The sequence below is a fragment of the Ralstonia sp. SA306 genome, from assembly GCF_054792405.1.
The window spans coordinates 803,807-861,477 of the sequence record NZ_CP096452.1 but is presented as its reverse complement, the minus strand read 5'-3'; the positions used below and the strand labels follow the sequence as shown (position 1 = coordinate 861,477).

Genomic DNA, 57,671 nt, shown 5'->3' with positions numbered 1-57,671 from the left:
GGCGCAAGGCATGGAACTGCTGGCCGAAGCCCCGGATTGGAAGACGACCTACGACAATTGGAAGCCGGTGCAGTTTGCGTTTCTCGGTTCGCAGAGCAAGCTCGCCATCGCGGGCACGCTCATGGCCAGCAGTGATCTGTCATCGCGCCGCTTTCCGTTCCTGACGGCGGCGGCCATGGAAGTCGATCGCCCGATCAACTTCATCGCGCGCAGCCCGATTGCGTTGGCGCGCCTTTGGACACGCGCCGGCCAGCAGATGATCTCGCTCGGCACGGCCACCGACGCCACAGAGGGCTTGCGTCTCCTCGCCGAAGGTCAGCACGGCGTGGAGACCGGGACGGGCGGCACGAGCACGCAGTCGCACGACGCGAGTTTTTCGGATTTCATCGATTTCCAGACCGTTGCCGGCCTGGAGCAGATGCTGCGCTCGGAGGGCCATAACATCCGCCTGCGCCGCACCCTGCTGGCGCTGGGCACGCTGCTGCAACCCGTGATGGCGAACGGCTCGTCGCGGCTTGAGAAAGGGCTCACGCTGCCGCTGCCGGCAGACCCGCTCTATCGCAGCCTGGTGGCAAGTTTCTGGCTGGAGTTGGTGTCGCGCTTCCTGCAGCGGGCGGACTTCGAGCTGTCGCTGTTCCTCGGCGATATCAACGGTACCGAGCGACTGGTCATCGGCTTCAACGGCGCCTCGTCACGCACGCTGCACAGCGTCATGTCGCCGCTGGCGTATGCCGAACAGAACATCAACATCGACGATCCGGAATGGGTCGACCAGCACGTCAGCGGAGATTACGGCTTGGCCAAGTTCGTGAGTTACCTGGATCAACCGCAGCTCTCGCTGCGCGTGGCGGTCGATACCTTCCGCGAAGTCTTCATCGGAGAATGAACATGGGTCTGGATGCAATCAAGCGCGGCTTCCGGCCTGCAACCTTCCTGGCGAACGCCGCCATGCTGGTGTGCCTGGGCAGCGCCCTGCCCGCCCATGCCGCGGCTGGCGACGCCCCCGTGCCGGGTCAAGTCGTGGCCGGTGGCATGGTGCCGGACGAAGCCACCAAGGCGACCGTGCTGGCCAAGCTGCGCGAGCTTTACGGCAGTGCCAACGTGGTGGATCAGATCGAAGTGGGCAATGTGGTCTCGCCGCCCAACTGGTCGGCCAACGTGCAGAAGATCCTGTCGCCGGCCATCAAGCAGGTCAACCGCGGGCAGCTCAACATCGACGGCACGCAGGTTTCCCTGCACGGCGACGTTGGTAACGAGGCGCAGCGCCAACAGCTCACGAGCGACATGGCAACGGCGCTCGGCCAGAGCTACACGATCAAGAACGGGTTGCGCGTGGCAGCGGTGTCCGAGCAAGGGCTGCTGGACCAGACGCTGGCCAACCGCATCATCGAATTTGAAACCGGCAGCGCCACGCTCACACCCAAGGGCCGCGCGATTCTGGATGAAATGGCCGCCGTGCTGCCACGCCTGAACGGCCGCAAGATCGAGATCGTCGGCCACACCGACAACTCCGGCAGCCGCGCGCTGAACCTCAACCTGAGCCAGGCGCGCGCAGAAACGGTCAAGAACTACCTCATCGCCAAGGGTGCCGAGCAAGGCACGCTCACCGCGATGGGCGTGGGGCCGGATCAGCCGGTGGCGGCCAACAACACCGATGAAGGCCGCTCGCGCAATCGGCGGATCGAGTTTCGGGCGAGTAAGTGACGCGGGAGGATGCACGCCGGCGGGCGCGGTTGCGTGAGCCGTTGCCTGCTGCCCCATTACAGCCGGGTGATGAGCGGCGTGCCTCCCCCCAGATCCGCCTCGAGTACCACGACCCCATCAAGAAACTGTCGCAGCCAATCGCGCAATTTTCTCCGATAAAAGAGCGCATCTGGTGGCTCTGGTGCCATTTGGTATGGGCCTGCCAGCAGCTTGAGCACTGGCTTGCCAGTCGACGACAGGGTGCGCCCGTCGCGATCGTCAGCGGCATCATTCGCTCAGTACAGGTGGATAACGCGGCATTCAAGGCCTATGAGGCCATGGGACGGAGCGTCGACACCAATGCGCACAGCGCATATGACTACACCGACGATATCTCGCGAGACACCTACTATCGCGTGACCCCCGTCGTCATTACGTTGACGGACGATCGGGTCATCCACTTCTGCGAATACCAGGTCACGGACCGTCGGGTTTCGTCCAATGCGCCCTATTTCGCAGGACTGAACGGCATGCGCGTGCGTGCTGCAGGCTGGTGGGACAACGACGTTTTTTCGGCGTGGGGCATGCGCTTGACCGGCCGTCGTGAGCCACAGACCGTCTATGTTGCAAAGCGCCCACGAGACTTGCCCGAGCCGCTGGAGATCATCCTGTCGCACAGGAGTGCGGGCTTTAGCGAGGCGATCGGCCTTCTCGGCTATTTCAGCGCGCTGATGATCGTGATCATGCTTTTTTTTGTAGTTAGTGAGTTTGGCCTCGAAGGCGCTGGCCCCGTCGCGGGGATGATGGTCGGGATGTTTACCCTGGCGCCGATGTTGCTGGTGGTCGTTTCACAGACGCTGATGCGCCTGATGGCGGGGCCCCTGCGCCCGATCCCGGAAATAATGGCGGCTGGTGAATACGGCAACCGCCATCTCCGCTTACGGAGCTTCGACTTCGGCCGCTGCGAACGCGCGGTATTTGAAGCGTTGGAGCGGCAGGACGAGAATTAGTCGTACACGGCTAGGTGCATGCAAGCGCCCAGAGTCATCCAAGCAGGTAGGCATTAACGGTTGACAGCAACACACATGACATCGTCCGCCCAATTGACCCTGCCCGATTCCGCCCCGACCGAAGCGGATCGAGAAGCCTGCCTGCGCCGGCTGAGCCAGTATTCACCGGACGCGCCCGATGCTCCAGTGCCGTTCAGCCACCGCCTGGCCGAAGCCGAGGGGTGGTCGCGCTTATATACGCTGACCGTCATCGAGGAGTACAAGCGCTTCGCGTATCTGGCGGTGTTTGCCGGGCATGCGGTCACGCCTTCCGAGGCGATCGATGCGGCATGGCATCTCCATCTGCAATACTCGAAAGAGTATTGGACGGTGTTCTGCGGGGAGGTACTGGGCGCGCAGCTCCACCATGCGCCGGGTATTGGCACCCCGGACGAAGACGACACCTACGCGCAGCATTACGCGCAAACACTCGACAGCTACCGGCGCACGTTCGGCGTCGAGCCCCCTCCTGACGTCTGGCCGGTGCCTGAACCTGCGCAGCCGGACATTGCCCCGAAGGCCGCCAGCACCGCGCAATATCCGCCCAACCTCGTCGCGCCGCCACCCGCATCGACCGCGCGCTCGATCGTGCCATCCGTGTGGCTCTTGATCGGCGTCGTCCTCATCGGCATCACCACGAACATCGTTTCAGATTTCGATGTGCTGAACTACCCGGGGTTGCGGTTTCTCGCCTTCTATCTGGGCGTGTGCGTGATTGCGTGTTCGCTGATCCGGGGCCTGCATCGATCAACCTACAGCCGCCGCCCATGGGGAACGGCCAGCGACAATGTACCGCGCCAACTGTCGCCTGCCGAAGCCGCGCTGATCAACGGCGATGCCACGCGAATGGCGCAGGTTGCGACGCTGACACTGCTCGACGCGGGCGCGATCCGCATCGCTTCTCCAGCAAAGAGAAAGCGTGACCGCAACACATATGTGGTCGCGAACGAAACGCCAACGCCCCAGTGCCACGTCAACGCTTGGACCTGGCTCGCCCGGCAGCCACAGCGCCGCTCGCCATGGCCAGCCTTTCGGGACCGATTCCTCGACGAAGCCATCGACATGACAGATCGGCTGCGCCACGAAGGTTGGATGTGGGCCGCCGGCGCGATGCGCGGAACGACCGTCGCTGCATGGGCGATCGGGCTATCGGTGCTGTGGCTCGGGGTGGTGAAGGTATTTGTTGGCCTGTCCCGAGACCGTCCGGTGATGTGGCTGCTGGTCGAGATGGTGCTGTTCGGAATCGTCTACTGGTGCGTGACCGTGCAGCTGATCGGCGTCGGCCGCGCGGGCCCCACCGCAGGAGCCAGCGCCGCGCTCGATGTGCATCGTCAGCGTAGCCAGCAGGCGCCGAAGGCCGGTTTGTCGACAAGCGATCTACTGTGGCTGGCGGCGTTTGGCGGCACGAGCGTGCTGGCCAACACCGCGTGGGCCGGATACCGACCGATGATGGGAACACCCGCAGGCGCCAGTTCCGGCGGCTCTGGGAGCGACACGTCGAGCAACTGCAGTTCAAGCAGTAGTTCGAGCAGTTGCAGCTCGAGTAGCTGCGGATCCAGCGGCTGCGGCGGTTGTTCGAGCAGCTAGCCGGTTCAGCTCGCGCTTTCCGACGGCGGATCGCCCAGGCCCAGCAGCTCCTCAATCTGCGACAGCGTCGCATCATCCTTGACCACCGTGCGCAGCCAGGCGTGCAGCGGCATGTCGCCCCACTTGGCGGCGCGCGCGGCGAGGTAGGCCACCGGGCTGTGCGGCTCGGTCTGGCGGAAGAATTCAGCCACGTCACGTAGTTGACTCAACGCCTGGGCACGCGAGCGGATTGGGCCGGCAACAACCGTCTCAACAGCGGCGCCTGCCACAGACTGCGCCGTCTGCTGCTGAACACCTTTCGCTTCCACCGCGGTTGGCTTGGGCTCCGGCTTGCCACCAAAGCGCTCGACCAACGCGCGAACCGCCTGCAATGCTTCACGTGCGGGGCGGAAGCTCGGTGCATGGTCTCCAGCACGAGCATCCAGCACGGATTCCAACCGCAACAGCGCAGCGCCACAGCCCACCACATCATCATGCAGCGTCTTGTAGAACGCCGGCGACGTGGCACGCCGCGCCGATTCAAACTGGTCCTGCGTGATTTTTCCGCGCGACAGATCATCAGCCTGCTCCGGATCGCGGCGGATGGCTTCGACCAGGCTGGTCGCAACTTCCCAATCGACAAGGCTGTAGCCGCCCTTGCCCGCCTCCACCAATGGAACCTCGCGAATCAACTGGCTTGATCGCGTCGCAAGCCACGCCATGCTGCCCGTGCGGGCTTCGGGGTCATCGGCTTCGGGCAGCGGATAGAGGTGTTCCCAGAACTGTTCGCACAGGCTGGCGATCAGCTCGTAGCCCTCACGCAGGCCCGCGAAACCGCGCTCTTTCGACAACGCCTCGGCCAGCCATGCAGCCAGGCGCAGATCTTTCGTGCGGTTCTGCAGCAGTGATGTGCTCTCGGCGATCACGGCGCGCCAGTCGGCCTCCTTGATCTCCGTGACCCACTCGCCTTGATCGAGTGAGGGGTCATCAAAGCGGCGCGCATCCTGGATGCTGTCGAATTCGGCGGAGAAAAGCATGTCTTCGCCGCACGGTTGGGCGCCGGGCAGCGGAGCGAGCAATTGGTCAAACGGAAGAGAGGCCATGATCGGAAACGAAAACCGGAGTGCGATACGAAAGTCAGGGCTGGGCGACGCGGCAATCCGCCAGCGCCAGCGTCACGCCAACGAACTGGCGGTTCAGGCAATCCAGCGTGATGTCCTTGCTGGGCTTGTATGCCGCCAGCTTGTGATCGGGAAACAGCGCCTTGAGCGCGTCACGTTGGTCATCCTGAAACGGCGCGCCCACCTTCAGGTCTTCGGTCACGGCCAGCGTGTTCAGGCTGTCGTCGGACAGCGGATAGACCTGCCCCTTGAAGACGAGCCGGTGGCCGTCGTATTTCTTTGACGCGGTCGGCGCGTCCTTGAAATACTCGGTCAGCACCTGGCGGTACGAAACCTGCAACGGGGTGTCGTCCTGGGCGAATACGGGCGTGACGAGCAGCGCGGCCACAGCAGGAGCGGCGGCGAGGCGGGACAGAGCGTTCATATCAGCGTGCGTGAAATGTGACGTCCGCACGCGCAAGGGCGGACGGTGGAGATGCTACGCAGGCTTGGGGCGGTTGGGGGGATTGTTTCTAAATCTTCATGTGGGTGCACCCCACTCAATACCTCACATTTGCACGACTCTCTTGCAATCGTGGCCTTGTCCCGGTGCGGGGAAATTAATCTCGGTGCATCAGGCCGGCTTGCGAGACGATCTCTGCAGGCCATGTTGGTTCTGAGGCAAGACGTTGGCCGACGTACTCAAAAACACCTGCAGGCAGAAACAGCCAAAACAGCGGGATCCCAACCGCCGTCAGTAGCACCAATTCAACCACGTGCATATTGGCGCGGAGTCGGGCACCTTCTTCTGTCCGGTCAAACAGCGGGTAGAACTCCAGCAAGCACCGTCGGAAACTGACATCGCGAGGAAACGGCCTGATTTCTTGCAGATTCTTTGGCCCCTCATTCATGAAGCAGCGGATATCCGCCTTTCCTGTTCGGCCTCCGCACAAGGGCCCGAGCAATTACCTGCTAGCGCGCACACGCCAGATTCTCGATCTCTTGTTCACTGAGCGCAGGGCCTCCTGCAGCGGCAATGATCTCTGGCGAAAAAGCTGGCACCTTGCCAACGCCCGAACGGCGCGGTTTTTCTCCCGGCTGAATCGGCGCACCTCCCTCTTCCATATAGCGACGGATGTGTTCGTAAAGTCGCCAGAGCACTGCGTCTTCCCACCAGCCTGCGTAGCCGATATTCACGATCTCTTTGCAGAGATTCGGCTTATCTGGCTCACCCCACAGGAGGGTTAAGAAGTATGTTTCTCTGCCTGCCGACCCCGTAAACTGGTTCATCTTGTAGCTGCGCGCCTTGACCTCATCCCAGGAATAGGTGCGGGGCTTTGCGACGTCCTGTACTTTCCAAAACCGAAAGAAGGCGAAGGGTTGAAGCTGGATGAAGCTGACCTGTCGCGTTTTCCTGTTAAAAAGCACAGGCAAGTCCCGTGGCAAGAAGAACACGATCTTGAAACAGGCCACAGCCACAAGAAACGCGATGACAGAACAAAAAATCATTAGCGCAGATGTGCCTATGAGCATCGGCTCATCCGGATCCCACATCGCCGCCCCCGCATACGCAAACATGACCATAAAAACCATCATGCTGACCAAGAACAAGGTTCCTAAAATAGTCTTCCCCTCTGATCCTAGCGGGGCCCCGATTTCTATGGCATCCGGATAGATATTCAATAGCGATTCACACGTGCTTCCGACCAAATGCACAGGCTGATGCTTGTTATCGGGCGCAACGCGCCACGGTTTTCGCTGCGCTTGTAATGTGAGCCTCTTCGTCTTCGGGAACTCGAAATATGGCTCGGGCTGATTCCACTCCGGTAGCAGCACGCGAAAATCAGGATTACCCTGAGACATCTTGGGAAACCTCACAATATTTTGTTCAGCGTACGCGAAACTTAACGTCTGCACGCGCGGGGTGGAAGGGGGAGGTACGCAGGCTTGTGGTGGCTGAGGGATTGCCTCTAAATCTTTATCTAGCCTAGCTCTCCGCAGATCGCTCTTAGATATCTCTGCGAAAACCCATGGCTCTTACCTACTAAGGCAGCTTGGCCGGCCAAGTCAGCGGCTGCTCCGGTCCGATGCCGTTCTCCCGCCTGATCTGGCCAACGTCGCTGTTCCACTCCACAGGGAAGACCGGCCAGTAGCACAGGCATTCCGCCAGCCAATTGAGTACGTGGTCGGGGTCGCGGCCTTTGTGTAGCCATTCGCTTGGCATGGCGGGAGCTTCCACGGCTTCGATGCCCTTGCGCATGAACGTCTGCATGTAGCGCCAGAGACGCTCGCCACTGTTGCGCGGTCCAACCCAGATCAGATCCTCTCCACGTCGTTGCGGGTCTGCTGCGTCCAGCGGCGGCCAGTACAGAAGCAGGCAGCCGCCGTATTCTCTCTTCCGCCGCTTCTCGCGCGCTTCGTCCGACAAGTCATAAGCGGGCATCCTCACTGCAGAGTCCGCCGCCATGCTGTCGCTCAACTCCCGCAGACCATTCGGCCCGGGAAGGAAGCAGCATATCGAGGATTGCACCAGGAATTGGCACTGGGTCGCCATCCTCTCTCAAGTGCCGCAACGCGCTGGTCAGAAGCTGAGCGCCGTTGGCATCAATCCACTTCACATACGCAATATCAAAAGGAAGCTTTGCATCCGTCTTGAATATCTTCCGGCGCCGTAAGTGGTTGACGCAGCGGCTGCATTTGACGTTGTCGGACCAAGGTTCTAAGCACCCGCCGTTACGTGGGCACGCAGCGCCGTTTGCCGGACAACTTCGGTGGGCCATTTCGGTTTAGGCGCCAACCGCTGCGCAATGTATTCGCAAATGCCTATCGGCACGAACAGCCAAAACAGCGCCAACGCAAGGACACTTGCAATGGCCACCGAGACGATCATTTCGGTGCGACCCATGCGTGCGCGAATGCGTCGCCCATCCTCCGTTGGATCAAGGAACGGAAAGAACCCGAACAGGCAGCGCCTGAAATTGACGTCGCGCGGAAATGGCTTGACCTCTTGAAGTCGCTCGATCCCTTCATTCATGTAGCAACGGATATAGGCCCACATCTGGTGGACCGTTTGCGGATGAAACACATCAGATTTCAAGATAATCCGATCCTCGACTTTGGTCGTGCCGGCTTCGCACTGCGCGAGAATCAATCCGTAGCGTACCGAATATGTCTTACCGTTGTATCCGGCGATCTTCCCAAGTTCCGCCTCGACGCGAGACCAGTCAAACTCCTTGACCACAGTCTTCCACTTCGAGAACGGATTGGGCTTTGCCAAATATTCCAGCGCAAATACTTTTTGATTCCTACGATCAAACAAAACCGGAAGATCCAATGGTGTTCTTATACTTTTTTTTAAAACATAAAATACAAGAACAACGAGCCCCATCAACATTAAAAATACGATCAACGCCATGAAGATGTAATCTTTCACGTCGTCATCCATATATATTCCAACGAGAAACGGTAACATTGCAACGAATCCAACCGCCACACCTCCCCCTAACAATAAACCGGGGCCACGCTGAATTGATGTTGCCCGCGACAACTCAAAGACGTTTTCATCCACGTAGTTGAGATCCAGGTCCAAGTCCGGCTTTTCATTCGCATCGCCCGCTTTCAGCGGCGTCGCGCGCGCCGGCAAATCCTCGTACCAGTACGGGCTCTGGGGCTGCAGTTTGGATCTATTTTCTTTCATCTCAATCTGTCACCTTCATCAGTTTCTCGGCCCACCCCTCCGGATCGCTCTTGTCCGGCCAGTATTTAACTTCAATCTGGGCTTGCTTATAAATCTTCGTGTTGACTTCGATGCTTTCTTCGATCACATAAGACCCTTGGTCTCGCTGCGTCGTCCCCTGGCGGTTCCGATAGCGCGACGACGTATCGATGATTCGGTCAGGCATCGGCCGGAGTTCAGGCAGAACGTCCGGGTCCTGACCGCCCGCCATGATTAGCTCGGAAGCACCACGTGTATTGATTGCTTTGACTTTCCACTCATAGACGGATCGCCTGGCATCATAGCTGGCAAGCGTCAGCTTGACCTTGAGGGTATCGAAACCCGTGGCGACTTCCGACCAATCGTCGTTGAAACCCATCTCCACGCCAAGTCCGAGCACTAGGGCATTCAGATCGGCGATTTCTTCAGCCATCTGCGCGTCGGTCCACTTGCCCTCCTTGCGTTTTTTCCCGTAACCCCAATAGCACCGATCCAGCCAGATTTCTACAGGTGTACTTTCCAGGTTGCCCGCACACCAGATTGCGGCGATCCCTATGGCCGTCAGCAGTAGCACCCAACCAAGCGGGCCAAGCAAGAATGCGCCGGTCAGTGCAGTAGAGAAACCAGACCCAAAGGCAATCACGGCACCGCCAATAAAAGCGACGGCACCAGCTGTATATGCCCACCCAGCCCCTTTGTCACCTTGCTGAAATGTTCTACGGGCAGAAAACGCTGCCTGGATACCATCAACGAGTAGTGATACAGCACCTAAAACTGCACCGGCCTTGACAAAAAATTTCCCTACCGCGACAGGACCAAGTGCTCTCAGGCCAATCCCAAGCACCTCAGCCGAAGCTCCCATGAAACCCAGCGTAGCCGACACCACCGGCAGCTTCGCCTCCATGCCGCCCTGCGGTCCGATGGTCGAGTCCATCGTTTTGTTTGCGTCACGAAGAGCCCAGGCTTGAAAGATCCAAGAGCCCGCTGCCAGCAAGGGTTCGCCACCAGCACCGGCGAGGCGAAGGCTCTTCGTCAGCAGTGACCGCCCCAAGCTCTTGGCAACCCCCGGCAGCAACGACGCAGTTCGCTCAAGCGGACGTAGTATTTGAACCGCCTCTCGACTCAACGTGATAGCACCAATCTTCAGTGCACTTGCCGCTTGCCCGGTCAGGTCAATTGCCTCACGCTTGGCTTTACTGACGGCGCTCTGAATGTCTTTCTTCAGCTCGTCCGCTTGCTCTATGGTCCATATCGTCACCTCGATCACTGTATTCCGGACCTTGGCATTCGGGATTGAAATCATCCCGCCGAGCAGCGCACTGCGGACCTTGCGGCCAGCGACGTCGGCAAACTTCTTGCCGGCATCCACTCTTTTGCGCGAAAACTGATTCAGCAGATCCACATACTGACCAATCGTCATTTTGACCTGTATGCATACCGGACTGACGTTGGCGTAAAGCCTGAGCGCAGCCTGGACCGCCCGCTTGATCTTGGCGTCTACGGCATCCACTGCCTTGGTCTGCAATTGGGAAACGGCGCCTTCGATAGCAGCCACCAGATGCGACGCGGCGACCTGAACCTTGGTATCCATCAGATGCTTGAACTTCTCCGGCGCATCGATCTCCTTGGATGCCAGAATGGCCTTAAGGGTGTCGTGTAGCTTGTCCCCCTTATTCAAGTCGGAGTCCTGCACCTTCTCTGACAAAGACTTCTTATCGGAAATCCTCGGAAGCAGGGCGGTGAGCAAATCCTTGCGCCCCCCCATGATGGCGGCGTAGGGGATCGTGAAACCAGTGGGATTGGCCGCATCCTTGTGATTGCTCAGCCAATCCTCCCACAGCTTGATGCCCGCCTGACCTTGCGGTCCACCCGCCAGGCACGGCGCGCACATCGTCATCAGCTTGACGTTTTCGTGAAGCTTCTCGGTGTCGTAGTCACCAAGCCACGCCTTCCAGTCGTCGGTGCGCGCCCAAGCTGCCCAATCATGATCGCAGTTCGAAATCTGAGAGGCGAAATCGTTCATCCGCTTGGTATATCGCTGCTCGAACTCGCTGCGCTCCGCCTCGTTGTACGACTTCTTCAGTTTTCCCCAAGTCGTCTTCTGCTGGTCCGCAATACGCTCGGCACGTGTCGTTGTGATTGTTTGTGTGGATCCGGGGGCGGTTATGCCGTCCCCAAAGTAGTAGGTCTCGCTGACCTTATCCGGGATCTTGCGCTCCCCTTCATCCTTTGTAATGGCCGCCCGGGTAGCGGCCTCAATCTGCTTTTTAAGCCCGACGATGGCTTGGGATACAAGGAGCGGACGGGCAACCGCCGCGTGGTAGGCCTGTCGCCACTCGATCCGGTCATGCGTATGGCCATTCAATTCCTTGACGATACCCACAGCGTCGTACAACGCAAACGCAGAAACCTTGCCAGGCTTGCCCATCGCTTTGCGCTTGTCCGCGATGCTCTTCACATAGCTGGTCAGTGCAGCGGATTGCCCGGCGCGAGCAAAGTTGCCGTGCAGGCTCTGCCACACGTTGTTCTTCTTGGCTGCCTGCATACCGCTTTGATTCCAGTTGCCGCCGCTATAGCCTCTGCGCGATAGGTATTCCTGCTCCTGCCCGACGTATTCGAAAACCATGTCGTGCAGGCGCGTGTTGTCCGGTCCGATTTCGAAACTGTGCTTAGTGGCGTCCGGGTGGGATGCCAACGCAGCGACATCGCACGGCTGCATGCGCTTGCCTGGATTTCGCTGGTATTCCGCGCGCACGGCTGGGCTCCAGACGTCTTCGGCAAAGGCGATCCAAACCTTGTCGTGACCGTGCGGGATAGTGATGAAACTGGCCGGGATGTTGTCGCCAGCGCGCTTGCAGGCTTCCGTCAACGGCCGGTCTGTTTTCCAGTCCGGATCATCCGGGTCAGCCAGCAATCGCAGATAGCCATCATCGGTCACCACATAGGTTTGCCACATACCAGGCGTACCGAGATACACGTGCACGAAGCCTTTGCGCAACGTTCGCAGGGTGTACTTATTCACCTGCAACTGTTGCTTCGCGAATGTCTCTAATGTTGATACGACACTGAGTGGCTTGGTGCCGGCCGCTGCCAGATAGCTCGGTAGGACGGCGTAGCGGACCGGCAGAATCGGATATCCGTCGCGGTCGCAAAAACCGCACTTCCCGGTCTTATTGCTGGGCGCACATTTCTGGGCGGTCTGGACGTTCTTCTTCAGCGCTTGCGCGCCAGATGCAGGTGTTGTTGCCATATCGGGCTCTTATTGCAGTGCCGGCGCGGAGGCAAGCGCTCTCTCCGCACCATAGAAAGCAATTTCATCCAGCACCACGTCCGGCTGGGCGGAAATGGCATCGGCCAAGGACATTTCAGCACCACTGGTTATGTCGCGCAGCATCTGCTGAATGTTTGGATGCTCGTACCAAGTAGGACTGAGAGTGAGGCAATTCAGGGCGAATAAAATCACGTCCTGCTGACCACGAAGCCCCTGGTCGTTTGCGAGCTTGACGAGTGCATCAAGACGCGTCTCTGGATGCGCGGGAATAGCCCGTTCAGACTTCCTAAGCGCCATCAGGACTCTACGTGCATCGGCAATGCGCTCTTGCTCTGCCCATAAGGCATGCATGCTCTGAACAGATACGTGTGCTGCCATACCGGTTTCATGCGCAGCGACGCAGCGCAAGGTCGCTGCAGCATCCACAAACCACCAGCGAGTGGTACCGGCAAGCATCCAATCAATCATGTCTGCATGATTGCCGGCGATCAACGCAAGACGATGCGGTTCAAACCATGGAAGAACCTTTCGACCACTAAGCGGGTTGGCGATAACGCATCGATCCGCAATGCGCGACGCCATCTGGCTCGCATCGCTCGTCGTTGCGACCCATCCGCATACGTAAGCTCCATTGATGCTCGCGCAACGGGCAATGGCACAACGGATCGTTTCATTCAACAGTGCCTCGTCCGGATAGCCGCGATCCCCAGGGGCAAATATGGTGACTAGCAGGGGACAGATGTCCAGATCGTGTTTCAGGTCCGGGCGCTCAATACGTTTCCATAGTGGCTTCGGCTTACGTGCCACTAAGTGCTCCGGATGCAGAAGATCAAAGGGAGCAACCGGATGGTTTGGATCCAGGACGACATGAATGAAGTGATCTGGATATTGTTCACGCACCTGGAACAACTCGGTGCGCAGGTGTTCTCGCAGTTCCGCCTCATGGCCTGCTGGAGTCGACTCAGTTGTAGTCATGATTTCCACTCACATTCAGCGAGCTTGCCTGGAGCAGTGACATTACTCACCGTCCCGCCTCCCGGCCCCACAAACCGATGCCCCGCCCCCTTAAACGTCACCATCCCAGGCGCATGCAGCTCGATCGTGCCGTTCGTCACCTTGATCTGCGCACCGGCCGCATTGACGAGCACATGCTGCTTAGCCTCCGCGGTCACGTTGCCCTGTGTGGACGCCACCGTCACAGCCTTTTCGGCCACCAGATGGCTCTCGCCCTTGAGGCTGGAAAGCCCGACCTTGCCGCTTGCGGCATGCATGGCGATGCCTGGTGTCGCATCGCCGGCCTGCCCGAGCGATTTGCCATGCGCATACAAGCTCAATCCCTCGGCGACTGCAACTGAGAGATTGCCGCCTGCAGCAACGTTGGTGTCCTGCTTGGCGATCAGCGTGGCTTGCGTGCCTGCAACTAGCACCGCATCCGCCGGCGTTGTGCCGACGATGCCCTTGGGTGCGGAGACTTGCAGATGCGGCTCGCTGTAGGCAACCGCTTCGGCGCCTTCACCCGCGCTTTCGGCATGGCGCAGCACCTCGGTGGTGTGGCGCAGTTGCTTGAGCGCGGGGAGTTCCTTTGCAGCAGGCTCATCGGCCAGACCAGCCTTCTGCTTCTGCGCTGCGTCGGCAAGCGATTCTGCGAGGTAGCTCACGGCTTCGATCTGGCTGGCGGCGGCTTCGCTGTCTTGCAGCGCAGCGCCAGCGTCGGCACTGTGCGCGGTGAGCAGCAGGCCGGCGCCGGCGCGCACGCTGCCGCTGTCGTCGGTGGCGAGCGCTGCCCCGTGGCCCAGGTCTGCCTGCCGCGCGCTGTCGATCTGCTCCTTGTGATGACCGAGCACGAGGCCGGTGGCCGCCTGCGTGGTGCTGAGCTGCGTGCGGGCCTGCCCTTCCGAATCATCGAAGACGAGCTGGTTGTAACCCGACGAGCCTGATTGGCTGCCCGCCAGCGCCTGCGTCTTGATGCCGGACAGCACAGCATTGTGGGCGTAGGTGCCCTGGCTCTTGTTGCCACCGGCAAACCAGGCCGGGGCATTGCCGGTCGCACCTGCGGCGCCTGCCTGGTTCTGGTTGTACTGCGCATCGGTCTGGCCGCTGCCGTTGTAGGCGGCGCCCACCACGACCGGCCGATCGATGTCGCCTTGCAGGAATTCGACCAGCACTTCCTGCCCGACCCGCGGCAGTGCCACGCCGCCCCAGTTCGGTCCGGCCACGGGCGCTGTCACGCGCACCCAAGCGCCAAGGCCGGCGCTGGCACGCGCATTGTCGTCACCGGCCGGATGCGACTGGCGGCTGGCCGAGCGTGCGCCACGCTGCCAGTGGAATTGCACCTTGATTCGATGGTCGCGATCGGTATGCACGGGCCCTTCCGCTCCCACCACGAGCGCCGTCTGGCTGCCGTTGACGGTCGGGCGCGGGTGCAGCGCGCGGCCCTGCTCGTCGCTCTGCTGCGGGCGCACGGGCACGTTGTCGCGCACGACGGTGAAGTGGTTGCGGTAAAACGGCGCGTCGTCGCCCGAGGCATGGTTGCTTCCGGCGGCCAGCACATCACCGCCGCGCAGCGCGCCCAGCGTTTCCGTCAGCACCTGGCCGAAGCGGTCGTTGAAGTTGTTGCGCGCCTGGTGCGTCACAGCCAACACCGCAAAGCGCTGCTCGCCATCGTCATGATCGAAATGATCGAGCAACTGGAAGCGCGTGCCGGTCGCCAACGTGCGCGCCGTGCCTTCGCCATCGAACTGTTTGTCGCGCAGCTCCAGCGCTTCCATCATCAGGCGCGCGACGCGTTGCGCCTGGTTGTTGTCTTCAAACCAGTACTGGCCGGGGTAGTCGGTGTCTTGCAGCGTCAGCTGCGGGCCGTCGTTGCTCTGCTGCTGCGCCCCGAGTTGCGCGGTGCGCTTGGCGTTGGCGCGGTAGTCCCAACTGGCGATCGATACGGCGTTGGTCTGCCAGCGGCGCGCGCCTTGCCAGCGGTCGATCACGTCTTCGGTGGCGGTGGCATCTGCGCGGCCAAACCGGATGCTTGCCTGCGCGTTGTCGACGAACACGTCATTGGAATCGGCAATGACCATGCGGTGCACGCCTAGCGCATCGCCGTCCTTGGCTTCGTGCTCGAAGAAGTAGAACAGCCCTTCCTCGGCCAACAGGCGCGTGACGAAATCGAAGTCGCTTTCGTCGTATTGCGTGATGACGCTGCGGCGCGTGTAGACCGAGCTGTCGCGCAAGGCCCAGCGCCATGCGGGCACCAGGCGGCCTTGGCCCTGGTAGTCGCCAAACAGGCTGTCGATTACCTCGATGACCGACATGTCCTGGAACAGGAAGCTGTCTTGCCGATGACGCAGAAACGCGAGCCAGGGTTCAATCACCAGCCGATAGCGCACCAGGCCGCCGTTGGCCCCGACCTGCTCGAAGCGCGTCACGTGACCATGAAACGGCCGCAGCGCGCTTCGGCTCTGCTGCGTCAGCAAGTCGAGCCGCACCGGCTGGCCAAGCAACTTGACGGAATCGATGTCAGCGTTGTCGGACAGCGCCGTGAGTTCCAGCCGAAAACCGCCTGCGTCGATGTGCTCGGCAACGTCCACCTGTTCAGGCAGCAGCGCGTTCGGCCCCAACGGCGTTTCCAGCCGCAGCAGCCGATTGGCCTGCGAGAACGATGCACGTAGCAAGTTTGCCAACTCGGTCGGAGAGACCATGATGTGCTCCAGCGAAGCGACTTAGTTGATGCGGTACTTGAACTCGCCGTTCTTGCCGACGCCCACTTTGATCTTCTCGACGCTGTCGCCCTCGGCCATGCGCGTCAGCACCGACTCGGCAATCTGCGGAAGCAGCGTACCGTTGAGGATGTGGTCGACCGCGCGGGCGCCGGCATCCACTTCAGTGCAGCGTGCGAGCACGGATTCAACCAACGCGTTGTCCCACTGGAACGTCGCCTTGTGGTTGATGGCCACGCGATCGCGAATACGGCCCAGCTTGAGCGTGATGATCTCGGCCAGCACGTCGTCGGAAATCGGGTAATACGGCACCACCTTCATGCGCCCCAGGAATGCGGGCTTGAACGCCTTGTAGAGCGTCGGACGCAGCTGCTCTGCCAGCGCATCGGTGTCGGGCAGTTCCTCGGCAGGTTTGTTCAAGCACGCCTGCATGATGGCCTGCGACCCGACGTTCGACGTGAGGATGATGATGGTGTTGCGGAAGTCGATCGGGCGACCTTCGGCGTCGTCCATCTCGCCCTTGTCGAACACTTGGAAGAACATCTCCAGCACGTCAGGGTGGGCCTTCTCCACTTCGTCCAACAGCACGACGCTGTACGGATTGCGACGCACGGCTTCGGTCAGCACGCCGCCCTCGCCGTAACCCACATAACCCGGCGGCGAGCCCTTAAGCCCCGACACGCTGTGCGCCTCCTGGTACTCGCTCATGTTGATGGTGATGAGTTTGCGCTCGCCGCCGTAGAGAATGTCGGCCAACGCCAGCGCGGTTTCCGTTTTACCGACGCCCGACGGGCCGGCAAACAGGAACACGCCGCGCGGTTTGTTCGGGTCTTCCAGGTTGGCGGTGGCGGTGCGCACGCGCTGGGCAATGGCATCCAGCGCGTGGTCTTGCCCGATCACGCGGGCGGCCAGCAGCGGCTTGAGGTTCAGCACCGTGCGCAACTCGTCCTTGACCATGCGGCCCAGCGGAATGCCCGTCCAGGCCGAGACGATTTCCGACACGACATGCCCATCCACCTGCAGCGGCACCATGGGCGATTCACCTTGCAGCGCGCGCAGCTCGGCAAGCAGCTTGGCCAGTTCGTCCTGCTCGTCCGCTTTGTCGGCAGCGCGCTTGCGCTTGGGGATCGACACAACGTCGCTGTTGGCGGCCACGGGCAGTGCGTCTTCCTCACCGGCTCGCGCGGCATCGCTTTCGCGCGCTTCGCGCAACGCCTGAATGCGTGCAACCAGCGCGCGCTCCTGCGCCAGACGTTCGGTGTTTTGCGCGACGCGTTGCTCCAGTTCCGTGCGCTGCTCGTTCAGCGCCTTCAGGCGTGCATCGTGCTCGGCACCGGCGCTTTGTTCTCGCTCCAGCGCATTGATCTCACCCTGCAGGCGTTCCAGCGTCTTCTGGTCGTCTTCGATGGCACCGGGCGTGGCGCTCTGGCCCAACGCCACCTTGGCGCAGGCCGTGTCCAGCACGCTGACGGCCTTGTCCGGCAGTTGGCGGCCGCTGATATAGCGATGCGACAGCCGCACTGCCTCGGTAATCGCTTCATCCAGCACGCGCACTCCAAAGTGGCGCTCCATCAGCCCAGCCATGCCACGCAGCATGGCGGCTGCCAGCGGCTCGCTGGGCTCTTCCACCTTCACGACCTGGAAGCGGCGCGCCAGCGCGGCATCTTTTTCGAAATACTTCTTGTATTCGCTCCACGTGGTGGCCGCGATCGTGCGCAGCTCGCCGCGTGCCAGCGCAGGCTTGAGCAGGTTGGCCGCATCGTTTTGCCCGGCCTGCCCGCCCGCACCGATGATGGTGTGCGCTTCGTCAATGAACAGGATGATCGGCTTCGGGCTCTTCTTCACCTCGTCGATCACGTTCTTCAGTCGGTTCTCGAATTCGCCCTTGACGCTGGCGCCGGCCTGCAAGAGACCCATGTCGAGCGTGCGCAGCGTCACGCCTTGCAGCGGCGGCGGCACGTCGTTGGCAGCCACGCGCAGGGCCAGGCCCTCCACCACTGCGGTCTTACCCACGCCCGCCTCCCCGGTGAGGATCGGGTTGTTCTGGCGGCGACGCATCAGGATGTCGATCACCTGGCGGATCTCGGCATCGCGGCCGATCACAGGGTCGATGCGGCCATCGCGCGCGGATTGGGTCAGGTCGACGGTGAACTGATCCAGCGCGGGTGTGGCCGTCAGCGCAGCGGCCGGCTTGCCGCCTTCGCCTTGCACTGCGTCTTCGCCGTCGTCAGCAATATCCACGGCCTGCACTTGTTCGTCTGAACCGGCGGTCAGTCGATCGAAGTCGTGCTTGAGGCGGTCCGCCTGAATCTGCCCGAACAGGCGCGAGCCACGTTGCGCGAGCGCAGACAGGCTCGGCTCGGTCAGCAGCGCCAGCAGCAGATGGCCGGAGCGGATGCGCGTGATTTGCGAATCGAGCGAGGCGATCAGCCAGCCGTGCTCGAACAGCTTCGGCAGATATGGCGAGAACGCCGGCGTGCGCGTGTTGCCTGTCTGGAAGCGGCCGATCTCGGCCTCCAGGTCACGTTGCAGCGCGGCCAAGTCGATGCCGCTTGCGCGGGCGGCCACGGCAAAGTCACTGCGGCGGTTTTCCAGCAACGCCAGGAACAGGTGCTCGAGATCGACCTCGTAGTTGCCGCGCGCCATGCACAGCGACGCCGCGCGCTCGGCGGCTTGCCGGCTCGTCGCGTTCAGCTTGGCGATCAGGGTTTTGAGTGGGATGGCCATGGCGGCAGCGCTCCGGAAGAATCGATGAATGTGTCGGTATCAATGCAGCGGCGCGAGCGTGTATTGCGCATCGCTGCGGTCCTGCTGCGCGGGGCGGGAGCACAGGAAGGTGTCCCAGCCCAGGCGGCCGTCGTTGCTGTTGTCCAGCGTGCTGCCGATCACGTCTTGGTGGCGCAGGATCAGCTTGACCTCAAACTCCAGCGTGGTGCCGCACAGGATGGTCAGCATCTTGCGCAGTGCCAGCGCGCCAGACGCACCGGGCAGGAAATTGCGGTACTGCGCGCGCTTGAGCGGCCCCACCCACAGGCGCACCCGCAAGTCGCGCTGCCACACCCGCGCGCCGGCCAACGCCGTGGCGCCCAGCAGGTTGTTGGTGCTGCCCAGCCGCGTGTACTGCGACGCCGGCACGCGATACCACCCGCCGACAAACTGCTCCACCCGTATCGGCGCCTGGAAGTAATCCGACAGCACGCGCTGCAGATACGCCGCAGACACCGGCCGATGCCGGATCGCCGTGGCATAACCGGCCAGCGCCTCGTCGAGGATCGGCCCCGGCGTCGTGGAAAGATCGCGACGCAGCGTCTTGTCAGCAGCACCCGCCAGCGACAGCAGTAGCGGCAGGTAATGCTTGTTGCTGTCGACTTCGTACTGGAACGGCAAGCGGTATTTCTTCCACGCCAGATAGAACAGCGCGGTCGCCCGGTTCGAAAAGATGTCGAAGAACGCGCGGGCTGCGCGGTCGCGCCACAGGCTTTCGCGCTCCGCCACGATTTCGGTGTAGCGCAGCGGCAAGGCGCCCTGGCCGCCCAGCATGCCGAAGAACGTGGGCGTGATCGCCAGCGAATCGAGCGCGCCCTCTTCCAGCGCAGCGATGAACGCGGCATCGGTTTCGAGCATCTCGGCGGTAATGCCATCCGCCTCGATGTGCTGCAGTTCGCTGGGCGGAAACGAGAGCGACAGCGTGTTGCGAAAGCTCAGACGCGTGGCCAGCGCCTGCTCGGGCGCCATGCCGCCTTCGCGCGCAAACAGCTGCTCCAGCAGCCGCACGGCCTGGAAGAACTGGTACCGGTGCGGCTGCTTGAGCAGCCGCCGGATCACACCAGGATCGATTCGCCGCTGCGGGGTGCGCATTTGACCAATTCCTTGCCACTGCGGCGCGAGACCGCAATCAACTGCACAAAGCTGTTCATGTGGACGTACAGGCCGAAGAAGTGATCCAGCACGCGGATGAAGCGGTGCATGCCGGTGCCCACAAAGGCGTCTTCGTCCAGCGTGAGGCGCACTTCCAGGCCGCGCACGAAGGTGGCGAACGGCTTGCCCGCCAGCCACTGCGTCGCCGGTTGGTAGTCCAGGGCAACAATGCCCTCGATCTGCCGTGCCGAGATCGCGTTGCGCGGCAGATCGTGCAGGCGCAGCATCTCTTTCAGCGTCGGCAAACCGTTCTGCACGAGCGACAGATGGTTGAGCGCCAGCAACGAGATCAAACGCCACTGCGCCGCCCGCCCACCGCCAAACCGCATGGAAGGCGTCGGCTTGCGCAGGAAGGTGATGTTGCGGGCAATGGAGCTGCCTTCCATCGACAGATCGCCATCGGGCTGACCAAATGCCAGCGTCGAAGGCAGGTCGCGGTTCGTGCAGGTAACGGTCAGGCTCAGCGTGTCGGTCTGCGGGCTGGTCGGATCGAAGTGCGTATCGACGATGGAGATCTCGGTTTCGAACCCCGGGCTGCGCTGCGCGATCAGCTCGTCGCGGCGTGCCAGCCAGTAATGGCCCGCGCGGCCGGGCTCTTCACCGTGATGCAGGGAGTAGAACGGCCGGAACTCCGTGACCTTCTCGTGGGCCGTGGTTTCGCGCACCAACTGCACGTTGTCGATGGAATAGATGTCAAAGCCGTGCGCGCGTCGGCTGTCGGCCACGACCGGATACGCGCTGGCCGTATGTTCGATACGGATCGGGTCGGCCTTCTGCTGGAACAGATTGACCACGGGCGTGCAATGCAGGCGCAGGTGCTCCGGCTGCAGGTTTTCAAGCAGACGCGCAGCGTGCGAATCGCTGCGCAAGTCTTTCAGCACCAGATGCAGCGTCAGACGGCGCACCGGCACGCCCGGCGTCATGCCGCGTCGCAATGCAGCCAGGTCGATATCGAAGAAGTTGAATTTCTCGGCAAAGCTGAAGTGCTCGGTCAGCAGCCGATAGGCCGGGTGTGAGCGTGCCGGGCAATCGATCAGGGATTCATCTTCGGTAAAGCCGACTTCGTGCAAGGGCACGGAAATCAGGCGCTTCCAGACGCCTGCGCGTTCGGCTTCGACGTAGCCGGCCGCGGTATGCAGGAACAGCGCGTCACCGAGCGCGGCTACGAAAGACGGTTCGCCGTCCATATAGACGCGCAGTTTGTCCAGTGGCAGCGATTCAAAACCGCCGCGCTCCCCCACGTATTCCAGCGTGATGGCAATGGAGCCCGTCGCGCCCTTTGGCAGTTGCACGGCGGCCGGCGCAGACACCGCACGCTCGAACGTGGCACCGGCAACGCGCACCGGCGCGAACGTGACGTCATATGCAGTGCGGAAACGGCATTCGACCTTGCGCACCACGCGCGTGGTGAGAAATGTGCCGCGCGCAATCGTGACCGGCGCGCTCAGTTGCGCAGCCACGCCGCGCACATCGAAATGCGCCACCGAGCACGATGGAAAGGGCCGCAGGTAGTGCGGATACAGCACCTCCAGCAGCGCCTCGGTAAATTCGGGGTAGTCGTCGTCGAGCTTCTTGCTGACGCGTGCGGTCAGGAAGGCAAACGACTCGATCATCCGCTCGACATGCGGATCGTCGCAGCCGTCGCCCGACATGGCGAGGCGGCCGGCGATCTTCGGATACCGCTCGGCGAAGTCGCGCGAGTACCGGCGCAGGAAGGCCAGTTCTCGTTCGTAATAAGGCAGCAGCTCTTCCATTCTTCGTGGCGGTCCGGTGGCGGTCCTGCAGGTGCTTCAGCGTGTTGCGGGTGGTGCGTTGTGCAGGTCCGTGCAATCTCAGCCGCGTCCGCGCGACACGGAATACCGCAGCGTCGAGGGTTGCAGCATGGCGTCAAAACTCACGGGCTCGCGAGCGGGCCCCACCAGCAGCACCGCGCTGATCCCAAAGCACAAGGCATTGGTCGCGCGCTCATTGATCTCCAGCGACACATTCACATGCTGCAGACGCGGCTCGTGCCGCTCGATCGCCTTGGTAAGCGACTGGCAGATGTAGTTGCGGTCGTAGAAACTGGCCAGGCTCAGGCCGGAAAAATCGTTCAGGCCATACGTGAGCAACGACCGCTTGCATTCCGGCAAGCCGTGCAAGTCGTCCTCTTCCAACACGATGCGCGTGTTGAGCAAGGATTCAATATCGCGTGCCACGGTGCTCTTGAGTTCTTCAAGCGAGAGCTGGCGCAATGCCGTGGGCATGGGCGCGTGCGGCTCGTCGTCGAAGAGCTTGTCGAGCAGGCTGGGTTCGAAGCCTTTCATATGCTGCTAGAAAACAAGATGCCGCAGCACGGCGGCTGCGGCTCTTGTCATCAGGAGAACACCAAACGTTAAACCGAGTAGGTCTTGTCGTTCTTGGTGAGGCTCCAGGCGCCTTGCGAGTTGCCGCCTTGGCCGCCGGCGCTCTTCTGCTGCGTGTACTTCCACTGCACAGCGGCGTAGCGCAGGCTGAAGGTGTCGGTCGGAATGCCCTGGGCGACCACTTGCGAATCGACTTCGCTCAGGATGGCGTTCTTCAGCTTGACTTCGAGGTACTTCACGCGGTTGCCTTCGCCGTCTGCGCGGAAGAACTCGATGGTCACTTCACCAAAGGTCGTGCCGCCCGAAGCGTGCTGATACAGCAGCGGGCTGACGACGTCCAGATCCTTCGTGAAGACCATGTCGCGGTGCTCGCAACGCTCAGCCGTGTGGCCGCCGGCGGTCGAAGCCGTGGCCGAACGCGGTTGGCTGATTGCCTGCGACCAGCTGTTGATTTCGATCCAGTCCTTGTGATCCTTGTCTTGCGACTCCCCCTTGATTGCCGGGCTGTCGAACTTGACGTAGATATCCTTCATACAGAGACCCTCTTCAATAGATTGGTTGTTGGTACTGCAACGGGTAACGAGCGTAACGGGTGGTTATGCCCGAACATTCCCCCCCGGGGAGAGTCCGGTCAGGAATTACGAGTTGGCCGACTTCGGCAGATCCGCCACCAAACGCAGCGAGATCGACAGTTCATCGAGCTGGAAATGTGGCCGCAGGAACGCCACCGAGCGGTACGTGCCCGGCTTGCCGGGCACTTCCGCCACCTGGATCGACGCCTCGCGCAGCGGGAATTGCGCCTTCTGTTCTTGCGTGGCGTTGTCGTCCAGCAGCACGTACTGCGAAATCCAGCGGTTCAGGAACGTCTCAACGTTCTTGGCCGAGGCAAAGCTGCCGATCTTGTCGCGCATCATCGCCTTCAGGTAGTGCGCCACGCGCGATACCGAAAAGATGTACTGCAGCTGCGCAGACAGGACCGCATTGGCGTTTGCGCTGTCGGAGTCATATTTCTTGGCCTTCTGCGCCGACTGTGCAGCGAAGAACGCGGCGTAGTCCGTGTTCTTGCAATGCACGAGCGGAATGAAGCCGAGGTCGCTCAGTTCCTTCTCGCGGCGGTCGGTGATGGCGATCTCGGTCGGGCACTTGAGTGCGATTTCGCCGTCATCGGTCTTGAAGGTGTGCGTCGGCAGGTCTTCGACCAGGCCGCCACCTTCCACACCGCGGATGGCAGCACACCAACCGAAGTCGTCAAATGCTGCCGTCAGGCGCGCGCCGAACGCCCAGGCGGCGTTGCACCACAGGTACTTGCTGTGATCGGTGCCGTCCACGTCCTCAACAAAGTTGAAGCTCTCGACCACGGTGCCGTCCTTCGGGTTGTACGGCAGACGGCCGAGGAAGCGCGGCAAGGTCAGACCCACGTAGCGCGAATCTTCCGAATCGCGGAACGACTTCCACTTGGCGTATTCAACCGTGTCGAACACCTTGGCCAGGTCACGCGGCTTGCCCAGGTCGGCAAACGATTCCAGGCCCAGCAGCTCAGGCGACGACGACGCAATGAACGGCGCATGCGAAGCCGCTGCCACGTGCGCCATCTGCTCGATGAAGTACATGTCTTCCGGCTGACGCGTGACTTCATAGTCGCCAATCAGCGCGCCAAACGGTGCACCGCCAAAGGTGCCGAACTCTTCTTCGTAGACCTTCTTGAACAGCGCGCTCTGGTCAAACTCGATGGCAGTCTTGAAGTCCTTCGTCAGATCGCGCTTGGTCGCGTTGAGCGCCTTGATCTTGATTGTCTGGCCGGTACTCGTTTCCTTGACCAGATAGTTCAGGCCGCGCCAGGTGGATTCCAGCTTCTGGAATTCCGGCGCGTGCATGATCGCACTCAGCTGCTGCGAGATCAGGCGATCCAGCTCTGCCACGCGTGCATCGAGCGTGGCAGACAAGTTGTCGGACACCACCACGGTGCCGCTCAGCACCTGGCTGGCGAGCTCGCCGATGATGTCTTTCGCGCGTTCACGCTCGGAATCGGACTTGGCGACGCGGCTTTGCTCGACGATGCTGTCCAGCAGGCTCACCTCTTCCGCAACCGAGGCGCCCTGCGCAGCGGATTGGTTCTCAAGCATCCTCGCCCCCGTTTTTCTTGGCGCCCAGCTTCTTCGCGTTTTCGGTGTTCTTCAGCACCTCCGACAGCAGGTCTTCCAGCTTGTCGTTACCGGCCATCTTGTTGCGCAGGTCAGCCAGCTTTGAGCGGGCTTCGAGCAGCTTGCGCAGCGGCTCGACCTGCTCAACAACAGCTTCGGGGCTGAAGTCTTCGAGCGAGCGGAACTTCAGGTCGACGCCAAAGCGGCCGCCGTCTTCCGTCAGCGTGTTTGGCACCTGGAACGCCGCGCGCGGCTCCACGCCCTTCATCACTTCGTCGAAGTTGTCGCGGTCGATATTGACGAACTTGCGATCGCGCAACTTGGGTTGCTGCACTTCGGATTGGCCCGACAGGTCAGCCACCACGCCCACCACGAATGGCAGCTCTTTCGTCTCGATTGCGTCGCCGATTTCGACGTCATACGTCAGTTGTACACGCGGCGGACGCACCTTTTGCAGACGCTTCTGTACGCTTTCTTTCTTGGCCATCACGTTCCTCCAGGAATGCGAACCAGCGCTGTGCTTAACGCAGGGCGCCGAACGGGTCTGCGCTGCCGCTGGCAGCACCGGTGGCAGCTGCCGGCGCAGCAGTCGTGCCATGCGCGGCAGCTGTGCCGTGCTCGGCAGCGGGCGCTGCGCGGCGGACGACGCGGCCGGCCGGGCGGCGCACCGGCTGCTTGGCGACCGGTTGTTCGCCCGGGAACAGGACCTGTTCACCCAGCGTGTCACGCAGCATCTTGGCAAGCACTTGCGCGTCGGTCTTGACGTCGCCAGCCAGCGCGCTGTCAGCACGCAGCTCTTGGAGCGAACGGCGCGCCACGCGCAGGCCGCTCACAGCCAGGATGCTCTTGGCCTGACGATCGGCGTTGTCACGCTGCAGGGCTTCTTCTGCGGCCAGGATGGCCTGCGGATACTTCTCTGCGCCGAACTGGATCTGCGCGATGCGCACCCACGGCTCATCACGGGTCGGGTTCTGCTTGGCGATCTGCTGGTACAGATCAATAGCCTTGTCCTGCTGGCCGCCCTTGGCCGCAGCTTCCGCCTCCGACATGCTCTGGCCGAAGGCCTCGTCGGTTTGGGGTCCGGGGTTGGTACTCGCGCAGCCCGCAAAGAGAGCGGAGGCAGCAGCCAGCACGATGAAGGAACGGAGAACGGAAGTAGACGAGGATTTGGCCACGGCGAGACTCTTCAAAGTTTCAAAGCGGTGTGTCGATACCCAATCAAATTCGCCGGAATTGACGAGTTAAATGTTGGTCTCGACTGGCGCGAAATAGTACACTCCGCTCGTTGCCGTTGACAACCAAAAAAGGATTATTAAGGAACCGAAACATCCTTTGTATTCAACGCCTTAGAACCGCGCCGGGCAACGATCTCCGATTATTAAGAAACGGAAACATTCTTCCGATTTCCTTTATTAAGAAATCGAAACAATGCACCGATTTCCTTTAGCGGAACGGGCGCAGCAGCAGTCAAACAAAGAGAATTAAGTAATTCAGAAATCAGGCATGAAGATGATGAAATTCGATGCTGCTTGGGGGCAAGCGGCAAGGCAGCCGGGCTGCGGCCGCCTTCTGAAGCACTCTCTGAAGCACCGTCTCGCAGGGGCGCTCAAGCTGATGCTGGTGAGCGCCAGCGTGGTCGCTCTGGCCGCCTGCTCCACCGGAGCGAGCGTGCTGGCTGGTGCGGCCAACGGCGCGCTGGAAGCCATGGGGCTGAAATCGTCGAACCTGCCCGATGCACAGAAGCCGCCACGTGAAGTGCCGCTCAAGATGACGGCGGGCAATAACCTGAACGCCGCCAACGACCGCCGTCCGGTAGCGATAGTGGTGCGCCTGTATTCGTTGAAGGACCCGACCAGCTTCCTGCAAGCGCCGTATGACACCTTCATCGACCCGGCGCGCGAGAAGCAAACGCTGGGCGCAGATCTCGTCAACGTGCGCGAGATGACGCTGATCCCCGGCCAGCGCTACGACTTCACCGAGAAGGTCTCGCGCGAAGCAACCACGCTGGGCATCGTGGCGCTGTTCCGCAGCCCCGCGTCACAGCGCTGGAAGTTCGCCTTCAACACTGAGAAGAACGAGAAGTCGGGCATTGTGATCGGCCTGCACGCCTGCGCCATGACCGTGACGTCAGGCACGCTGACCACCCCCGCCGGCGCCACGCCGCTGACTGATCTGAACCTGCTCTCCCCCGCGGTGTGCGGTAGCTGAACAACAAGGGCCAACGTGAGTTACTCCGCAAAGATTCTCTGGGGCGAAGGGCTGTTCCTGCGTCCGCAGCACTTTCAGCGTCAGGACGCGTATCACGAGTCGCGCCTGCACGCGACCGCGCAAGTCATCCAGCCATACGGATGGGGCATCCGCCATGCGCGCTTCGATACCGATGCGCTGGCCAGCGGCGTGCTGCGCGTGATCGCGCTGTCGCTGTTCTTTCCGGACGGCGAGCTGTATTTCGCTCCGCAGGCCGATGCGCTTCCACCGCCGCTGGTGCTGGACGCCATTCCCGCCGGCGTGTCAGAGCTGACCTTCCATATCGCGCTGTATCCGCTGCAAGACAACGGCGGCAACTACCGCGAGCAGATCGAAGGCGCATCGGTATCGCGCTTTGTCGGCACGGAAGAGGAAACGGCTGACCTGTATACAGAGGCCGAGCCCGCTGCCATCACGTATCTGAAGAAGTCGGTCAAGCTGATTGCCGAGACGGAGCCGCGCGAGCAGTTCATCTCGCTGCCCGTGGTGCGTGTGCGGCGTACCGGCACCGGCGGCTTTGAGCTGGACGAGAGCTTTGTCGCGCCCAGCATGGCGATCAACGCCTCGGCCGTGCTGTATCAACGCCTGCGCCGTCTGCTCGACGCGCTGCAGGCCAAGGTCAACGCGCTGTACGGCTTCCACCGCGAGCCGACCAAGAACATCATCGAATTCCGCTCCGGCGACATCGCATCCTTCTGGCTGCTGCATACGGCCAATGCGGCCTTCGCGGCGCTGTCGCATCTGTATCACCACCCGGACCTGCACCCTGAGCGGCTCTTCCAGGAAATGCTGCGCCTGGCCGGCGCGCTCATGACGTTCACCAAGAGCTACACGCTGGCCGACCTGCCCGCCTACGATCACGACAATCCGGGCCCGGTATTTGCCAAGCTCGACACGATCGTGCGCGAGCTGCTCGATACCGTCATCTCCACGCGCTACTTTGCAATTGCGCTGGAAGAGACGCGCCCGTCGTTCCACCTCGGCCGCATCGACTCCGGCAAGATCGACGACCAGACCAGCTTCTATCTGTCGGTATCGGCAGACATGCCTGCCGCCGAACTGGTGGAAGCCATTCCGGCGCGCTTCAAGGTCGGCGCCCCCGACGACGTAGAAAAGCTCGTGCTGTCGTCCATGCCCGGCGTGCCGCTCACCTACACGCCGCAGGTGCCCCCCGCCATTCCGGTGCGCCCGGGCGCGTGCTACTTCGCCGTTGAAGCGCGGGGCATGCTGTACGAACGCATGCTGCAAGCGCAGACCCTCACCATCTATGCCCCGGCCGGTATCCGGGAACTCAAACTTGAACTGATCGCGGTGACTTCATGAGCGCTACCTCCACCCCTTCGCTGTTTGGCGGTTCGGCACCGGCAACCGCTGCGGCGGATGCACGTGAATCCAACACACACGCGCGCACGCTGCTTGATTTGCTGTATGACGGCTTCTTCATGCTGTTCCAGTTGCGCAACGCCCAGCAGCCGGCCAGTGCAGAAGAGTTCCTGAACCGCGTACGCACCTTCCTTGACGATTTCGACCGTGGTGCCAAGCGCCTGAACGTGTCGGCCGAAGATGTCTTCGATTCGAAATATGCCTTCTGTGCGGCGGTGGACGAAACGATCCTGTCGTCCAACTTTGCGATCCGCCCGGCCTGGGAGCGCCGCCCGCTGCAGCTCGTGCTGTTTGGCGAACAGCTCGCCGGCGAGACCTTCTTCGTCAAGCTTGAAGAGCTGCGCGCACACGGTGCGCCGCGCCTGCAGGCGCTGGAGGTGTTCCACATGTGCCTGCTGCTGGGCTTCCGCGGCAAGTACATCCTCGAAGGCCCGGAGAAACTGGCTTACCTGACCGCACGCCTGGGCGACGAAATTTCCGCCATCAAGGGCAAGCGCGCCGCGTTTGCCCCGCACTGGCCGCTGCCCGACAAGGTCGCGCACATGCTCAAGCGCGAAACGCCGCTGTGGATTTTCGGCGCCGTGTTTGCGCTGATCGGGCTGCTGGGCTTCCTCGGGCTGTCGCACACGCTAAGCACCAAGACCAACGAAACGCTGGAAGGCTATTCGCAGGTCATCAAGCTCGGGCCGCGCTTCTCGCACCTGACGATTTCGCTGCCGTGATGGCCACGATGGGCTGCGTGCCCATCCTTCTGCTGAACTGCAAAACGAACCCCAGCGCGACGCTGTTCCGATGAAGCCTTTGTCCAACCTGCCGGCCGCCGTGCCACAAGCCGTCCTGGGCGCGTTGCTCGGGCAGCAGACCCGCCAGATCACGCTTGAGACGGCGCTCGCTTCCGACAACCTGGTCGTGGAGCGCTTTACCGCCACCGAAGCGGTGTCGGCCTCGTTCGTCCTGCATATCGATTGCCTGAGCCCATCGGCGCATCTGGATACGGCCAAGCTGGCTTCGCAGGAGGTCACGCTGCGCCTGGTGCAAGCCGACGGCAAGCGGCGCGCGTGGCACGGTTACGTGGCGGATTGCGCATCGCTTGGCGGCGACGGCGGCCTCGCACGCTACCGCCTTCGCGTCGTGCCGTGGTTGGATCGGCTGCGCACGCGCAGCGACTGCTTCGTCTACCAGGACAAGACCGCGCTGGAGATCATCGAAGACGTCTTCAGCGAATATCCCACAGCGCATTACAAAATCGCGGCCACGCAGCCGTGCGCCAAGCGCTCGATCTGCTGCCAATACCGCGAAACCGACTATGCCTTCGTGATGCGTCTGCTGGCCGAGGAAGGCCTGTCGTTCCGTATCGAACACGAGCAAAGCGACGACAAGCAGCAGCAAGGCAGCGCCCAGTCACGCCACACCGTCGTCATCTTCGACAACGATGCGCAACGGCCTACCTGCCCGCAGCCGGAGATCCGCTTCCACCGCGTTGATGCCACCGAAAGCGACGACGCGATCGAGCGCTTCTCAAACGCGCACAGCGTCGGCACCAACGCAGTGACACTCGCCTCGTGGGACTACAAGGCCTTGGCCGCCACCAGCGCCCAAGCCAGCGCCAGTGACCCCGGTGGCGAACTGCCGACGCTGGAGCGTTTTGAAGCCTCGGGCTCGTATCAATATACGAATACGCAAGAGGCCAGCCGCGCCGCGCAACTGCGCATGCAGGCGCACGAAGGCGCATACCTGCGCTACGAGGGGCAAGGCAGCGTGCGCCAATTGGGCGCTGGCCAACGCTTTACGCTCACACAGCATTTCGACAGCAAGCACAGCGAGTTCGTCACGCTGCAGGTCGAGCACGAAGCCGCCAACAACCTCGGCGCTGACATCGCGCGTTTGCTCTCCACCACCGAGATCGAATCGGGCAGCTACCGCAATCGTTTCGTGGCTGTGCCGGCAGAGGCGCCCATCGTGCCGCCCTATCGCCGTCGCCCGACCGCGCCGGAGGGCCAGGCCGCCGTGGTCATCGCCGATGACGGCGCACCGCTTACCACCGACCGCGACCACCGCGTGCGCGTGCGCTTTCCGTGGCTGCGCGCACCGGAGGTCAATGCCTTTGCCGACCCGTCCAGCAGCGACCGCACGCAGGTCACCGCCTGGGTGCGCGTGGCCAGCGCCAGCGCGGGCCCGAACTGGGGCGGCAATCACCTGCCGCGCGCCGGCACGCAAGTGCTGCTGACGTTCATCGACGGCGACATCGACCGTCCGATGATCGCCATGCAGCTGCACAACGCGCAAGACGCCCTGCCCTGGGCCCCGGCCGATGCGCCGCTTGGGCAGGCATTGTCCGGCTGGCACTCGCAGGGCCTTGGCGGCGACGGCTACAACCAGTGGGTCGTCGACGATCACCCTGGCCAGTTGCGCACGCGCCTGGCAAGCTCCACCGCCAACAGCCAGCTCAACCTCGGCTATGTCACCTCGCACGGCGCCACGGGCGGAGACCGCGGCACCTGGCGCGGCACCGGCGCCGAACTGCGCACCGATGCCTGGGCCGTGGTGCGCGCGGGTGCGGGCCTGCTGCTCTCCACTACCGCGCGGGCGCAAGCCGGCGGCACGCTGCTCGACGCCCATGAAGCGCGCGGGCAACTCACCGCCGCGCAGAAGACTGCACAGCGCTTGTCGGACGCGGCCTCCAGCCAGCAAGCGCTGCCGCTGGCCGCCAACGAAGCCTTCGAGCCGATCGACAAAGCGCTCGACCCTGCGCAGGACGGCAAGTACCCCAGCAACGTCAACGGCCAGGATTCACAGCAGCCGGTCGACAAATTCGGTCAGCCGCTACTGGTGACCGAGTCGCCATCCAGCATTGCGCTCGCCTCGCAGGCCACGACCACCGTCTATGCGGGGCGCCATCTGCACGGCACCGCGCAGGCTGACTGGCACCTGGCAGCGGGCAATGTCATCGCTGCGGCGGCGGCAAAGGGCGTGAGTCTGTTCGCCCAGCGCAACGGCATCCGGGTGATTGCCGAAGGCGGGCCAGTGTCGATCCAGGCGCATACCGATGCGCTCGCCGTGCTGGCGGACAAGGCGGTTACCGTGACCTCGTCCGCCGATTCGGTCGAGATCCTCGCGCAGCAGAACATCGTGCTGCATGGCGGGGATTCGTTGATCCGGCTGGAAGGGAATGCGGTGACGTTTGAGACGTCGGGGTTGCTGTCGGTGAAGGGGGCTGGGCATCCGTTTGAGGGGCCTGGCGGGCAGGCGGCGGCGTTGCCGGCGTTGCCTGTGGGTGCTTTACCCCCGTCAACCGTGCTGCTTGAGCACACATATCACGACGGTCAGGGCTTAGCTGGCGCCAAGTACTTCGCCAAATTTGCAGATGGATCGGAGCGGCAAGGCGTTCTGGATAGCCAAGGTCGTGCGACGTTGGAAAACGTGCCTCCTGGCAGTGTGCAAGTCAGCTACGGCCCCATGCCAGGTGCCTTTGAGCGCAAGGACAAAACGCCGATGCCTAATCACGATCCGAACCCATCGGACAACAAGCTTTCCAAGCTCGTCGATAAGTACTTGTCGGCGAGCAAGACGCCAACCCCTTCCGCCTAAAGCATCCTCTGTCCGCACGTCATGTCTTCTTCTGATACTGCACAGGCGCCGGGTGGCCTGAGCTTAAGCAAGTTCAAATCCATTTGTGCCGACGTCGGCGATTGGACCTGGGGTATGGTCCAAGGTGCCTTCAACGAAAAGGCGACCTTCTCACAGATCCTCGTCGATGCCGTGATCGGCATGATTCCCTTGGTGGGCGATGGCACTGCGGTACGCGATCTGATCGCTGTGATCATGGGCTTGATCAACACCCCCAAGAAACGCGACGAGATCTTCGAGTGGATACTGCTGGTTGTGCTGGTCTTCGCGTTGATACCCGTGATCGGCGGCGTAGTTAAAGGCGTTGGTCGGATCCTAGTCAAAGTGTTCAAGGAAGCCGCTTTGCTGACCGGCGCGGCACGTGCGGCAAAGCTCATGGAGGGCGCGCAGGAAATCATCGCGTTCCTGAATCGTATCGGTGTCAAGAACGCGGAGCAGTGGTTGCTGAAACTCCGGTTTGCGGAGTACCAAGCGAAAATCATGGACCGCTTTGGTGCGCTAATGGATGTGCTCGACATCGCGCTACAGCTGATCAAGGCTAAAGCGGGCTCCATGATTCCGGCGAGCCTTGCCCAGCGAATTGATGCCCTGCGCAATGGCCTTGCGCTGGTCAAAGCCAAGGGGAGCGAAATGATCCCCAAGGCAATCAAGGAACTGGATCAGGAGCTGCGTGAGTTGCAGGCGTACGTCCGCTCAGGGGGAGAAACCACCAGCCGCGTTGCGCTGCATGAGGCCGCGACCGGCGAACGTGTCGCAACGAAAGCAGACGAAGCCAGGTTGGTGGAGGATGGAACGTTGCCAGCGCGGTCGGCCCGAGGCGGGTGGAAGCAAAACCCCGCAACGGCGAACGATAAGAAAAGCTGGGGAAAATTCTATGAGCCTGAGCCCGATTTTCCAGACCTGACCAAGCGCGTCGAAGACGGCCAACTACCCTATATCGCCGCTTACAGCGGCCGTATCGTCAATCGGGAATTAAAACAGGGCGAAGAGATTTTCCGGCTTTTTGGACCGGGCGGCGTCACCCATGGCGTAGATATCGACCCCAGCAAAGCGGCCGGGGCATGGTGGGGGCTGGGGTCCGCGCCCAAATCAGCCAAGGAGTGGCGGGAAATGGCCGGTGTGCTTGATGAGTTCAATCGCGACGGCTTCCTTGTGACCAGCAGAGTCGAAGGCAAGGTTGGCCCTAAAGCGGTTGTCGGCACCGTTTCAGAACAATCAGGGAAAAAACTGCCCGGCCAGTACCTGCCAGGCGGCGCAACGCAGGCTTACTTCTATCTAGACAAGACCTTCGCAGAACAACTCGTGGCCCACGGCGAGCAAGTCGTCGCAAGCGGAAAGCCCATGACACTGATCGATCCGGTCAGTGGCATGTCATTCCACATACGGCCCACCGGTTGGACTGACGCTAACGGCATCTGGGGCTACCTGTGGCGTCCCGGCAGCCGCACCGTGCATACCGCCAAGGTGGCTGAACACGAAGAAGCCTCCAAAGACAACCACGAAGTCGTTGTTACCCCATGAGCACGAATCAAGCTATACAAGGCGGCGTCATGCTGCCGACCGAACACGAGCGCAAGCAGATCTTTTACTGGCTCAAGCAGATCAGTTCTTACACCGCATGGAACCGTATCTTCGGGTTCTATCAGGCTTGGGTTCAAGCGGCCGAAGACTGTGCCCGCCGAGCCACAGAACCGGGCGGCCCTGCTGCGGATTACAAACTTATCCTCAACGGGCTAGCGCATTGCGAAGAGGCCGTGCTTCGTCTCAAGAAAGGCGACAAACGCATCTTCAAGTTCGATGCCAATGGTGAACTGGCCATGGCAAACCGCCTCCGCTCTCACTGGATGACGATGCTCTTCCGTATGGAGGATGGGGAAACACTGCAACGCGATGAAAGCAACACGCCTGGCTGGACGCAGTTTCATCAAGCACTGGTGGATCTGTCCGATGCCTGGGGCGAATGCTCTCCCGACATTCTCGAAAGCCAATGGCTAAATGAGCCCGCCCACACGATCTACGGCGATTGGTTCCGGGAAAACCTGCCTAAAATGCATTTCCCCTCTGCCCTACCTGACGTACCTACCCCGAGAGATGAGGTACTCATTCCCACCGGCAAGACAATTCCCTACTCGGGTATATGGGAACCCGTAGACGCACCCAAGCCCACGCTATTCAGCCTGTTCCGCAGCAATGAGAAACCTACGGGGCCGCTTCCTATCATTGGTTGCATGAACTATTTGCATGGCGGGTCGCCTGCGCCGATAGCGAAACAAGAAACTGCAGATGACAGCCTGCGGGTAAGTGTTACTTGGCGACTGCTCTGGCGCGATAACCGCTATGAGGACGGCACCATCCCCGCCGAAGAAGACGGCTACGTTTTCCTGAAACCCGATTCAGCAAAGGAAGAAGTGTTGTCTGTAGCATCTGGCGCTGACGATCCACTCATCTGGGCTGAAAGTGGGCAGCCGGCCCCCCAAACGGGCCGCTGGCTGGCCGAACATGACCTGCATGCCAGCATTACCCTGCAAGCCGGAGAAATCTTACCGATGCATCAGGGAAGAAAATCTCGTTGGACGCTCGCGCGGGCGTAACCGGATATCAAACGCCTTATCGCCTGTACGCGGCAGCGGGCTCGTTCGCTCGTTGTTCACGTCTGGCAATCACCTGCCGCGCGCCGGCACGCAAGTGCTGATGACGTTCATCGACGGCGACATCGACCGTCCGATGATCGCCATGCAGCTGCACAACACGCAAGACGCCCTGCCCTGGGCCCCTGCCGATGCACCGCGGCAAGCCTTGTCCGGCTGGCATTCGCAGGGCCTCGGCGGCGATGGCTACAACCAGTGGGGCGTCGACGATCACCCCGGCCAATTGCGCACGCTCTTGGCCAGCTCCACCGCAAACAGCCAGCTCAACCTCGGCTATGTCACCTCGCACGGCGCCACGGGCGGAGGCCGCGGCACCTAGCGTGGCACTGGCGCCGAACTGCGCACCGATGCCTCGGCCGTGGTGCGCGCGGGAGCCGGTCTGCTGCTCTCCACCACCGCACGAGCGGAAGCCGGCGGCACGTTGCTCGACGCCCACGAAGCGCGCGGGCAACCTAACGCAAACAACAAACTGTAGCGATCGGACTATGGCTTTCAAGGAGGTGCGCCGACAGAAATTTCTGGGCGAAAAAAATTACGCAGCACAAGAATACTGGTACGGAGAGTCGATTCGGCGTTCTCGTGCGCGACTGGCAACGGACACCGAATTAACGGAAAAAGCGGAATCGAGGTTTCGATGGTCAATCGCCTCCGAAGGATTGGAACGCTTGCTCCTCCGCTACACCGATGGCTGTCCGATCGATGAACTGCGGGATGAGTTGCCGGCAATCATCGAGGACTTTGACGCCTACATCGCAAACGAGATTTCCCCACGTCTGCAAGAACCCCCGCGCGCCGTAGCCGACACGCTCGAAATCACTCAACTCGAAGCTTACGTCTATGTGTTCTGGCTACTTGCCCTATGCAAGCTGCTGCGACGTGAGGCACTGATTCCCAAGGTGATGAGTTGGGTGGACAAGACGTTCGACTTCAACCGGGGGCGTGACATCCTTTTCGAAAATGTTGTACGGGCATTGACCGGAAGACACGTCGAAGCCGAAAAGGTTTTGCTGCATCCGCTTCCGTATCGACCACTCGGCCGGGCCACCCTGTACGCGCCAGAAGAGCGCCCCGCACTGGTCAAGGAATTCGTCGAAACTTGGTACAAACACATGAAGCCGTGCTATTGGCATGGCACACACATCGACGGCACGTCTTACTTCGGTTACTGGGCATTCGAAGCCGCTCTGGTCACTGTGCTGTGGGATATCGACGACAGTAGTTATCGTGACAACCTTGTTTATCCACGGGACTTGGTGGACTGGTACCGCTCGCATGCCGGCTCAGCACCGGACGGCACCCCGCCACGCACACCAGCCGGCGAGTCTTGTCCCAAAGAGGGTTGGTGGTTCACGCCCGCAGCAACTGACTCCCGTCGGTTCTTTAAGCAAGGCGAGACCATGCCGGAAGTGAAATCTGATTACGGCTCAACATTTTGGCAATGGGATAAAGACCAAGCGAAACCCGAACCCAAGCTGTGAAGCAAAGAAGTCCCGAACACCCTCTTCAGCAATGAAGTGCTGAGGAGGTTTTTCCATGTTCTGGCTTCTCTACTTGGCCCTGCCCGTCTACGCCGGGGAGCAGGTCGCCTCTCATGTCGCACCGAAGCACGGCTTGCTCGCGGGACTCAGTGTCCTGATTGCTGTAATGCTCGCCGTGCTGGTGCCGCAAACGGCTTTTCTCCTCTGGTTGAGTGCCGTCGTGGATCGTCCGAGCAAAGCCAACCCCGAGAAAGGGCCAGCTCGGACCACGGTAGAGAGCGCCAACGTCCCGATGCCGGAGAAGACTGGCGCGCGAGCACGTTTTCGCCAGCTGATCGTGTATCAGATAGAGCTGAACCAGGTTCTTAGCGACTACAACAGGGAGCAGCAAGGCAATCTGGTTTCAGACTATTTTGCCCTCTGTATATTGAAAGACTATGGAGCCGTCATTCACGCCGGAAATGTTGGTACACCAAACCAACTAAGGCAGGTGCTTGACCCTCTTTTGAAAGATCCAGACAATGCATCGAATCTTCCGAAATAAAGCTGCCGGATTTCTCTATTTTTTCTTCATTTCGTCGTGTAGCTTCGCGACTTCGAAGGGTTCGATCGGGCTCGCAGTTAAACAAACAGGTGAATTGCCTGTCGTATGTCTTGCGGCGGCTGATGAGAATGGAAATCAACCTGTTCGGGTCCATTTCGTCGGCGTTTCTCATGCAACGGGGTCTTTTGGAAGTGAGTCATACTGGCAGGTCGAGGTTCCGGAATCTTCGAAACCGCTCTATCTGAAGCGCGGCGAGTGCCTCACCTATGGCCAGGCTATCGCGGGCGCCAATATTCTGACGGAACCCAAAAAGCTCCAGCCCGGCGTGCTGTATGGAATCGGCCTTGTCCCGTACGACGCAGACTTCGTCTACGGCGCAAACTTTTGCTTGATCCCTCAACCCAACGGAAAGTTGAAAGTGGTTGATCCCGCAATTGAACGTGGCGTTTGCCCTGCCAAGTAGCTTCCGAGTTTTTATCTCGGGTATGTTGCGCACTAGCCCCCCGTCCTTATGCGGCAGGGCTCAATCCGTTGCACCACCCCGGGGAACGCTTGCGGGCAAGCACTATTCCCCTCCACCCGGCGCCAGCCCCACACGCTGATGGGCAGCTTGCTGTTTTGTGCCAAGAGTGCAGGAGAAGGAACGACAGAAATACGGTTCGATCTTGGGAAGAACATCGTCGACACGGCACGTGCATCAGGCATTCCGACAGCCGCACCGTGCATACCGCCAAGGTGGCTGAACACGAAGAAGCCGCCAAAGACAACCACGAAGTCGTTGTTACCCCATGAGCACGAATCAAGCTATACAAGGCGGCGTCATGCTGCCGACCGAACACGAGCGCAAGCAAATCTTTTACTGGCTCAAGCAGATCAGTTCTTACACCGCATGGAACCGTATCTTCGGGTTCTATCAGGCTTGGGCTCAGGCGGCCGAAGACTGTGCCCGCCGAGCCACAGAACCGGGCGGCCCTGCTGCGGATTACAAACTTATCCTCAACGGGCTAGCGCATTGCGAAGAGGCCGTGCTTCGTCTCAAGAAAGGTGACAAACGCATCTTCAAGTTTGATGCGAATGGCGAACTGGCTATGGCCGACCGTCTACTCACGTATTGGGAGAAGATGCTATTCCGCATGGAGGACGGGGAAACACTGCAACGCGATGAAGGCAACACCCCCGGCTGGACACAGTTTCACCAAGCGTTGGCGAAGCTGTGTGCGGCTTGGGGCGAGTGCGCTCCCGACATTCTTGAGCCTCGCTACCTCGATACGGAAACCTACACGTTCTGCAACGATTACCTCAGGGCGAAACTCAATCAGATGATATTTCCGAGTCCCCTGCCTGATGTGCCGGACCCCAAAGAGGACGTGCTGGTCTCCAGCGGAAAGATGACGCCCTATTCGGGTATTTGGGAACCCGTCGATGCCCCCAAGCCAAAACTGTTCAGCCTGTTCCGAAACAACGAACAGCCCAAGGGGTCGTTTCCCATCGTCGGCACAATGAGCTATCTGCACGGCGGCTCAAACGCCCCCAACATGGCCGCCTACGCCGAAGAACGCGGTTTACCGACCACGTGGCGCGTTCTTTGGCGCGATACCCGCTACGAGGATGGCACCATCCCCGACGAGGAGCGGGATTACGTCTTCCTGAAGCCAGAGTCAGCACAAGAAGAGGCTTCGTCAACTGTGTCTGCTACTCCCGATCTGCTCATCTGGGCGGAAAGCGGGCAACCAGCACCCCAAACGGGCCGCTGGCTGGCCGAACATGACCTACAAGCCAGCATCACACTCCAAGCAGGAGACATCCTACCGATGCATCAGGGAAGAAAATCTCGTTGGACGCTCGCGCGGGCGTAACCGGGCGGCAAACGCCTTATCGCGTTAAAGCGGCAACGGGCTCGTTCGCTCGTCGCTCACCCCTGGCAATCACCTGCCGTGCGCCGGCACGCAGGTGCTGCCGACTTTCATCGACGGCGACATCGACCGCCCAATCACCGGATGCGAAGTTCCAAATGAGCACGCCGCTTTATCCGCAGGAAATCTATCTGCTCGAACGCCACACCTCTGTCGAGTACTTCGGCGCGATGCGCAACGCGTGGCACGCGGCGGTCAACCATGTGGAAGACTGCCTTGCTCGATTCATGACAAAACTCCCAGCGGACTATCGCAGTCGCCCGCAACCTTTACAACCCGACATTGTCTGGGGACAGCGTGCGCTTCCGAATTTCCGCCAAACGGCGCTGATGCTCGACGACAGCTTCATCCGATTAACGCATCACGACTATGGCAGCACCATTTGGCAGTGGGATACGGATCAGGGCGAGCCCAAACTCTAGTGCTACAGCACAGTTTCTGGAACAAACTATGAGTCTTCTGCAAAAACTATTCGGTCGAAACACCACCAAAGTGGCCACCAACCCGCCGTCACCGCCAAAGGACGAAGACACCTCCGCCGACATCGCCCCCGAACTCGCCTCTGCCCTGAAGGCCTACCAGCAAGGCCAGCACGAAGCTGCCATCGCAGCTGCTGCGCCCTACGCGAGTCACCACGCCGACGCCAACCGCCTCTGCGCGCTCGCCTATTCGGACATGCGCCGTTATCCCGAGGCGTTTCCTTACTGGCTTGCGCTGTTCGAACAGGAGCCCAGCGCGCACAACGCACTACAGTTGGCGACCACCTCGGTCATGTGCGGCGAATTGAAGCGCGGCGAAGCGTGGCTGATGAAGTTCGACGAGGTCAATGAGCAGACGCACGAAATGTCCAGCGTCACGGCCCGCACGCAGTTCATCTCGTCGCTCACGCAGAGCGGGCACATGGCCGAAGCGTTGCCGTACCTGGATTGGCTGCGCGATGTCTATGCGCATGTCCGCATTACGGATTCGCATTTTCTGTACATGCGCGGCATCCCGTTCTTCCTCAGCTTCCTGGAGAACAGCCTGCCCATTCTCAAGGCAAACATGCCGAACGACAGGATCGTCGATTGGTATGGAACTTTGGTGGGAAAATTGGACGAGGAAGGCGAGGCACAACTTGAGCAGTGGCGGCAATCATTGGTTGTCACGGCGGGCACTTGAACGTGCCCTGCTGCGACACCAGCGTGCAAAGTGATATGAGCAAGAGAGGCCTTTCGCGATTACTGGGGCTCTTCTGCATCGCAGTCGCCATTGCAGGCTGCACGCCAGACGATCCGCGCCCTAACACCAACGTGACAGCACTTTCGCAGCACATCCACCTCAGCATGCCTCCCGCGGCTGCCCGCTTCGAGATAGCCACCCTTCCAGAGCGCAACGACGAAGGCGTACCAGGGCCGACGGACTACGTTGCCCTGATCGCTGCGATCCGGCCACAGGGCCCCGACAACGCGATCATCGCGAATCAGCCCCGCATTGGTGAAGCGGCCGCAGTTCCGGAAGCGTTCCTGCGTGCCTGGCTTTCCGAGGCAGAGAAAGACGCATTGCAACGAGCAGCCGCGCCAGGCGGTACGGCGTACAACATCAGAGCGTTGACGAGCCAGGCCGCCAAACGCGCGATCGCAGTCCCCCTGAATGCCGGCGAGTGGGTCTTATACATCGAGTACGTCGCGCCATAGCCGTCAGCCCTTCAAGGGGCGATCAACTACTCCCCCGCAGCGGGCGCCAGCACCTCACGCTGCCCATTGCGCCCCATCGGCGACACCAGCCCAGCCGCTTCCATCTGCTCAATCAGCCGCGCGGCACGGTTGTAACCAATGCGCAGTTGACGCTGCACGGAGGAAATCGACGCGCGGCGCGTGTTGAGCACAAACGCCGCGGCTTCGTCGTAGAGCGGATCGGCTTCTGCGTCTGCGCTTTCGCCTCCGAACAAATCCCCGCTCGCGGCAGCTTCGGCTGGATCGCCGGCGAGGATGGCCTCGTCGTACTCGGGTTCACCAAATTGTTTCCAGTGTTCGACCACGCGGTGCACCTCTTCGTCGGCGACGAACGCGCCGTGCACGCGTTGCGGATAGCCGGTGCCCGGTGGCAAGAACAGCATGTCGCCCTGGCCAAGCAGGGATTCGGCGCCCATCTGATCGAGAATCGTGCGCGAGTCGATCTTGGATGACACCTGGAACGCCACACGCGTGGGAATGTTCGCCTTGATAAGGCCGGTGATGACGTCCACCGACGGCCGCTGCGTCGCCAGAATCAGGTGGATGCCGGCGGCGCGGGCCTTCTGTGCGAGGCGCGCGATCAGTTCTTCGATCTTCTTGCCGGCCACCATCATCAGGTCGGCCAACTCGTCGATGACGACCACGATCAGCGGCAGCGTCGAGAGCGGCTCGGGCGCATCGGGCGTGAGCGAGAACGGGTTCGGCACCTTGCGGCCGGCCTGTTCCGCGGCCCGGATTTTCTGGTTGTAGCCGGCCAGGTTGCGCACACCCAAGGCCGACATCAGGCGGTAGCGCTTTTCCATTTCGCCAACGCACCAGTTGAGCGCGTGCGCGGCCTGCTTCATGTCCGTCACGACCGGCGCCAGCAGATGCGGAATGCCCTCGTACACAGAGAGCTCCAGCATCTTCGGGTCGATCATGATCATGCGCACGTCGTCGGGCGTGGCCTTGTACAGCATCGACAGGATCATCGCGTTGACAGCCACCGATTTGCCCGAGCCGGTCGTGCCGGCCACGAGCAGGTGCGGTGCGCGCGCGAGATCGGTCACCACCGGGTTGCCGGTGATGTCCTTGCCCATGGCCAGCACGAGGTGCGACGCGTGCGACTGGAAATCCGCCGCGTTCACGACTTCCGACAAGCGGATCATTTCGCGCTTGGCGTTGGGCAATTCCAGGCCCATGCACGTCTTGCCGGGAATCGTCTCGACCACGCGGATGGACGTCACGCCCAGCGCGCGTGCCAGATCCTTCATCAGCCCGACGACTTGCGCGCCGCGCACGCCGATCGCGGGGTCGACCTCGAAACGCGTGATGACCGGGCCGGCCGAGGCACCAACGACCGTCACCGGCACCTTGAACTCCGCCAAGCGCTGGGCGATCAGGTTGCTGGTCTCTTCCAGATGTTCGGCGGAGACCGCTTCCGCGCTGGTTGATGCGGCGGTCAGCAATGCGGCGCCCGGCAAGCGGTAGTCGACGATGCGCGGTGCAGCAGGAGCCGGAACAGGAGCCGGCGCCGGTGCCGGCACGGGTACTGCGACGACTGCCGGTGCCGCACGTGACACCACCTCCCCCACCACGGCAGGCAAGACGATGCGCGGCTTGGGCGTGGGCAATGCAGGTGCTGCTTCGGGCTGCGCGACCGGCTCGATAACCGGCGTGGCGGGCAGCACTTCCGCCTCGGGCAGTGCTTCGACAATCGGAGCGGCTTCAGCTTCAACTACCGGCTCGGCAACCTCCGGCTCGGGCATCGTCGCTACGGCGGGCGCCATCAGCCCGCGCAGTTCGGCCAGGAGCGCTTCCGCCTCCTGACGTACAGCATCCAGGTCGACGGTCTGGGTTTCTGCAACGGCGGCTTGCGCGTCCACCAGCTCCGGCACCGTGGATTCGGCCGGGACAACCCGCTCGCTTGGCGGCGTAGCCTGCGTCTCAGGTGCCGCTGGTGCTGGTGCCTTTGTCTGCAGACCCAGTTGTGGTTGATGGAACGGGCTGCTGACGATGGTGGCACGCGGCTTTGGGCGTGCTGGAGGCGCTTGCGGCGGAATGGCTGCTGCGGCAGGCGGCGCCGTCTTCGCGCTTGTGGGCGCGTCTGCCGGCGCGCCCTTCTTTGCGTCGAGCAGCGGCCAGATCTCGCCCGGCTGCGGCGGTGACGGGCGCGTGCGCGGGGGTGGCTGCCATGCGGGCTGCCGTCGCGCAGAAACGGCTTCGATGCCACGGTGACGCACGGCCGGCTGCGCGGGGCCGGTGTTACCGCTCCAACGCGCCTCCCCTGCTCCGCCGAGGCCGAGCGCGGTCGGCTTCAAGCCGTCGTCAACGGGCTCATCGTGGCGTGTGTCCGGCTCGGAAGACGCCTCGGTATCAGCAGTGCGGTGGCGGTTGAACACTTGACCCCACGATCGCCCGAACACCATGGGCGCGACCCAGATCAGCACACCGAGCATCAGCAGGAACGCGCCCGTCCAGCCCAGCATGTGCGAGAACAGCGACGATACTGCGCGCCCGGCAGCACCTCCGGCCTTGTCCTGCGGATCGGCGCCAGAGGTCAGGGCTTCAAGCGCGGCGCTGGCGCTCAGGGCGACGAGCGTCACCAGCCAGAGCCGCACGGTGCCCCGGCCTTTCAGAAAATCCCGCTCCCCCGCCAGCGCGCGCGTTACATACCGCCACACCAACGGCAGCAGCCACACGGTGGAAATGCCAAACCAGCCAAGCACCATTTCAAACGCCATCTGCAAATACCAGGCCGCGATTGTAGCGGGGCGCGCCACCGTCATGAGAATCGCCCGACCGAAAAACACCCGGCCGGGCTTACTGACAACACGATTCAGCGCAGCGTGCCCGATGCAGTGGCCCGTGTGCTTGCGCTGCACGCGGCCGTGCTGTTCTCGGTGGTCGCGGCCGGGGTGGGCGCCTATATCGGCTCGCTGGCGGGTGCGATGCTCGCCACCCGCGACGAGCCCAATCCCGCGCAGCCGCCTGACGCCACCCTGCGCACGCGCCATTCCGGCGTGCTGCTGGCGGCGCGCGTGACACCCGAGCGCGAGGCCGAAGCCGCGCGCATTCTGGCCAGCGCCGGCGGGATGGATGTCGAAGAAGCCGCAGGCCGCTGGCGCAACGGCGAGTGGGTCGACTTCGACCCGCTCAGCCCTGCCAAGCTCAATCCGAAGATTGCTCAGCGGGCTGCGTGATCGACGTTGGCGACAAGAGAAATCAAACCGCCGTACTGGGCGCCGTTCCGCCTCGCTGCACTGGCACCGGACGCGCCTGGTTGTCGTTGAGCATGGTCCACACGAGGATGGCCGCCACGATGTCGAACACGGCCAGCGCCACGAACAGCGGGTTGTAGCCGATGGTCGTTGCCAGCGTGCCGACCGCCAGCGAGAAGAGCATGCCGCCCAGGTAGCCCGACATGCCTGCCAGCCCCACGGCCGTGCCGACCTCATGCTTGCCGAACATGTCAGACGTGAGCGTGTAGAGCGCGCCAGAGAGCGTCTGGTGCGCAAAGCCACCCACGCAAAACAGCGCAATCGCCGTGTAGGGGCTCGTCGCCAGACCAATGCAAGCCGGGCCGATCATGCACAGACAGCCCGTCACCATCACCAGCTTGCGAGACGTCACGAGCGATACCGAGAAGCGCTTCTGGAACCACGGCGCCAGATAGCCACCGAGCACGCAGCCCACGTCTGCCGCCAGGAACGGCAGCCAAGCAAACAGGGCGATCTCTTTCAGGTTCATATGGCGCTCGGTGGCCATATAAAGCGGAATCCAATAATTGAACGTCTGCCACGCCGGCTCCGACAGAAAGCGCGGGATGGCGATGCCCCAGAACCGGCGGCCACTGACGATCTTGCCCCACGAGGGCTTGGGCGCATTCGCGTGGTCGTCCGAGGTTTCCTGGCCGGCGCGGATGTAATCGCGCTCCTCTTCCGACAAGCGGTGATGTTTGGCCGGCACGCGATACAGCAGGAACCACAGCACGCTCCACACCAACCCGATCCCGCCAATCACGACAAAAGCAAAGCGCCAGTTGCCGTGCAAGATGCACCAGACCACCAGCGGAGGCGCCACCACCGCGCCCACGGAGGAGCCAATGTTGAACCAGCCGGTTGCAATCGACCGCTCCTTGGCCGGGAACCACTCCGCCGTTGCCCGCAGCGCCGAAGGAAAACCTGCTGCTTCCGTCATCCCGAGCATCGCGCGGAACGCGGCCAGCGACAGCCAGCTTCCCGCCGTACTGTGCAGCAGGCAGACCACCGACCACGCCGCCGCAAACAGCGCAAAACCCAGCTTGGTGCCCAGCACGTCAAGGACGTAACCCGCCACTGGCTGCATCACCATGTAGGCCGCCTGGAATGCCGCAACGATGTAGCCGTACTGCTGCGTGCTGATGTTCAGCACCTTGTTCACTTCGGGCGCCGCCACGGCCAGCGCATTGCGGGCCAGGTAGTTCATGATCAGGCCGCTGAGTACCAGGACGATGATCCACCAGCGCAAGCCTTTGATGGGTTTCATGTGTTGTCTCCTAAGAGCCCCGGTGTGTTCTTGTGTGCGGGGCGTATTGCAGGTTCAAAGGTGCAAGACGGGTTCCGGCAATCCGGTCACGCCCGGGCGCACGGCAAACGTGGCGCCCGAGAGCGGGTCGTCGCCGATCAGGATCGACGTAACGAACAGGGTATCCAGCCCAGGCCCGCCGAACGCGCACATGGCAGGTTTGGACGTGGGAATGGCGATGCTCCGATCGAGACGACCGTCCGGCGTGAAGCGATGCACAAACCCCGCATCGTTACCGCAGATCCAGTAGCAGCCGTCGGCATCCACCGCAGCGCCATCGGGGCGGCCCGGGTGCGCGTTCATGTCGATGAAGACGCGGCGGTTGTGCGGCGTGCCGCTGTCAACGTCGTAGTCGAAGGCCCAGATGGTCTGGCGGCTTGCGTGCGAATCCGACAGATACATCGTCTTGCCGTCGGGGCTGAAGGCCAGGCCGTTCGGCACGATCAGATCGTCGATGACGGCATCGACACGCCCGGCGCGAGCGGCCTCCGCGTCAAAGCGATACAGCTTGCCGAGCGGCAGACCTAGCGAGGTGTCGAACACCATCGTGCCGGCCCACAAACGGCCCTGGCGGTCGCAGCGGCCGTCGTTGAAGCGCATGTCAGGGCGCGAGTGCGCCACCGTGGCGAGACGCTGCAGCGGGCCAAGCTCGGCGCCGGCGCGGGGCTGTGGTGCGAGGAAGATACCCGTCTCCATGGCCATCGCCCAACCGTTGGACGTCATGGCAATACAGCCGGCCATCTCAGGCAGCGCCCAGCTGTTGGTCTGGCCGGAGAAGAAGTTCCAGCGCCACAGCCTGCGGCCCGGAATGTCCGTCCAGTACAGCGCCTGCTCGCCGGCGTGCCAGATGGGGCTTTCGCCCACACCGCATTGCATGCTGCCAACGCGCTCGACAGTCGGCTCTACATTCACTTGCATTGCGTCAGTCTCCGAACGGGCCGGCTTTGACAAACGCTCCGCCCTGGTACTGCGCAGCCGGGTCATCGGCGGGCAGCGGCGGTTGTGCTTCGACCTGTGTGCGGAAGATCTCGCTCGTCTCCGTAGGTGTGTAGCCAAGGTGCGCGGCGTGGCGGTTGTCCCACCAGCGGTCGCGATTGTTCGACATGCCGTACACCACGGTAAAACCCACGCTCGGCACGAACAAGGCGCGGCGGATAAGCTGCTCCAGGTCGTCGTAGCCGAGCCAGGTGACGAGCATGCGGCGGTCCTTCGCTTCTGCAAACGAAGAGCCGATGCGGATGGCCACCGTTTCGATGCCGTAGCGATCGAAATAGAAACTGGCCAGTTGCTCGCCAAACACCTTGCTCAGCCCGTAGTAGCCATCGGGCTTGGTGGGCGAGGTGCTGTCGATCACCTCGCCCTGCTTGTAGAAACCGATGGTGTGGTTCGAGCTGGCGAACACGATGCGGCGCACGCCATGACGACGGGCAGCTTCGTACAGGTTGTAGGTCCCTGCTATGTTGGCCGGCAGGATCTCTTCAAACGGCCGCTCGACCGACACGCCGCCAAGATGCACGATCGCATCCGTACCGGCGACAAGCGCATCGACGGCCTTCGCATCCGCCAGGTCACACGGTGCGAGCTCCTCGCCGGTGCGCGCTTCGCCAAGATTTGATATATCAGACAAGCGCAAAAAATCGGCGTATTTGGGCAGACGCTCGCGCAGCACCTTGCCGAGGTTGCCGCCTGCGCCAGTGAGCAGCAGGCGGTGGCAACGCGTGGTCACCCCCGCGAGGGGGTCGGGTTGAACGTGGACTTCAGTGGTCATATCAGGTCACCGGGGCGGGATTGAACAGCGCCAGCGCATTATGCAGGCCCAGCTTGTCGGCGCAAACTTCCTTGCGGCCGCTCGCCACGTCAAGAATCAGGTGGAACAGCTCCCAGCCGATGTCGGCAATGCTCGCTTCGCCCGTGGCAATGCGGCCGGCGTCGAGGTCGATCAGGTCGTGCCAGCGCTCGGACAGCGCCTTGCGCGTCGATACCTTGATGACCGGCGCCATGGCCAGTCCATACGGCGTGCCGCGGCCAGTGGTGAAGACCTGAAGGTTCATGCCGGAGGCCAACTGCAACGTGCCGCAAACGAAATCGCTCGCGGGTGTCGCGGCAAAGATCAGGCCCTTGCGACGCACCTTCTCGCCCGGGCCGAGCACGTCAACGATAGGCGTGCTGCCCGACTTGACGATCGAACCCAGCGCCTTTTCCACCACGTTGGACAGGCCGCCTTTCTTGTTCCCCGGCGACGGGTTGGCGCTGCGGTCGGTCTGGCCGCCGCTCAGGTAGTCGTCGTACCAGGCCATCTCGCGCAGCAGCGCACGGCCGACGTCTTCGTCAATGGCGCGCGGCGTAAGCAGATGGATGGCGTCACGCACTTCGGTCACTTCCGAGAACATCACGGTACCGCCTGCGCGCACGATCAGGTCCGCCGCAAAACCCACTGCGGGGTTGGCCGTTACACCCGAAAACGCATCGCTGCCGCCGCACTGCACCCCGACCACGAGATCGGACGCCGGGCAGGTTTCGCGCTGGCGCTTGTTCAGGTGTTCCAGGCGGCGCTCGGCCATCTCCATGATGGCGTCGGTCATGCCGATGAAGCCGTCGAAGGCTTCGTCCTGCAGACGCAGCACCGGCGAATCCGCCGTGCCTGCCACTTCGATGGGAATACGGCCACCCGGCGCGAGCCTTTCCGGCACGAGGCGTTCGGGCACGAGCTTTTCGCAACCCAAGCCGATCACCATGATCTCGCCGCCAAAGTTCGGGTTCAGCGCCAGGTTCTGCAGCGTGCGAATCGGCACGATGGCGGCCGGCGCATTGATGGCCACGCCGCAACCGTACACGTGGTTCAGCGCCACCACATCGTCAACGTTCGGGAAGCGCGGCAGCAGCTCGCGCTTGATACGGCCGACCACGTAATCCGTCACGCCGGCCACGCACTGCACGCTGGTCATGATGCCGAGCACGTTTTTCGTGCCGACCGTGCCATCTGCGTTGCGATAGCCCTCGAAGGTGTAGCCCTCCAGTTTGGCCAGCTTGGGATCGGGGCGCGTGGCCAGCGGCAGCTCATCCAGCGCGGGTGCGGACGGTAGCTTCACGGCGTGCTCATTGACCCAGCTACCGCGCGGAAGCGGCTTCACGGCATAGCCGATCACCTCGTTGTAGCGGATGATGGCGTCGCCTTCGGCCAGGTCGACCAGCGCCACCTTGTGGCCTTGCGGCACGCCTTCGACGAGCACAGTGCCATCGGCCAGTGCCGTGCCGGCCGGCAAGCCGCGCGCATTGACGACGATGGCGACGTTGTCACCATCGTGCACGCGGATCGTCAGCGCCTTTTCAGTTGCGTTGCCGGCTTCAGGGGCCAGCGTCGGTTCAGACATCACAGACTCCGTGATTGATTCAAACGGGTTTTGCTTCAACGTCCCAGGCTCGGACGTTTCGGGTCATACGTCCAGCCTGGGACGAGGTATTGCATGGCCATGGCGTCGTCACGCGCGCCAGGGCCCAGGGTGTTGTAAAGCGCATGGGCCGCCATGACGCGCTCCATGTCGATTTCGATGCCAAGGCCCGGACGCTCCGGCACGGCCACGTGGCCGCCCTGGATGCGCAGCGGCTCGTGCGTCAGGCGCTCCTCGGCTTCCTGCCAGATCCAGTGCGTATCGATGGCCGTGATGTTGCCCGGCGCGGCAGCGGCCACATGCGTGAACATCGCCAGCGACACATCGAAGTGGTTGTTGGAGTGTGAGCCCCACGTCAGGCCCCACTCGTCGCACAACTGCGCCACCCGCACGGAGCCTTGCATGGTCCAGAAATGCGGATCGGCCAACGGAATATCGACCGCATGCAGCTGGACGGCGTGGCCCATCTGGCGCCAATCGGTGGCGATCATGTTGGTGGCCGTCGGGATGCCGGTGGCACGCTTGAATTCGGCCATCACTTCACGGCCCGAGTAGCCGGCTTCGGGTCCGCACGGGTCTTCGGCATAGGCCAGCAGATGCCCCTGGCCCTTGCACAGCGCAATCGCCTCGTTGAGCGACCATGCGCCATTCGGGTCCAGCGTCACACGGGCGTGCGGGAAGCGCGCCTTGATGGCGGCAATCGCTTCCATCTCTTCGGCACCGCGCATCACGCCGCCCTTGAGCTTGAAATCGGCAAAGCCGTAGCGCGCGGTGGCAGCTTCGGCCAGGCGTGCGATGGCGTCGGGCGTCATCGCGGCTTCGTGGCGCAGGCGCAGCCAGTCGTCGGCGCCGTTGGCGCCATCCAGGTATGGCAGGTCGGTCTTGCGACGGTCGCCCACGTAGAACAGGTAGGCGAGCATGGGCGCGCTATCGCGCTGCTGGCCGGCACCGAGCAGCTCTGCCACCGGCACCTCCAGGAACTGGCCAAGCAGATCGAGCAGCGCTGCCTCCACCGCCGTGATGACGTTGTCCATGCGCAGATTGATCTCGTGCGGCTGGCGCAGCACGGCGGCTTCCGAGGCCGAGGTCACCTGGTGCACCGTCGCCTGGTGCGCGGCATTGCCGCCACCCGCCAACGCCCGGCGAATGCTGTTCAGCACACCGTTGGTACGACCGACCGATTGACCAACCACCAGCGGAATCACGCGTTCCAGCGCCTGACGGATGCCCTCTCCGCCCGGCACCTCGCCCACGCCGGTGCGCCCGGCGTTGTCCTTCAGGATGACGAGGTTGCGCGTAAAGAACGGAGCATGCGCGCCGCACAGGTTCAGCAGCATGCTGTCGCGGCCCGCGACAGGGATCACCTGCATCTCCGTCACACGCGGTGTATGGGTGCGCGCGCCAGATTCGATCGATTGCAACGTCACTTCCAAGGCTCCCGTGGCTTACAGCGGCTTGAGTTCCACACGCTTGATCTCGCCCACCATGAACAGGTAGCAGACGATGGCAACCGCGGCGTGGATACCCACGTACACCAGCGCACCGTTGAACGAGCCCGTGGTGTTGACGATGTAGCCGATGGCGATGGGGGTTGTGATGCTCGACAGGTTGCCGAACGTGTTCATCAGCGCGCCCGACAAGCCGGCGATCTGCTTGGGCGCCGTATCCGAGTTCACTGCCCAGCCCAGCGCACCGAGGCCCTTGCCGAAGAACGACAGCGCCATGACCGCCACCACGATGGCCTGCGCATCGACGTAGTTGCAGATCACCATGGTCATGGAGAGCAGCATGCCCAGCACGATCGGCACCTTGCGCGCCACCGACAGCGACGCACCACGGCGCAGCAGCGCGTCAGAGATGATCCCGCCCAGAATGCCGCCCAGGAAGCCGCACACCGCCGGAATCGACGCGACGACGCCCGCCTTCAGGATCGACATGCCGCGCGCCTGCACCAGATACACCGGGAACCACGTGATGAAGAAGTACGTGAGCGCATTGATGCAGTACTGCGCGATGTACACACCCATCAGCATGCGGTTCTGCAGGAGCTGCTTGACGTAGCCGAGTTTCGGCCCTTCCGTCTTTGCCACGCCCGCACGGTCCATGTTGACCAGGCCGCCGCCGGCTTCGATGTACTCGATTTCGGCACGGTTGACGCCCGGGTGGTCCTTCGGTTCGTGCACGAACGCCCTCCACACGACCGCCATGACGACACCGATCACGCCCATCACGATGAACACGTGATGCCAGCCGAACGCGTGCACCAGCCAGGCCATCAGCGGGGCAAACACCACCGTGGCGGCATACTGCGCGGAGTTGAAGATGGCCGCTGCAGTGCCGCGCTCATTGGCCGGAAACCACGCTGCCACGATACGGCTGTTCGCAGGGAAGGACGGCGCCTCTGCCGCGCCCACGAGGAAGCGCAGGAGAAACACCATGACGATGGCTGTCGCGCCGGTAAAGAAGCCGATCGCACCCTGCGCCAGCGTAAACAGCGACCACAGCAGAATGCTGAACGTGTACACGCGCTTGGAACCGAAGCGGTCAAGCAGCCAGCCGCCCGGAATCTGCGCAATCACATAGGCCCATCCAAACGCCGAGAAAATATAGCCAAGCGACACGGCATCGATGCCGAGCTCCTTCTGCATGGCCGAGCCGGCAATGGAGATGGTCGCCCGATCGGCGTAATTGATGGTCGTCACGATAAACAGCATCGCGAGGATCATGAAACGCACGCGGCTCATGCGCTCAGCGCGCGGCACGGCCTGTGCTCCCACTGCGGGGGCCTTGATGTCCATCGTCTCCTCCTTAAGCCGGCACCCGTCGTACCGGTCGGTTCAAGTTGCCGGGTCCTGTGCGGCCCGGCGTGTTGTTTTTGCTATTCGACTGTTACGGCTTCAGGCCCAGCTTCCATCCACCAGGCGGCGCAGCTTGAGCGGATTGGCGTCCTGCAGTGCCTCGGGCAGCAGTTCGGCCGGCAGATCCTGGTAGCACACCGGGCGCAGGAAGCGCTCGATGGCTGCCGTGCCGACCGAAGTCGTGCGTGCATCCGTCGTTGCCGGCCAGGGGCCGCCGTGCACCATGGCCTGGCACACTTCGACGCCCGTCGGCCAGCCGTTGGCCAGAATGCGCCCCGCCTTGCGTTCCAGAATCGGCAGCAACGAACGCGCGATGTCTGTGTCACCCGCATCCAGATGCAGCGTGGCGGTCAACTGGCCTTCGAGCGATTCGGCCAGCGCGCGCAGCTCTTGCGCATCGCGACAGCGCACGACCAGGCCAGTGGCACCGAAGATCTCGTCGTGCAGCGTCGGCTGCGCCTGGAAGCTCTTCGCATCGGTGATGTAGAAGCCGGCTTGCCCGCGGTTGGGTTGGTCGCTCTCTTGCCCGCGTGCCACGCAACGCACGTTGGCCTCGGCGGCCAGCTTGTCGACACCGCGCGTGTAGGCGGTGTGGATGCCCGCCGTGAGCATCGGCTGCGCAGCCACGTCGCCCATGGCAGCAGCGGCGGCAGCTTCAAAGGCATCCAGTTCCGGCCCGTCGATGGCCAGCAGCAGGCCCGGGTTCGTACAGAACTGGCCAGCGCCCATCGTGAGCGACGCCACGTACTGCTGGCCCAGCGCGGCAGCACGCTTGGCCAGTGCATCGGGCAGCAGGAAGACGGGGTTGATGGCACTCAGCTCGCCATACACCGGAATCGGCTGCGGACGGGCCTGCGCAATGCGCAACAGCGCCTGACCGCCTGCGCGCGAGCCGGTAAAGCCAACGGCCTGGATACGCGGATCGGCCACCAGTGCGCCAGCTGCTTCGTTGTCCGCCAGGATGAGCGAGAACACACCCTCCGGCAGCCCGCACTGCGCAACCGCAGCTTGAATGGCGCGACCCACCAGCTCAGACGTACCCGGGTGCGCCGGATGGGCCTTCACCACCACCGGGCAACCCGCAGCCAGCGCCGACGCGGTATCACCACCCGCCACCGAGAACGCCAACGGGAAGTTGCTCGCACCAAACACCGCCACCGGGCCCAGCGCAATGCGGCGCAAGCGCAGGTCCGAGCGCGGTAGCGGCTTGCGCTCCGGCAGGGCCGAATCCAGGCGCGCGCCCACGGCGTCGCCGGCACGCACCACGCTTGCAAAGAGGCGCAGTTGGTTGCACGTGCGGCCACGCTCGCCTTCCAAGCGCGGACGCGGCAGTGCCGATTCGGCCATCGCGCGTTCGATCAGCGCATCGCCCAGCGCCTCGATCTGGCTGGCGATGGCTTCCAGGAAGGCTGCTCGGGTTTCCGGTGCGGTCTCGCGGTAAACGTCAAAAGCCGCGGAGGCCAGTTCAGCGGCGCGTGCGGCATCGGCCTTGGAGGCCAGGGTGAATTCGGGTTCGAGCCATTCCCCGGTGGCGGGGTTCATGGCGCGAACCTTGCCGGCACTACCCGCTACGCGGGCAGCACCCAACAACAGTTCGCCGCTCAATTGCATATCGATTCCTTGTGTTTTCGGTTGCGCTCAGGCCGCCAGCTTTTCCACTTCGGCAATGCGCGACACCAACGCAGACAGTTCTGCCGTCTCGGCGTCGGTCAGGTCGGTCAAAGGGGCACGGACCGGACCTGCGTCACGGCCGATGACCTTCATACCGGCCTTGACGATCGACACCGCATAGCCGCGCTTGCGATTGCGCAGCTGGATGTACGGCAGCACGAACTCGTTGAGCATCTTGTAGACCTTGGCATTGTCGAACGCTCGCACGGCGGCGTAGAACTCTAGCGCGAACTTCGGCACGAAGTTGAAGATGGCCGACGAATACGTCGACACACCCATCGTCAGGTACGGCAGCGCAAAGGTCTCGGCGGTCGGCAGGCCACCCACGTACGTGAAGCGATCGCCCAGGCGGGCGTAGATGCGCGTCATCAGTTCCAGGTCGCCCACGCCGTCCTTGAAACCGACCAGGTTCGGGCAGCGGTCTGCCAGGCGTTCGAGGTGGTTCTCGTCGAGGATCTGGTTGGCGCGGTTGTAGACGATCACGCCCAGCTTGGTCGATTTGCAGACCTGCTCCACGTGCGCGGCCACGCCGTCGGCGGAGGCTTCGGTCAGGTACGGCGGCAGCAGCAGGATGCCGTCGGCGCCGGCAGCTTCAGCGGCCTTGCAGTATTCGATCGATTCGGCCGTGCCGCGGCCAGCGGGGGCGATCACCGGAATCTTGCCGGCAGTTTCAGCCACTGCGGCGCGCACCACGCGGTCGGTTTCAGCCGCGGTGAGCGAGAAGAATTCGCCCGTGCCACCGGCGGCAAACAGGCCGGCTGCATCGTGGCTGAACAGCCAGCTCAGGTTGGCGCGATACGCTGCCTCGTCGAACGACAAGTCCGACGCCTTGAAGTGCGTGACCGGGAAGGACAGCAGACCAGAGCCGATCTGTTGGGCGAATTCTTTGGGGCTGTATCGGGACATGTCTCGCTCGCGATGAATGCGTGTTGTTGATGAACGAATTCTTGCACCCGGATCGATTCAAGTCCAAGCCAACTGCTGACTCGATTAATACAGAACTTGTATTGATACAGGGTCTTCCCTAAGTCTCCGATTTCGATGCTGCAGCCGCACGTGACGGCGCGGCCGCGTCTGGTCAGTGGCGCGTCACACCGCGCCCTCGGCCTCCACGTAAAGGGCGTACAGCGAGTGCGAACTCGCCATGTAAAGGCGGTTGTTCTTCGGCCCGCCGAAGGTCAGGTTGGGGCAGCGTTCCGGCAGGTGGATGAAGCCGATCGGCTTGCCGTGCGCGTTGAAGATCTTCACGCCGTCGTAGTCGGCTGAATTGATGCCCAGGCGCCCGTCCGAGCCCCAGCCGCACCAGAGATTGCCGTCCTTGTCGACGCGAAAACCATCCAGCGCCCCCGCGCCGTTGGCGTCGATCAGCTTGGTCTTGTTGGACGCCGTGCCGTCGGGCGCGATGTCGTAGCTCCAGATGCTGCGCGACGGCGTGCCCTTCCACTCAACCACGTAGAGTTTCTTCTCGTCGGGCGAGAACGCCAGGCCGTTCGGGTTGACGAGGTCGGTGATGATCGCGCGGATGCTGCCGTTCGGGTCGATCCGATAGACGTTGGTGGTGGCCTGTTCGGGCTGCGCCTTGAAGCCCTCCCAGTTGCCGTTGATGCCGAACGTCGGGTCCGTGAACCAGATGCTGTCGTCGGACTTGACCACGATGTCGTTAGGCGCGTTCAACCGCTTGCCCTGGTATTGATCGGCCAGGACGGTGATGCTGCCGTTGAATTCGGTGCGCGTGATGCGACGCGTCACGGAGTGCTCGCACGTGACGAGGCGCCCCTGCCGGTCGCGCGTGTTGCCGTTGGCGTAGTTCGACGGCTCGCGGAACACACTGAACGCACCGTTCGTCTCGTCGTATTTCATGATGCGGTTGTTCGGAATGTCGCTCACGAGCAGGTAGCGCCCGGCGGGAAAGTAGACGGGCCCTTCGGCCCACCGCATGCCGGTGGCAAGTTGCTCCACCGAGCTGCTGTACAGGCGGTATTTCAGAAAGCTCGGGTCGAGCACTTGCACCGCCACGTCGGGGTAACGTGCGTTCGGCTTGAACCCTTCGATCTTCTGTGCGGCGGCCAAGCCGCTGGCCGCTGCAAGCCCTGCGCCTGCCACGCTCCTGAGAAATCTGCGGCGGTCGACTTCCGCGCTTTCCATGGACATGCTCGTCTCCTGATGGTTGTTATTGGCCCTTCAAACCGAAGGGGCGAGCCGATTCTTGCACCGGCGATCTTTCCCATTCAAGATAAGCACTGACTCAATCCATGCAGGTTTTGAATCGATGTTTGAACTCAGCCAACTCCGCTGCTTCGTTGCCGTGGCCGAAGAACTGCACTTTGGGCGCGCGGCGGAGCGTCTTCACATGACGCAGCCGCCGCTGTCACGCCAGGTGCGCCTGCTCGAACACCAGGTCGGTACGGAGCTGCTGGAGCGCAACAGCCGCTCGGTCAAGCTGACGGCTGCCGGGCGCAGTTTTCTGCCCGATGCGTCGCGCATCCTGCGCCTGGCCGATGAGGCGGCCGCCACGGCCCGGCGCGTGGCGACGGGCGCTGCGGGCCAGTTGGCGATCGGCTTTACCGCATCGGTCGGCTACGGGAAGTTGCCTTCGCTGGTGAGCGCCGTGCGGGCAGCTTCACCCGGCGTGCGATTGACGCTCAAAGAAATGGTGAGCGGTGCGCAACTCTCTGCGCTGGATGCGCGCGAGATCGACGTCGGCCTGCTGCGCCCGCCGGTGGAGCACGGCGAACTGATTGCCGTACCGTGCTCGCAGGAAGCGCTCGTCATCGCCCTGCCGGAAGCCGTGGCCGACAACTGGCCGCAACGCCCCAGCCTGCGCGATTGCGAGGGCCAGCCCCTGCTGATGTATTCCCCATACGAGGCGCGCTATTTCCATCAGATGGTGAGCAGCCTGTTCGAGCGCGCGGAGGTGCTGCCCGACATCGTTGAATACGTCAGCCAGATCCACTCGATGCTGGCGCTGGTGCGTGCAGGCATCGGCGTGGCGCTTATCCCGGCGGCGGCTGCGATGCTGCAGTTCGAGGGCGTCGTCTATCGCCCGGTGCGCACCACGCCGGCCAAGCCGGTCGAACTCTGGATGGCCTATCGCAAGGACAACGACAACCCGGTGTTCAACCTGCTCAAGACGGTGCTGCACAACTCGCTTGCCGAGGGGCGCTGAACTCACGCGGCACCGCACTTGCTGAACCATGGCGATCCCGACCAGGAGACCGCCATGCCCCAAACACGCCAGAACATTCGACGCTCCGCCATAGGGTCTGCCGCAGTGGCCATCGGTTTGACCGTGGTTGCGCTGCCGCACCCCGCCCACGGCAAGCTGCCACCGCCCACCCCGGCCGAACAAGCTGCCGCTGCCAAACAGGCCGAGACCGAGCGGGCTCAGAAAGCGCAGGAGCAGGCGCAACTGACCGAAGTGCAGGACCGTTTGGCGGCGCGCTTTGGCAAGGGCGGCAACAACGCGCCAGACGCCGTCACGCCGGCAACCAACCTGCCCAAGAACGTCGCGGAAGCGCCCGGTACCGCTGGCCCGCATGGCGGATCACGGCCGAGTGCGGAATCGCATTCTGGCAACGCTCGCTAAGCAATCAGCGGAAACCCCTTGTCAAACGTGGTGGCCACCTCCAGCCGCTGTTTGAGCAGGCCCACCTTCACGTAGAAATCGGCCGTGCGCTGCTGCTCCGCAATGAGCTGCGGATCGACGGCGCGCCACACAGTCTGTCGACGTGCGAACTGCAGCCGCGCAGCCTCCGGCGCAATGCCGATGATGTGGGCCAGCGTGGCCGAAAAGTTGTCGACGTGCTGGTACGACCACACCTGCGCGCGCACCACGCGCTGCAGGAAATCGCGCATTGCATCACGCTTGGCCGCCAGGGCGGCATCGGTCGCTGCCAGGTAGCTGAGGCCAGACCACAACCCTCGTCCGTTGACCAGTACGCGTGCATGTTTTGCCGTTTCGGCCATCGCCGTGTAGGGCTCCCACGTTGACCATGCTTCGATCGACCCGTTGACCAGCGCAAGCTTGGCATCCGCCGGCGGCAGGAAGCGGAAGTTGGCATCGTCCGGACCCAGCCCCGCCGACTCCAACGCCTTGAGCGCCACGAAATGCCCAATCGACCCCCGGTTGGTGCCGATGGATTTGCCCTTCAAATCTGCCGCGGTCTTCAGCGGAGAATCGGGCCGCACCAGCACCGCCGTGCCGTATGGGTCCGATCGGTTGGCGCCGATCAGCTTGATCCGCGTGCCCGCCGCCAAGGCAAAGATGGCTGGCGCATCGCCGATCGGGCCCAGGTCGACCGCGCCTGCGTTGAGCGCTTCGGCCAGTGGAGCAGCCGCCGGAAACTCGGTCCATTGAATGTCGTACTGCACGCCCTTGAGCGCGTCGGCAGCTTCCAGCAGCGCGCGCAGGCCACCTTTCTGATCGCCCGCCTTGAGCACGAGGCGGGGTTGCGCGATGGACAAGGCAGGCGCGGCAGCAAGTGCCAGGGTGGATTGCAGAAATCGTCGTCGATGTTGCGGCATGGTGATGGAGCGATGCGGTCGAGGGTCAGTGAATGAAGCCGCCTTTCACATAGCGCACGGGTTCAGCGTCCATGCGGGCGATCAAGGAATCGAGGCCGCTTGTGCTGCGGGCGGCTCCGCGTGCGGCAGAGGTACACAGGAAATCAGCGTCGGACCACGTCGCGCCCCGCACACCGCGCGCGCGCAGCCAGCCGTTGCGGTCGGCCAGCAACTGCGTGCCGGAAAACGCTTGTGGCTCGGCACCGGCAATGGCGGCGAACACGTTCCAGGCGTCTGCGCCTGCTGCCACGCAACGCGCCTGGAAAGCGCTCGCGTGCGATGGCAACGTGCCATCCGGCGTGATCAGCAACGTCTGGAAACGCGGATCTTCCAGCGGGATGTCGTCTCCCGATGCCGCATCCACCGCAACCACACGCACACGCTGGCCGTTGCGCCACGCCGCCAATGATTGAGTCGGCACATCGCCGCAGCGCACCGACAACGCCGGCAGCGCCACCGGCAAAGGCCAGCCGCCGGCGCGCACGCCGCCACTCGCGGCCAGCATCTTCATGGTGTCAAGTACCGCCCAGATATCAGCGTCGCTCAGTTGATCGGCAAATGCGGGCATGGTCGACGCCCCTTGCGTGTCGTG

Annotated in this window: 49 protein-coding genes and 1 pseudogene (2 of these 50 running past the window's edge); 21 read left to right on the top strand and 29 right to left on the bottom strand. The window is 62.5% G+C overall.

All coding sequences use genetic code 11. The annotated features are described in order from the left end of the window. The 4 genes from tagF to M1D44_RS20475 all read left to right on the top strand — a co-directional run. Positions 1 to 886, top strand: partial view of a type VI secretion system-associated protein TagF gene (gene tagF / locus M1D44_RS20490; RefSeq protein ID WP_024978964.1) — the 3' portion only. It extends 110 nt beyond the left edge of the window; the window shows 886 of its 996 coding nt (coding positions 111-996); its start codon lies beyond the left edge, outside the window; it ends in the stop codon at positions 884 to 886. A 2-nt stretch (positions 887 to 888) separates the two neighbouring features. After that, entirely contained in the window at positions 889 to 1,704 is an 816-nt protein-coding gene (locus tag M1D44_RS20485; RefSeq protein WP_037032349.1) for an OmpA family protein, read from the top strand. Continuing rightward, positions 1,701 to 2,693, top strand: coding sequence for a hypothetical protein (locus M1D44_RS20480; RefSeq protein WP_316852290.1), 993 nt, complete (start codon positions 1,701 to 1,703; stop codon positions 2,691 to 2,693). Before M1D44_RS20485 ends, M1D44_RS20480 begins: the two co-directional genes overlap by 4 nt. A gap of 75 nt (positions 2,694 to 2,768) precedes the next feature. Beyond that, entirely contained in the window at positions 2,769 to 4,319 is a 1,551-nt protein-coding gene (locus tag M1D44_RS20475) for a TIGR04222 domain-containing membrane protein (protein ID WP_316852289.1), read from the top strand. A gap of 5 nt (positions 4,320 to 4,324) precedes the next feature. Here M1D44_RS20475 and tssA read toward each other — a convergent pair whose 3' ends face one another. The 17 genes from tssA to M1D44_RS20390 form a co-directional block, all read right to left on the bottom strand. Continuing rightward, positions 4,325 to 5,401, bottom strand: a complete 1,077-nt coding sequence (gene tssA, locus M1D44_RS20470; protein WP_316852288.1) for a type VI secretion system protein TssA — start codon at positions 5,399 to 5,401, stop codon at positions 4,325 to 4,327. A 34-nt stretch (positions 5,402 to 5,435) separates the two neighbouring features. Then, positions 5,436 to 5,843: a hypothetical protein gene (locus M1D44_RS20465; protein WP_024978968.1), complete on the bottom strand. Its 408-nt coding sequence runs from the start codon at positions 5,841 to 5,843 to the stop codon at positions 5,436 to 5,438. A gap of 175 nt (positions 5,844 to 6,018) precedes the next feature. Next, on the bottom strand, positions 6,019 to 6,309 hold the full coding sequence (locus tag M1D44_RS20460) for a DUF6708 domain-containing protein (protein ID WP_316852287.1): 291 nt from the start codon (positions 6,307 to 6,309) through the stop codon (positions 6,019 to 6,021). A 61-nt stretch (positions 6,310 to 6,370) separates the two neighbouring features. Then, on the bottom strand, positions 6,371 to 7,261 hold the full coding sequence (locus M1D44_RS20455; protein WP_316852286.1) for a DUF6708 domain-containing protein: 891 nt from the start codon (positions 7,259 to 7,261) through the stop codon (positions 6,371 to 6,373). Between the two features lie 181 nt (positions 7,262 to 7,442). Further along, positions 7,443 to 7,841 (bottom strand): hypothetical protein, encoded by a 399-nt coding sequence (locus tag M1D44_RS20450; protein WP_316852285.1) that lies wholly within the window; start codon positions 7,839 to 7,841, stop codon positions 7,443 to 7,445. A gap of 276 nt (positions 7,842 to 8,117) precedes the next feature. Continuing rightward, positions 8,118 to 9,095 carry a DUF6708 domain-containing protein gene (locus M1D44_RS20445; protein ID WP_316852284.1) on the bottom strand — a complete coding sequence of 326 codons (978 nt, stop codon included), beginning with the start codon at positions 9,093 to 9,095 and terminating at the stop codon, positions 8,118 to 8,120. A gap of 1 nt (position 9,096) precedes the next feature. Further along, positions 9,097 to 12,363 (bottom strand): T6SS effector BTH_I2691 family protein, encoded by a 3,267-nt coding sequence (locus tag M1D44_RS20440; protein ID WP_024978973.1) that lies wholly within the window; start codon positions 12,361 to 12,363, stop codon positions 9,097 to 9,099. Between the two features lie 9 nt (positions 12,364 to 12,372). Continuing rightward, entirely contained in the window at positions 12,373 to 13,368 is a 996-nt protein-coding gene (locus M1D44_RS20435; RefSeq protein ID WP_439004458.1) for a hypothetical protein, read from the bottom strand. Beyond that, entirely contained in the window at positions 13,356 to 16,076 is a 2,721-nt protein-coding gene (locus M1D44_RS20430) for a type VI secretion system Vgr family protein (RefSeq protein WP_316852283.1), read from the bottom strand. The genes M1D44_RS20435 and M1D44_RS20430 overlap by 13 nt, the downstream gene beginning before the upstream one ends. Positions 16,077 to 16,097: 21 nt before the next feature. Beyond that, positions 16,098 to 18,821, bottom strand: a complete 2,724-nt coding sequence (gene tssH, locus M1D44_RS20425; RefSeq protein WP_316684652.1) for a type VI secretion system ATPase TssH — start codon at positions 18,819 to 18,821, stop codon at positions 16,098 to 16,100. 39 nt (positions 18,822 to 18,860) lie between these two features. Next, positions 18,861 to 19,952 (bottom strand): type VI secretion system baseplate subunit TssG, encoded by a 1,092-nt coding sequence (gene tssG / locus M1D44_RS20420; RefSeq protein ID WP_316852282.1) that lies wholly within the window; start codon positions 19,950 to 19,952, stop codon positions 18,861 to 18,863. Continuing rightward, positions 19,916 to 21,766 (bottom strand): type VI secretion system baseplate subunit TssF, encoded by a 1,851-nt coding sequence (gene tssF, locus M1D44_RS20415; protein WP_316852281.1) that lies wholly within the window; start codon positions 21,764 to 21,766, stop codon positions 19,916 to 19,918. Before tssF ends, tssG begins: the two co-directional genes overlap by 37 nt. 78 nt (positions 21,767 to 21,844) lie before the next feature. After that, complete coding sequence (gene tssE, locus M1D44_RS20410; RefSeq protein WP_024978979.1) at positions 21,845 to 22,318, bottom strand: type VI secretion system baseplate subunit TssE; 474 nt, start codon at positions 22,316 to 22,318, stop codon at positions 21,845 to 21,847. A 68-nt stretch (positions 22,319 to 22,386) separates the two neighbouring features. Next, complete coding sequence (locus M1D44_RS20405) at positions 22,387 to 22,890, bottom strand: Hcp family type VI secretion system effector (protein WP_009241815.1); 504 nt, start codon at positions 22,888 to 22,890, stop codon at positions 22,387 to 22,389. Between the two features lie 105 nt (positions 22,891 to 22,995). After that, positions 22,996 to 24,480, bottom strand: coding sequence for a type VI secretion system contractile sheath large subunit (gene tssC, locus M1D44_RS20400; protein WP_024978980.1), 1,485 nt, complete (start codon positions 24,478 to 24,480; stop codon positions 22,996 to 22,998). Continuing rightward, the gene (tssB, locus tag M1D44_RS20395) at positions 24,473 to 24,985 is read right to left on the bottom strand and encodes a type VI secretion system contractile sheath small subunit (protein WP_316852280.1); all 513 of its coding nucleotides are present in this window, start codon (positions 24,983 to 24,985) and stop codon (positions 24,473 to 24,475) included. The genes tssC and tssB overlap by 8 nt, the downstream gene beginning before the upstream one ends. A 34-nt stretch (positions 24,986 to 25,019) precedes the next feature. After that, on the bottom strand, positions 25,020 to 25,673 hold the full coding sequence (locus M1D44_RS20390) for an outer membrane protein assembly factor BamD (protein ID WP_024978981.1): 654 nt from the start codon (positions 25,671 to 25,673) through the stop codon (positions 25,020 to 25,022). 439 nt (positions 25,674 to 26,112) lie between these two features. Between M1D44_RS20390 and tssJ the strand changes: the two genes are divergently transcribed. The 14 genes and pseudogenes from tssJ (at position 26,113) to M1D44_RS20320 (ending at position 40,014) form a co-directional block, all read left to right on the top strand. Then, positions 26,113 to 26,706, top strand: coding sequence for a type VI secretion system lipoprotein TssJ (gene tssJ, locus M1D44_RS20385; RefSeq protein ID WP_235193269.1), 594 nt, complete (start codon positions 26,113 to 26,115; stop codon positions 26,704 to 26,706). Between the two features lie 15 nt (positions 26,707 to 26,721). Beyond that, complete coding sequence (gene tssK / locus M1D44_RS20380) at positions 26,722 to 28,068, top strand: type VI secretion system baseplate subunit TssK (protein ID WP_439004459.1); 1,347 nt, start codon at positions 26,722 to 26,724, stop codon at positions 28,066 to 28,068. After that, complete coding sequence (locus tag M1D44_RS20375) at positions 28,065 to 28,850, top strand: DotU family type IV/VI secretion system protein (RefSeq protein ID WP_024978984.1); 786 nt, start codon at positions 28,065 to 28,067, stop codon at positions 28,848 to 28,850. Before tssK ends, M1D44_RS20375 begins: the two co-directional genes overlap by 4 nt. Positions 28,851 to 28,920: 70 nt before the next feature. Further along, entirely contained in the window at positions 28,921 to 31,716 is a 2,796-nt protein-coding gene (locus tag M1D44_RS20370) for a type VI secretion system Vgr family protein (protein ID WP_316852279.1), read from the top strand. Between the two features lie 21 nt (positions 31,717 to 31,737). Then, a complete protein-coding gene (locus tag M1D44_RS20365) occupies positions 31,738 to 33,276 on the top strand; it encodes a hypothetical protein (RefSeq protein ID WP_316852278.1) in 1,539 nt (512 codons plus the stop codon). A gap of 29 nt (positions 33,277 to 33,305) precedes the next feature. After that, positions 33,306 to 34,346 carry an Imm71 family immunity protein gene (locus tag M1D44_RS20360; RefSeq protein WP_316852277.1) on the top strand — a complete coding sequence of 347 codons (1,041 nt, stop codon included), beginning with the start codon at positions 33,306 to 33,308 and terminating at the stop codon, positions 34,344 to 34,346. Positions 34,347 to 34,413: 67 nt separating this feature from the next. Further along, positions 34,414 to 34,854, top strand: a pseudogene (locus M1D44_RS20355) (type VI secretion system Vgr family protein); the annotation flags it as partial. A 34-nt stretch (positions 34,855 to 34,888) separates the two neighbouring features. After that, positions 34,889 to 35,881, top strand: a complete 993-nt coding sequence (locus M1D44_RS20350; protein WP_316852276.1) for a PoNe immunity protein domain-containing protein — start codon at positions 34,889 to 34,891, stop codon at positions 35,879 to 35,881. 55 nt (positions 35,882 to 35,936) lie between these two features. Next, positions 35,937 to 36,425: a hypothetical protein gene (locus tag M1D44_RS20345; RefSeq protein WP_316852275.1), complete on the top strand. Its 489-nt coding sequence runs from the start codon at positions 35,937 to 35,939 to the stop codon at positions 36,423 to 36,425. Beyond that, positions 36,403 to 36,888, top strand: coding sequence for a hypothetical protein (locus M1D44_RS20340; RefSeq protein WP_316852274.1), 486 nt, complete (start codon positions 36,403 to 36,405; stop codon positions 36,886 to 36,888). Before M1D44_RS20345 ends, M1D44_RS20340 begins: the two co-directional genes overlap by 23 nt. Before the next feature lie 358 nt (positions 36,889 to 37,246). Then, the gene (locus tag M1D44_RS20335; protein WP_316852273.1) at positions 37,247 to 38,281 is read left to right on the top strand and encodes an Imm71 family immunity protein; all 1,035 of its coding nucleotides are present in this window, start codon (positions 37,247 to 37,249) and stop codon (positions 38,279 to 38,281) included. Positions 38,282 to 38,436: 155 nt separating this feature from the next. Beyond that, positions 38,437 to 38,760: a hypothetical protein gene (locus tag M1D44_RS20330; protein WP_024978988.1), complete on the top strand. Its 324-nt coding sequence runs from the start codon at positions 38,437 to 38,439 to the stop codon at positions 38,758 to 38,760. A 28-nt stretch (positions 38,761 to 38,788) separates the two neighbouring features. After that, positions 38,789 to 39,499, top strand: coding sequence for a hypothetical protein (locus M1D44_RS20325; protein WP_316852272.1), 711 nt, complete (start codon positions 38,789 to 38,791; stop codon positions 39,497 to 39,499). Between the two features lie 35 nt (positions 39,500 to 39,534). Beyond that, positions 39,535 to 40,014, top strand: coding sequence for a hypothetical protein (locus tag M1D44_RS20320; protein WP_024978990.1), 480 nt, complete (start codon positions 39,535 to 39,537; stop codon positions 40,012 to 40,014). Between the two features lie 26 nt (positions 40,015 to 40,040). On the opposite strand, the gene M1D44_RS20315 is transcribed toward M1D44_RS20320, so the two are convergent. Then, entirely contained in the window at positions 40,041 to 42,776 is a 2,736-nt protein-coding gene (locus M1D44_RS20315; RefSeq protein ID WP_316852271.1) for an FtsK/SpoIIIE family DNA translocase, read from the bottom strand. Positions 42,777 to 42,881: 105 nt separating this feature from the next. On the opposite strand from M1D44_RS20315, the gene M1D44_RS20310 reads away from it, so the two are divergent. After that, positions 42,882 to 43,235, top strand: coding sequence for a hypothetical protein (locus tag M1D44_RS20310; protein ID WP_162634415.1), 354 nt, complete (start codon positions 42,882 to 42,884; stop codon positions 43,233 to 43,235). Positions 43,236 to 43,257: 22 nt separating this feature from the next. Here M1D44_RS20310 and M1D44_RS20305 read toward each other — a convergent pair whose 3' ends face one another. The 9 genes from M1D44_RS20305 to M1D44_RS20265 all read right to left on the bottom strand — a co-directional run bounded on the left by M1D44_RS20305 (position 43,258) and on the right by M1D44_RS20265 (position 54,667). Next, complete coding sequence (locus M1D44_RS20305; protein ID WP_024978993.1) at positions 43,258 to 44,559, bottom strand: MFS transporter; 1,302 nt, start codon at positions 44,557 to 44,559, stop codon at positions 43,258 to 43,260. A gap of 54 nt (positions 44,560 to 44,613) precedes the next feature. After that, complete coding sequence (locus M1D44_RS20300) at positions 44,614 to 45,516, bottom strand: SMP-30/gluconolactonase/LRE family protein (RefSeq protein ID WP_024978994.1); 903 nt, start codon at positions 45,514 to 45,516, stop codon at positions 44,614 to 44,616. 4 nt (positions 45,517 to 45,520) lie between these two features. Next, positions 45,521 to 46,366 (bottom strand): NAD-dependent epimerase/dehydratase family protein, encoded by an 846-nt coding sequence (locus tag M1D44_RS20295; RefSeq protein WP_024978995.1) that lies wholly within the window; start codon positions 46,364 to 46,366, stop codon positions 45,521 to 45,523. A 1-nt stretch (position 46,367) separates the two neighbouring features. Then, positions 46,368 to 47,969 (bottom strand): galactarate dehydratase, encoded by a 1,602-nt coding sequence (garD, locus tag M1D44_RS20290; RefSeq protein WP_316852270.1) that lies wholly within the window; start codon positions 47,967 to 47,969, stop codon positions 46,368 to 46,370. 35 nt (positions 47,970 to 48,004) lie between these two features. After that, the gene (locus M1D44_RS20285) at positions 48,005 to 49,414 is read right to left on the bottom strand and encodes an enolase C-terminal domain-like protein (protein ID WP_316852269.1); all 1,410 of its coding nucleotides are present in this window, start codon (positions 49,412 to 49,414) and stop codon (positions 48,005 to 48,007) included. An 18-nt stretch (positions 49,415 to 49,432) separates the two neighbouring features. Then, on the bottom strand, positions 49,433 to 50,785 hold the full coding sequence (locus M1D44_RS20280; protein WP_024978998.1) for an MFS transporter: 1,353 nt from the start codon (positions 50,783 to 50,785) through the stop codon (positions 49,433 to 49,435). Between the two features lie 99 nt (positions 50,786 to 50,884). Continuing rightward, a complete protein-coding gene (locus tag M1D44_RS20275) occupies positions 50,885 to 52,456 on the bottom strand; it encodes an aldehyde dehydrogenase (NADP(+)) (RefSeq protein ID WP_316852268.1) in 1,572 nt (523 codons plus the stop codon). A 27-nt stretch (positions 52,457 to 52,483) separates the two neighbouring features. Beyond that, positions 52,484 to 53,422 (bottom strand): 5-dehydro-4-deoxyglucarate dehydratase, encoded by a 939-nt coding sequence (gene kdgD, locus M1D44_RS20270; protein ID WP_024979000.1) that lies wholly within the window; start codon positions 53,420 to 53,422, stop codon positions 52,484 to 52,486. 183 nt (positions 53,423 to 53,605) lie between these two features. Continuing rightward, complete coding sequence (locus tag M1D44_RS20265; protein ID WP_316852267.1) at positions 53,606 to 54,667, bottom strand: SMP-30/gluconolactonase/LRE family protein; 1,062 nt, start codon at positions 54,665 to 54,667, stop codon at positions 53,606 to 53,608. A gap of 118 nt (positions 54,668 to 54,785) precedes the next feature. Here M1D44_RS20265 and M1D44_RS20260 point away from each other — a divergent pair, with 118 nt between their 5' ends. Together M1D44_RS20260 and M1D44_RS20255 are read left to right on the top strand one after the other, a co-directional pair. Next, on the top strand, positions 54,786 to 55,682 hold the full coding sequence (locus M1D44_RS20260; RefSeq protein ID WP_024979002.1) for a LysR family transcriptional regulator: 897 nt from the start codon (positions 54,786 to 54,788) through the stop codon (positions 55,680 to 55,682). Positions 55,683 to 55,736: 54 nt separating this feature from the next. Beyond that, entirely contained in the window at positions 55,737 to 56,102 is a 366-nt protein-coding gene (locus tag M1D44_RS20255) for a hypothetical protein (RefSeq protein WP_024979003.1), read from the top strand. Here M1D44_RS20255 and M1D44_RS20250 read toward each other — a convergent pair. Together M1D44_RS20250 and M1D44_RS20245 are read right to left on the bottom strand one after the other, a co-directional pair. After that, positions 56,099 to 57,040 carry an ABC transporter substrate-binding protein gene (locus tag M1D44_RS20250; RefSeq protein WP_316852266.1) on the bottom strand — a complete coding sequence of 314 codons (942 nt, stop codon included), beginning with the start codon at positions 57,038 to 57,040 and terminating at the stop codon, positions 56,099 to 56,101. The two genes, M1D44_RS20255 and M1D44_RS20250, sit on opposite strands and share 4 nt — an antisense overlap. A 25-nt stretch (positions 57,041 to 57,065) precedes the next feature. Next, a protein-coding gene (locus M1D44_RS20245; protein ID WP_316852265.1) for a c-type cytochrome crosses the window boundary here: on the bottom strand, positions 57,066 to 57,671 show its 3' portion. It continues 561 nt past the right edge of the window; only the last 606 of its 1,167 coding nucleotides appear in the window; its start codon lies beyond the right edge, outside the window; its stop codon occupies positions 57,066 to 57,068.

Excerpts from the sequence above, each read along its gene's own strand:
- M1D44_RS20440 (WP_024978973.1), bottom strand. The coding sequence starts at position 12,363 with ATGGCAACAACACCTGCATCTGGCGCGCAAGCGCTGAAGAAGAACGTC.
- M1D44_RS20320 (WP_024978990.1), top strand. The coding sequence starts at position 39,535 with ATGAGCAAGAGAGGCCTTTCGCGATTACTGGGGCTCTTCTGCATCGCA.
- M1D44_RS20405 (WP_009241815.1), bottom strand. The coding sequence starts at position 22,890 with ATGAAGGATATCTACGTCAAGTTCGACAGCCCGGCAATCAAGGGGGAG.
- M1D44_RS20365 (WP_316852278.1), top strand. The coding sequence starts at position 31,738 with ATGTCTTCTTCTGATACTGCACAGGCGCCGGGTGGCCTGAGCTTAAGC.
- M1D44_RS20445 (WP_316852284.1), bottom strand. The coding sequence starts at position 9,095 with ATGAAAGAAAATAGATCCAAACTGCAGCCCCAGAGCCCGTACTGGTAC.
- M1D44_RS20485 (WP_037032349.1), top strand. The coding sequence starts at position 889 with ATGGGTCTGGATGCAATCAAGCGCGGCTTCCGGCCTGCAACCTTCCTG.
- M1D44_RS20375 (WP_024978984.1), top strand. The coding sequence starts at position 28,065 with ATGAGCGCTACCTCCACCCCTTCGCTGTTTGGCGGTTCGGCACCGGCA.
- garD (WP_316852270.1), bottom strand. The coding sequence starts at position 47,969 with ATGTCTGAACCGACGCTGGCCCCTGAAGCCGGCAACGCAACTGAAAAG.
- M1D44_RS20460 (WP_316852287.1), bottom strand. The coding sequence starts at position 6,309 with ATGAATGAGGGGCCAAAGAATCTGCAAGAAATCAGGCCGTTTCCTCGC.
- tssJ (WP_235193269.1), top strand. The coding sequence starts at position 26,113 with ATGCTGGTGAGCGCCAGCGTGGTCGCTCTGGCCGCCTGCTCCACCGGA.
- M1D44_RS20335 (WP_316852273.1), top strand. The coding sequence starts at position 37,247 with ATGCTGCCGACCGAACACGAGCGCAAGCAAATCTTTTACTGGCTCAAG.
- M1D44_RS20295 (WP_024978995.1), bottom strand. The coding sequence starts at position 46,366 with ATGACCACTGAAGTCCACGTTCAACCCGACCCCCTCGCGGGGGTGACC.
- tssG (WP_316852282.1), bottom strand. The coding sequence starts at position 19,952 with ATGCGCACCCCGCAGCGGCGAATCGATCCTGGTGTGATCCGGCGGCTG.
- M1D44_RS20455 (WP_316852286.1), bottom strand. The coding sequence starts at position 7,261 with ATGTCTCAGGGTAATCCTGATTTTCGCGTGCTGCTACCGGAGTGGAAT.
- M1D44_RS20315 (WP_316852271.1), bottom strand. The coding sequence starts at position 42,776 with ATGGCGTTTGAAATGGTGCTTGGCTGGTTTGGCATTTCCACCGTGTGG.
- M1D44_RS20265 (WP_316852267.1), bottom strand. The coding sequence starts at position 54,667 with ATGTCCATGGAAAGCGCGGAAGTCGACCGCCGCAGATTTCTCAGGAGC.
- M1D44_RS20325 (WP_316852272.1), top strand. The coding sequence starts at position 38,789 with ATGAGTCTTCTGCAAAAACTATTCGGTCGAAACACCACCAAAGTGGCC.
- M1D44_RS20370 (WP_316852279.1), top strand. The coding sequence starts at position 28,921 with ATGAAGCCTTTGTCCAACCTGCCGGCCGCCGTGCCACAAGCCGTCCTG.
- M1D44_RS20300 (WP_024978994.1), bottom strand. The coding sequence starts at position 45,516 with ATGCAAGTGAATGTAGAGCCGACTGTCGAGCGCGTTGGCAGCATGCAA.
- tssH (WP_316684652.1), bottom strand. The coding sequence starts at position 18,821 with ATGGCCATCCCACTCAAAACCCTGATCGCCAAGCTGAACGCGACGAGC.
- M1D44_RS20330 (WP_024978988.1), top strand. The coding sequence starts at position 38,437 with ATGAGCACGCCGCTTTATCCGCAGGAAATCTATCTGCTCGAACGCCAC.
- M1D44_RS20345 (WP_316852275.1), top strand. The coding sequence starts at position 35,937 with ATGTTCTGGCTTCTCTACTTGGCCCTGCCCGTCTACGCCGGGGAGCAG.
- M1D44_RS20275 (WP_316852268.1), bottom strand. The coding sequence starts at position 52,456 with ATGCAATTGAGCGGCGAACTGTTGTTGGGTGCTGCCCGCGTAGCGGGT.
- M1D44_RS20430 (WP_316852283.1), bottom strand. The coding sequence starts at position 16,076 with ATGGTCTCTCCGACCGAGTTGGCAAACTTGCTACGTGCATCGTTCTCG.
- tssC (WP_024978980.1), bottom strand. The coding sequence starts at position 24,480 with ATGCTTGAGAACCAATCCGCTGCGCAGGGCGCCTCGGTTGCGGAAGAG.
- M1D44_RS20305 (WP_024978993.1), bottom strand. The coding sequence starts at position 44,559 with ATGAAACCCATCAAAGGCTTGCGCTGGTGGATCATCGTCCTGGTACTC.
- M1D44_RS20475 (WP_316852289.1), top strand. The coding sequence starts at position 2,769 with ATGACATCGTCCGCCCAATTGACCCTGCCCGATTCCGCCCCGACCGAA.
- M1D44_RS20340 (WP_316852274.1), top strand. The coding sequence starts at position 36,403 with ATGCATCGAATCTTCCGAAATAAAGCTGCCGGATTTCTCTATTTTTTC.
- M1D44_RS20360 (WP_316852277.1), top strand. The coding sequence starts at position 33,306 with ATGCTGCCGACCGAACACGAGCGCAAGCAGATCTTTTACTGGCTCAAG.
- M1D44_RS20450 (WP_316852285.1), bottom strand. The coding sequence starts at position 7,841 with ATGCCCGCTTATGACTTGTCGGACGAAGCGCGCGAGAAGCGGCGGAAG.
- kdgD (WP_024979000.1), bottom strand. The coding sequence starts at position 53,422 with ATGTCCCGATACAGCCCCAAAGAATTCGCCCAACAGATCGGCTCTGGT.
- M1D44_RS20250 (WP_316852266.1), bottom strand. The coding sequence starts at position 57,040 with ATGCCGCAACATCGACGACGATTTCTGCAATCCACCCTGGCACTTGCT.
- M1D44_RS20465 (WP_024978968.1), bottom strand. The coding sequence starts at position 5,843 with ATGAACGCTCTGTCCCGCCTCGCCGCCGCTCCTGCTGTGGCCGCGCTG.
- tssE (WP_024978979.1), bottom strand. The coding sequence starts at position 22,318 with ATGAAAGGCTTCGAACCCAGCCTGCTCGACAAGCTCTTCGACGACGAG.
- tssF (WP_316852281.1), bottom strand. The coding sequence starts at position 21,766 with ATGGAAGAGCTGCTGCCTTATTACGAACGAGAACTGGCCTTCCTGCGC.
- M1D44_RS20260 (WP_024979002.1), top strand. The coding sequence starts at position 54,786 with ATGTTTGAACTCAGCCAACTCCGCTGCTTCGTTGCCGTGGCCGAAGAA.
- tssB (WP_316852280.1), bottom strand. The coding sequence starts at position 24,985 with ATGGCCAAGAAAGAAAGCGTACAGAAGCGTCTGCAAAAGGTGCGTCCG.
- M1D44_RS20255 (WP_024979003.1), top strand. The coding sequence starts at position 55,737 with ATGCCCCAAACACGCCAGAACATTCGACGCTCCGCCATAGGGTCTGCC.
- M1D44_RS20280 (WP_024978998.1), bottom strand. The coding sequence starts at position 50,785 with ATGGACATCAAGGCCCCCGCAGTGGGAGCACAGGCCGTGCCGCGCGCT.
- tssA (WP_316852288.1), bottom strand. The coding sequence starts at position 5,401 with ATGGCCTCTCTTCCGTTTGACCAATTGCTCGCTCCGCTGCCCGGCGCC.
- M1D44_RS20350 (WP_316852276.1), top strand. The coding sequence starts at position 34,889 with ATGGCTTTCAAGGAGGTGCGCCGACAGAAATTTCTGGGCGAAAAAAAT.